The organism is Alteromonas sp. AWM4_230 (assembly GCF_056158305.1).
The window spans coordinates 3046004-3103674 of the sequence record NZ_JBSWTB010000001.1; the positions used below are offsets into that span (position 1 = coordinate 3046004).

Sequence of the window (57671 nt, forward strand, 5' to 3'; positions counted from 1 at the left end):
GTCATATTCAATGCCTAAGGGGCGACCGCCCGTATTTACCCAAGGGGAAAAAGTATCTTCGCCTCTCTTCTTCAAAAGAATAGTGCCAGAATGACTCGATGTTGCTAACGTGCCATTTTGGTTCAAGGCAAAATCTTCTGGCCCATAGTCATTGCCCATGTTAACGAGCGTTAACTGAGATAGTCGTGTGTTTTTTGCAAATTTGCCTTCAAATCCCTTATCGACAGGTGCTTGCCAAGCAACTGGCGCTATTGGTAAAGGCCACAATAGTAGGTAAAGGACGATGGATATAGCTATGAACCACATTACTTTCATTAGAATTTTGCCTTTTTAAAACGCTTCCCATTTACAGGCATACAGTTTTTTCACCATACCAAGCAAAGTTTCAACACTCCCCTTTCGTTTTTGAATAGTCAACTATTACTCATGCCCTATTCCGAACCTTTTACTCGACATCGCTTTTTAAGCATTACAAATTCGTAAAGTAGCATCTATAAATAACGTTCGCGCGTTTCATAATAAAATGCAGTAGAGGTACATCATGTCATTTTATTCAAGAACACTCGAAGCTTCGTACGCTAAGCAGATAGACAGAGAACTAAGAGCAAGTCACGCTGGAGAAACTGGCGCGGTATGGATATATAGAGGCGCACTATGTGCTGAATTTATTCTAAGTTTGTTTAAAATAGTGCGTCCAGCAAGCGAAACTACGGGCTTTATTTACCAGCACTTAAAAACTGAAAAGCAACACCTTGAGATTTTCGAAACTGAAATGCCACGTTTCAGAGGGAGCTTTATTCTCCCTCTTTGGATTGGGGCTGGATTTATGACAGGCTTTATTCCTCGCTTGTTGGGCAAAAATTGGTTTTTTTATACCATTTACTGTGTCGAACAATTTGTCGATACCCATTATGAAAAACAGTGTAGCCAACTTGTGATGCAACCTAACCCGCCTTCGAACGTCATCGACAGGTTTAAGCGATGCCAGATGGACGAGCAGCACCACAGAGACGAGGCAGAATCCTTAATGGCCGCAAAAGCATCGCTACCTATGAAAATGTGGGGGCGCTTGGTAAAAGCAGGCTCATCAATGGCGGTTTCCATTGCGAAGATCATTTAAGCGAGTTACCGACGTATTACATATGTAATACTGAGACCTCACATGGCGCATTTAAAACTTCTAAACACGCGCCTCTTCACTGTTAACTTGGCTCACCCGCGCATTACTATCATTCCCACCATTCTTTGCTTCTGCTCGATTAGCGCTAACGCGTTTTATTAACGTGCGTGAACGATATAAGCTCCAAATGACATAGCCCGCCATAGGAATATTTAGTTGTAGCGAAGAAATAGTGAATGCAGCACTGCCGTGAACAGCCACGTAAGCAATAAGTAAAACTAGTACGCTTAGCCCCGAAATTAGTAACCAGATTGGCTTAGTTAAGGGTTTTATTGCTACCGTCATTGCAGTATTAAGCACCATCACCCCCCAAAATACTGCAATGAGTGAACCTGCAAAGAACATATCAACCACCGCGGTTAAAGCTAACGCACTGACACTTCCCCAGACTATGCTATACCAAAGCCGACTTGCCAAAGGTGGGTGTGCTTTTTTAGACAGCCAAATTTCCATTCCAGAAACGCAAAGCATAGTTAGCATTACGCCAAGAATAAAAAACAACCATTTGCTGGTCATGCCGGCAAAGTCACCGAAATGTAAACGATACATGGCCCAGAATATTTGCTTACCCCATTCTCCATCTTCGTAACCAGCGTCACCAATGAAATTGCCCGCTGTATCGAAACGGTAGCCTTCAGCGTAAATCATCCTGTTTGGCGCTTTCGCATATATCTCAATAAACTGCTCTGGCTCGCCGACCTCGTGTACCGTTAAAAAAATTGGCGACTTTTCAGGCGCTAGCGTTTCCATTTGCGCGAAGGCTTTCCCAATAGCGGGTTTACCTTCTTGTGGGGCGATGACCGGGTCTGGCGTGAAAATTTGGTTTATTACCGCATCTCTATCGCCGCCATAGTTCACGGTGGCAACTAACACTAAAATAATACCGGCCAAACCAAAGTAAGTCCCTGTAATGCCAATCACTAAATGAAAAGGTGCAGCCCACAAACCAAAGCGATTGTGCAAGTCAATCTGGGCTTGCTGGCCATTACCGCCTCTTCTCAGCTTGAATGCATCTTTGCCAATTCGTTTATGGGCAATAATCCCCGTTATAACTAAGGTACATATAATGGCACCAAGGGCACTGACTAAAATCATTCCCCAGCTATGTGGCAGGTTTAAATATAAATGCAGATCCACTAGCATTTGCGTAAAAGAAACACTTTCTTCTTCCAATAAATTACCATCGCTATCAGCAAAATACGCAATGTGATCGTTTTCAACAACCAACCGTGGAATATCGGATGTAGGAAACACAACAAAGAGATGGTGAGACTCTTCGGTATGTTTAGCCAGGAAGCTATCCATCGCCTTTTCAATCGCCTGTGGAGAAACATTCTCCATCTCTTCAATATGAGGCTGCTCCCACCTTTCGAACTCTAGGTGGAATACGGCAACCGTTCCTGAAATGCATACTAAAAAAAGCAGTACACTTAAAAAAACACCAACCCAAGTATGTGCGTTTAATGCATTTTGTTTTGTTATTTTATCCATCAATATTCACCTACATGGGGAAGAAGATAAGAATTGGTACACAAGCCGCAGACAAAGCCGTGTAAGCACCAATTACTTTAAATTTGTGGGCTGTGGCAAGGTAGTGATAGACGAAAAGCCCCCACAAAATTGGCAGTAGAACCGTACCAGTGGCTAACTGCCCTGCGATAGAAAATGGAAGCAGCGCGCATACACCTAGCGTTATTAGAACGCTGACCACCAATAGAACAACCAGTACCACAAAATAGTTTGCAGCATTCGCCAATACAGTACCTCTTGCAAAGTCAAAGCTTCGCGGCTGAGGTACGTTTTTAGGCTGTGGCAAAAACGTTTGATTTAATGCGATGAACGGCCAGACAAGAATTGCAGGAATACATAACGCATATAGTACGCCAAACTCCCACCCTTGGGCGAACGACCAGCATACCGCCGAAACTAGCCATACGGCTAAACCTAAATAAAGGTAAGTTGACGCTTGCTCACGCCAACTTTTATAAACAACCCCTAAGGCCGCGAGTGTCAAAGCACCTGCTGCAACTGAAAGCATGATGATTCCTTAAAACGAAAAAACAATCGAAGCGGTTTCTGTGCTGTTTATGAAAATAGAACAGAAAAAGTCGCTACTTTCGTATAATTTAACAAAAAAACACTTAAATGATAACTAGTATCATTTTTATTACTGCAAATTTAAATGCAATTCCGTTCATAAGTTTGTAGTTGGGATAAAATAACGAAATAAATGCCAAACCTTTGAATACGATCTCTCCGATATATGTACCGATGAAATGCAAAACGGGGCGCAAAAAAAGCCGAACTAACTAAGTTAGTTCGGCTTTTTTTACATATTTGAGTTAGATGCTACATACTAAATGTATTATGCAGCTTCGCTCTCGTCTTCAGTTTCAACCACTTCATGGCTAAGCAGGTATTCAAAGGCGGCTAGTGACGCTTTAGCCCCCTCGCCCATCGAAATAACGATTTGCTTATAAGGTACTGTTGTTACGTCACCCGCAGCAAAGATACCAGGCTCAGAAGTATGACATTTAGTATCAATAACGATTTCACCATACTGCGTCATCTCTACCGTGTCCTTCATGAACTGACTGTTCGGTACAAGGCCAATTTGAACAAATACACCGGAAAGTTCGCGTGTATGGACTTCATTGGTTGAACGGTCTTGGTATTCAATTGCGTTCACTTTGCCATTCTCGGCCGTGATTTGGCGTGTAGCCGCATTTTTAATAATGGTAATGTTATCGCGCTTTTCAGCTTGGTCGATAAGTACCTGGTCCGCTTTAAGCTCTGGCATAAATTCAAATACCGTTACTGATTTTACGATACCAGCCAAATCTAGTGCTGCTTCAATACCCGAGTTACCACCACCAATAACTGCAACATCTTTACCTTTAAAGAAAGGACCATCACAGTGCGGGCAATATGCTACACCATTACCTACGTTCTCACGTTCACCTGGAACACCGAGTTCTCTCCAGCGTGCGCCGGTTGCTACAATAACCGTACGGGTGCGAATTTGCTCGCCTGAAGAAAGCGTAATAGTTTTAATATTACCTTTTTCTATGCTATCGACACGTACGTGCTCTTTAAGCGTGATGTCGTAATCGCGAACGTGCTCCATTAGGTTACCTACAAGTTCAGGCCCTGTTGTTTTGGGTACAGAGATCAAATTTTCTATACCCATAGTGTCTTTTACCTGACCACCGAAAGTTTCAGCAACAATGGCTACTTTAAGGCCTTTACGTGCACTGTAAATTGCTGACGCAACACCCGCTGGGCCGCCGCCAATAACAGTAACGTCTTGAAGCGGCAGTGCGTCGCCTTTATTTGCCTCTTTAAGGCTAGGGTCGCGCTCGATAAGTTTATTGATAAGTACTGAACCATCAACTTTACCGTTCGCGAATAGCTCGCCATTAAGGTAAACGCTAGGTACACCTTGAATGTCGCGCTCTTGAATTAAGTTTTGATACAACCCACCGTCAATCATTTCGGTCTTAATGTTAGGGTTAATCAAAGCGAATTGATTAAGTGCCTGAACGACTTCTGGGCAGTTGTGACAGCTTAAGCTGATAAATACTTCAAAGTTCAGCGGTTCTTTAACCGCTTTAACCAATGTTTGAACACTATCATCTAGCTTAAGTTCAGTGCCTGCTGCGTGCAGCATAGCAAGTACAAGAGAATTAAACTCATGGCCACCCGGGATTCCTGAGAAACGAATTCCAGTATCTTCACCGTCAGCCTCTAATAAAAAGCTGATAGCGCTGCGTAGTTCACCATTAGTTTCACGCTCTTCTACGTTTAGTTTTTCGCTTACTGAAGCAATGTCGGACAGAAACTTAACAAGCTCTTCGCGCTTGCTATGTTCACCGGTCTGTACGACAAAGGTTACGTTTTTTTGCATTGACTCAGCATATGATTTCAATGCTTGTAAAATTTCTTTAGTTAACACGGTTATTCTGCCTTATTTTCGACACGCCGATCCCCGCCAACCTTTAATAGGTCAACAACATAAGCGGAAATTGGAAATTAATATCAGGGAGTGGAGTCCCACTCCCTATAAACTATCTGCCTAACACTTCTACTAACAGTTTATCCTGTTGTGCTAGGCACTAAGCGGTGCTGCTTAGATTTTGCCTACAAGGTCAAGAGAAGGTGCAAGTGTTTCTTCACCTTCTTTCCATTTTGCTGGGCAAACTTCACCTGGGTTGTTTGCTACATATTGAGCAGCTTTAACTTTACGTACTAGGTCGTCTGCGTCACGGCCAATACCTTCAGAGGTGATTTCCATTGCTTGTACGATACCTTCTGGGTCAACAACGAATGTTGCACGGTCAGCAAGCCCCATAGTTTCGCGCATACAATCGAAGTTACGCGTGATTTCGCCAGTAGGGTCGCCGATCATTGCAAACTTGATCTTGTTGATCGTGTCTGAAGAATCGTGCCATGCTTTGTGAGTGAAGTGTGTGTCAGTAGATACTGAGAATACTTCTACGCCACGAGACTGAAGTTCTTCGTATTTATCAGCGATGTCGCCAAGTTCAGTTGGGCAAACAAATGTGAAGTCAGCTGGGTAAAATACGAAAACTGCCCATTTACCTTTGATGTCTTCGCTGCTTACGTCTACAAACTCGCCGTCTTTAAATGCAGTCGCTTTAAAAGGTTTGATAGCAGTATTAATCAATGCCATGTTTAATTCTCCATTTGGTTTAAATTTTCCGAACGCTAAATGCATGCGGATACAAACTTTACGTTTATTGTGTCGACATGGTTTTGCAGTTTTGTGAAGATATTCACTTATTGCGAAATCCGTGTCTCTTGAAACTGGTGATAAGAATAGCGCGCATCACTTAAAAAAACTAATTGGTAAAAATGAATCGCTTAATCAGGTTATTGAATTGAACGATGAAAATAGAATCAATTAGCTAATTGGCACGCGACACAGCCCTGTTTATAGTTTTAATACAAGCAGTGTGAGGAACATATGACAAATACCCGAATTCACCTCATTTCAGAAGAAATTGAGCGTATTGATAATCACAAACCATCGCGAAGCTTGCCAAAACATATAAAAATGGCTACCAGCCCCTTTGTATTTTATCGAGGCAGCGCTCAGTTATTCTACGCAGATATCAAAGCAGGCCTGATTAATTTTCCCAAAGAATGCGACTCTATACCACTTACCAGCGTGATGGGCGACTGTCATACTTCTAATTTTGGTTTTCTTACCGAAGAAGGCTCTCACGGAGATACGGTTATTTTTTCACCCAACGACTTCGATGATGCTTGCGTTGGAAAAGCGCAGTGGGACGTACTTCGCTACCTTACCTCATTGCGCCTTGCTCAGCTGCATTGTAGCGGTATAGTGGAAGGTAAATATTCTGGGGAAGATATCGAAATTACTAAACCCGTAGTTACTCATCAGCAAGTTATTAGTGCACAAAATGCATTTCTAAAGGAATATGCGCACACCTGCGACCGAGCAGTAAAGAATGCCAAAGTGCTAAACGAGGCGATAGACTACAGTCCCGCTAATGTGCCAAGTAAGCTAACAAAGCTTTACAAAAAAGCAAAAGCCCGTAGTGCTGGCGGTGAAGACTTTACGGTTAAAAGTGCGCTTGCTAAAGCGGTGAGTTTTAATGGCACGACGCTGGGCTTTAAACCCAACAGTGAAAAGTTCGCCCCTCTGAGCGAAGACGAGTATAAAACATTACACGACGCGTTTGCTCCTTACATGGACGATTCTATCGTTGATATCGTTAAACGATTGAACGCAGGAACTGGTTCCGTGAATATGGCGCGCTATTACTTTTTAGTCGGGCCGTCTAAACCGCATAACGAAACGAGCTTTGCGCATTGTCATATTGTAGAAGTTAAACAGCAGCGCGTTGCTGCACCTATTCATTATTTCCCTACCACTAACCCTGTCAACCGTCTGAACGCTGCCCACCTTACCGCTCGTTGCCAACGACGAATGCAAAGAAAGCCGGACCTTGTTCTTGATGAGGTAAAATTTAGGGACGCTCATTATTTAATTCGCTCAAGACATCACGCTAAAGTGGGTATTGATCCTCAAGATATTGCAATGGGCAATAAGGCCCTTAACGGGGGCTTTGAATATTTTGCACAACTATGCGGTTATAGCTTGGCACTGGCGCATTGCCGCGGAGATAGAAGAAGCACGCGGTTTGCCCAATCAGCCTCAAATGCCTTTTCTCAATCAAGAGACTTGCTTGTGAAAATAGCAAATCTTTATGCAGATCAAGTCGTTGATGATCACGCTTTATTTTCCCGTCATCTCGAATCAAACTAAAACGAAGCTTGATGTAATAAAAACGTAATACGCGCTCATAGAATGGCTATAGCGTTATTTAAAGGTTAGGTAAGGCTACGAAAGTGATTTAACAGTATAAGTAAGTTTACTTATACTTGCTAAACTATTGATTCACTTAAGCTATTTTAAAAACAGCTTGAATAAGATTAAGTTATTTCTATTAATCATAAACTTCCCTACGGTAGAACAAGCAATACGAAAATTGCTCGTCACAGGGTGCGCTGCTCAAGCAGACTTTACAACAAAAATACTAGTACCTGTGATTTAAAAAATAATGAAACTACAAAGGGAAAATGACGTGAGAACATCATTAACTTTACTATCTGCAGGAATAATCTCTGCACTTTCTTCTACCGCTATTCAAGCCAACGATTTAGTTATTAGTGGTGTTATTGACGGGCCACTAAGTGGCGGTGTTCCAAAAGCTGTAGAACTTTTCGTTGTTAACGATATCGCAGACTTATCTACCTATGGTATTGGTGCAGCGAACAACGGTGGTGGAACAGATGGAGAAGAGTTCACCTTCCCAGCTGGCACGTCTGCAAGCGCTGGCTCTTACATCTACGTAGCATCAGAAATTGATGGGTTTACCGCGTTTTTCGGTTCTGCACCAGACTACGATACATTTGAATTAGGAATTAATGGTGACGATGCTATTGAGCTTTTCAAAGATGGCAGCGTTATTGATACGTTTGGTGATATCAACACCGACGGCAGCGGCACCGCATGGGAATACTTAGATGGTTGGGCATACCGTACGTCGGGCCAAACGGCTAATGGCGGCAGTTTCGAAGCGTCTAACTGGACTTACAGTGGTGTTGACGCGCTTGACGGTTCAACCACAAATGCAGATGCAGCCAGCCCCTTCCCTACCGGCACCTTCACCACTGAAGGCGGTGGTGAAGTTATTGAAGAACCAGAAGAGCCTGCCATTGAGCTAGGAATGTGCGGCGATGATGCAACACTAATAAGTGCAATTCAAGGCAGCGAAAGTAGCTCTGCTGATGTTGGCAATAGCCATATTGTCGAAGCTATCGTTACTGGCACCCGTGCTGATGGTTTCTTTATACAAGAAGAAGCAGCGGATCACGACGGTGATGAAAACACATCTGAAGGTTTGTTCGTAGACGGCAGCGTCGATGTTGCCACCGGTAACGTCGTTCGCCTTTATGGTGAAGTAGAAGAAAACTACGGCATGACGACCCTTGCCATGGATAGCGATGTTGCTGCACTTGATTGCGGTACCGCAGATGCTGTTGAGGTAGTAGAGATCGCTATGCCGTACGAACTTGACCTTGAAACGGTTGAAGGTATGGTTGTTGGCGTGACTGACGCGACAGTAACAAGCACAAACAATCTTTGGCGCTTCGGCGAAATCGTTGTTAGTGACGCAATTAAACGCCAACCAAGCGATGTGGCAGCGCCATTGTCAGATGCTTACACAGCCGCTGTTGAAGCAAGCGAAACAAGCCTGCTTACAATTGAAGATAACAGCAGTTCTCAGTACCCAGATGCTTTGAGTTTCTTCCCTACTTTCAGCTACGCTAATGCTATTCGCATTGGTGATTCGGTTTCTGCTGCAGGTCCACTAAACTACAGCTTTGGTACTTACAGAATTAACCCTAGCGACATTATTGAAGTCACTTCAACCCGTGAAGCGAACCCCGTTGTAACAGAAGGCAACTTATCAATTGCAACTTTCAACGTGCTTAACTACTTCAACGGTGAAGTGGACGCTAACGGCGATGTAACCTTCGATTATGACGAAAACCGTGGCGCAGATGACGCAGTAGCGTTTGAATTGCAACAAGGTCGTATCGTAGAAGCCATTGTTAACCTAAACGCTGACGTTGTTGGGTTAATGGAAATCGAAAATGACGGTTTCGGTGCAGATAGCGCTATTCAGGCACTAGTTAATGCTATTAATGCAGAGCTAGGTGAAACTGAACAGTACTCATTTATTGCCACTAGCGATGGTAGCGAAGTTGGTACAGATGCTATCACTGTAGGCCTTTTATACAAAGCTTCTGTAGTAACGCCAGAAGGCGACGCTATTATTGTTGATATGCCAGTACAACAAATTGACGAAGATAGTCTTGCACAAATGCGCCCTAGCCTTCTTCAATCTTTTGTACACACTGAAAGTGAAAAGTCGTTCCTAGTTTCAGTGAACCACTTTAAGTCTAAGGGTTCGCAGTGCGCTGAAGACATTGCCGAAGAGCCGTCTGAAATTACTACAATTCAGGGTAGCTGTAACGCGTTTCGCGTATCAGCGGCCGTCACATTAGGTAATGCTTTAAGCGATGAAAATCTGCCAGAGCGTAAGATAATCTTAGGCGACTTGAACGCGTACAGTGCTGAAGATCCTGTGGCTGTACTTACCGACTATACACCTGAAGCTCGCGGCTACACCATAGCTACTGCGGTAAATACAGAAATGGACGACGGCGCTTCTGTTGAAGTTGAATCTAACTTCGGCTATCACAATTTAGCTGAAGAATTCGATGCAGAAGGCTTCTCATATTGGTTCTATGGTACAGAGCAAGTAGGTAGTTTAGACCACGTACTAGCAAGTGAAGCTATGCTTGCAGATGCCGTTGACGGTGCACACTGGAACATTAACTCAGTTGAAGCCTACCAGCTACAGTACGACCAAGCGCTTCGTTATTATGCTGATGAAGACGGCTACGCTTTCACTGACGTCGGTCCATTCAGAAGTTCAGACCATGACCCGTTTGTTGCAACTTTCGATCTGCAAGCGGATGTTGTTGACGATGAAGAAGACGATAACGACAGCTCAGGTGGCTCAATGGGAGGAATTCTTGCTCTGTTAGCCGCAGCAATTGGCTTTCGCCGTCGTGCTACTGTTGCTAAAAAATAACACAAGAAAGGATTAAACCCTTATTAAAATAAAAAAGCTGCCTTGAAATTCAAGGCAGCTTTTTTTTTAGGTTTTCATTTTGCCGTTGTGTGTACATGATTAGCTGCGTTTAAACTTTTATCTAGCCCTTTATAGTAGCTTCTCAAGCTTTAAAAACGGACAACATTGTAAATTACGCTTTCGCGACAACCACGCCAACTAAATCGGCCGCATTCGTATCATCAACCTCAATACCAATTCGAGCGATATACTGGTCCCGTTTTTCCGCTTGGGTCGCCGATAACTCTTCAGAACAGAGTAATTTAGCAGCACGCTGCGCAGAGTTCATTTGTTCTTCACTAAGACCACTATCCAAATGCATTTGAGTAATGACCTTAAGCAGGCTTAACGCGATTTGTTTGTCTTTGGGTGACAAGGTCAAGGCCTGTCTTAAATTGTTATAAGCGGGAATAAGGCGATTTTCTTTGTAATTTACAGCCGCCATCTGCTTGAGCTCTTTAGTAGTAAACTGAATTTCGGTACGCTCAATAGACTCTTGATTCAGATACTCATTAACCACTTGTGAGGTAAAAGTATCACCCTCTATTTGCTTTCTCAGTTTATCTAAAATGCTGACACAGTGTTCACGCATCCCCAACTCATGAAAGGCTTTCATCTTATCTAAACTATCTTCCATTGACAGTCCATCAGTAGACGCTGAGCGATCCTTCATTAACTTTTCAGCCTCACGTTTCTCGTCTCTAAGACATAGTACTCGGGACTTAACCACATCCATTTGCTCAGCAAGCTGATTCTGCATACCTTTCTGCTGCCTAAGCTCATCGAGCTCACTTTCGGCGCGTTTAAGGTACTTGTCACCTTCAGCGTTTCCTAAGCTTGTAGCCAGATCAATGGTAGAGCGAATAACATTAAGTGTAAGCTGAGGCGAATCATGAATAGAATTTTTAGCAAACTTTGCCATATTCTGCACGGCAGAAAGCTGGCCAGCTTTATCATGATTGAGCCTGGCTAGGTCCCACAAACGTTTGTTTCGCTCGATATTACGGGGCGCAAGCCGGCTTGCCTCTTTCATTTGCTCGTAAGCAATATCAAACTGCTCTTTTTCAATGAAGTATTGTGCAAGCAAATCGAAGGTTAAGAAGCGTGTATCAGGCCGCTGGAGTAGATCATCAACCAATAACTGTGCTTCTTCTAGTTCATCTTGGCGCAATAACGAACGGGTGAGACCAATGTGAACCCACGCGTGGTCCATACTCTGAAGTAGCGTTCTAAAGTAGTCCTCTGCCGTTTCATAGTCCCGTAACTGCAATAAACAGTCACCAATGAGGCGTTTTATTCTGGTGTGGTACTCTGAAAGCGAGGGATCTTTTAGTTGTCGCTCAGCATAATACATCGCCGTTGAATAGTCGCCAGCATGCATGCAATGCAGCATTTTGTGTAGTTTCAAGCGAACTTGTATTAGGTATTCCAAGCGCGCTTCGATCTTATTGCGCTGTAATGGTTTAACCCAGAAATCATCCGGCTGCAGTTCTACAATACAATTAACAAGTTCAGGCGATGTCTCGGCACTGAGAAAAATGACCGTTGTGGTATCGTTAATGTGGTTAAGGTGCTTAAGTTCTTCAAAAAGATGAAAACCATCTTTATCGTGACTTACGTTAAACGCTAGTAATACAAAGTCATACTGTTTTGCCTCACACAATCTCTTAGCATGGAACGCGTTGAATGCACTGCTAACGTTTTTGATCCCTATTTCCTGTAATGCTGATGTAACAACATCGTGAACTAGCCCCTGGTTATCGATAACCAGCACATGTAGCTCTTCTCTTGGGGTGGGGGCAGGTATTTTTTCCAGCATTAACCAATCACTTCTTACATCTTTTCCCTAAGCGACACAATAGCGTCAAGACGGCCTATTGTGGACAACACTATGCTATCGTTGTGAAGTAACCATCAAATACAAAGCCTGTTTACTTATCACTAAGCTTTACGGTCTACTCGTATTTCAGATAAGACTTTATCACAACAGATATATAGCAAATTCATATTATACATAAGTATGAGTTTTTGGATACTAGCGCGGTGGGTCGATGCTGTCATTAACACTAGCGTTCACTCTGTACCACCCTGCAACGGAATGGCGTGTTCTTACTGCTGGCAAAACTTCATGAGGGAATGCTTCACTAAGAAACACGACGAATGTTCCTTTTGCTGGTAGGACTTTTGTTCCTATTTGGTCATTGTCATCCGAATACAGCACTAATTCACCGCCATCAGTCTCCTGCCAGCTTTCGTTTAGATAAGCAACAAGTGATAGCACCCTATTGCCCTGACCTTTAAACGCATCTACATGGCGCTTGTAAAATTTACCCGGTTCATAACAAGCAAAATGACTTTCAAACGAAAAAAGCCCCATAAAAAGCGAACGGTTTATATATTGCTGCATAGCTTCACACCATGACAGCCACAGGGCGCCTTCCTCAGAAGAACCGGTAATCCAGCAAATTTCGTCCCCTCTCACTTTTTCAGCCTTGTGATAATTCTCTGCGCGACCAATGCCCGCTTTTCTATATTCAGCTTCGGAGATTTTACGCTGGCAAGTCAAAAGTGCTTGTGTAATAAAATCAGGTAAACCATTCTTTTGAATAGAAAAGCCTGTAGTGACTAAGTCGTCAACGATGTTTTCAAATATGGCTTCATCAAAAACGTGTAGAGGCTGATACGACGCAAGTTGTTCTCTATTCATCAAACTCTTTTTACCTATGGGCAGTTAACTAATCGTTAAATTATTAGGAAGGTGTGGACGTAAAAAAAAAGTAGCGAACTTATACGCGGCGTTGAGCCTTGTGGCAATCGCATAACCACACATTTTTCGCGCTATTTTTTCATCGATAAAAGAAAAATTATTTATCGTTTTGACGACTAAAGAATTCGCACGTTTCTTGCTATCTATTTTTTAATTAGTCTTTAATCAGTGCGTGAGCAAGCTGCGCTAAACAGAGGCTAAAACAATTACTAAAGAGCAATTAAATAAGCTCAATTTTAAATAACCTCAATTAGTAAGCCATGGTATGTATTTTAATGGTGCTGCTTAAAGCGAGCCCCCTTAGTACTTGTTATCTTCGCCTTTAGGGTAAGAACACGAGGGCTACATTTAACAGTTGAAAAAAACATTACTAGGCGTTTAAGTAGAAATATACATACAGTACGTATTAGAAGTATTTATCAAAAGCATTAGCAAAAAGAGTAACCCATGAGTCAAGACCAGACACAAATAGAAGAAACGGAACATCATCTAGACTTAAGAAATTTAAGACTGGATGACTATAACGACGTAAAAGCGTTAATGGATAACGTATACGCTAACGTTGGAGGCGCTTGGCCTTATTCTAACTACAAAGCGCAAGTCACTACCTTTCCTGAAGGACAAATATGCATTGAAGATAAAGGGAAAGTCGTTGCTTTTGCCATTTCTGTTATTGTTGATTACGACCAGTTTGGTGATAAGCATAGTTACGATGAAATAACCGGGGATGCCTATCTTACGACTCACGATCCAAATGGTGATGTGCTTTATGGCGTAGAAGTTATTGTTTGCCCAGAATACCGCGGCCTTCGTTTAGGTAGGCGGCTATACGAAGCTCGAAAAGAGTTATGTAGAAACTTAAACCTAAAATCGATTATGGCAGGGGGGCGCATCCCCAACTATAGAAACTATGCACATGAACTGTCGCCTTATGAATACATTGAGCAAGTAAAGCTTAAGGATATTTACGATCCAATTTTAACGTTTCAGCTATCCAATGGCTTCGAGGTAAAGCAAGTAATGACTGCGTACCTCCCTGAGGATGAAGCATCGAAGGGTTATGCCACGTTACTTCAATGGCATAACATTTACTACGAGCCGGGCACGCCTTCTTTAATCGCCAGCAGGAAATCGAGTGCGCGTATAGGATGTATTCAGTGGCAGATGCGCTACTTCAACAATGTAGAAGAGCTGCTTCAGCAAGTAGAATACTTTGTCGACGCTCTATCTGACTATTCATGCGATGTGGCCTTGTTCCCTGAATTTTTTAATGCCCCGCTTATGGGTCTTAGCCCATCCGATTCGTCCATCGACGCTATTTGGCATTTGGCTACCTATACTGATGAAATTTTAACTGCCGTATCGCACTTAGCCGTGTCGTACAATATTACGATTATTGCCGGGTCTATGCCTGTGGTAGAAGAGGAGCTGCTGTATAACGTAAGCTATATATGCAAACGAGACGGAACGATTGAAAGCCAGTACAAACTTCATCCAACCCCTCATGAAAAAGAGGACTGGATTATGAAGGGCGGAAATAGTCTCAAGACTTTTGATACCGATTTCGGGAAAATCGGCGTTCTAATTTGTTACGACGTGGAATTTCCAGAACTAGCGCGCATTCTTTCAGACCAAGAGATGCAAATTTTATTTGTGCCATTTTGGACAGACACAAAAAATGGTTACTTACGGGTTCGCCGCTGTGCACAGGCAAGGGCTATAGAAAATGAATGCTATGTGGCTATTGCTGGAAGTGTTGGTAATCTGCCCAAAGTAGATAATGTGGATATTCAATATGGGCAGACTGCAGTGTTTTCACCCAGTGATTTTGCGTTCCCCCACGATGCCATTGTGTCAGAAACAACACCAAATACAGAGATGACGCTTATCGTTGATTTAGACCTCGACAAACTCACCAAACTGCAAAATGAAGGTTCGGTGCGAAATTACCTAGACCGACGCCGTGATCTTTATCGGGTTGAATGGATTGGCGATAAAAACTAACCCTGTTTCTATCAATGAAAAATGCTGGGGTAAGACAAATTCCAGCTTCTTTGGCTTATGGAAAGTTAGCATTCTACATAAGCCATAGAATTTCCTTCGATTTAGCGATAACATGAAACTGCGCGCAAAGAATAATGGGCTCTCTTATAGATAAAAGGTTATGACGTCATAAAGAGAGCGCTACATAAAGAGATTATTAATTTACTATGGCAAATAATTCGAAAAACGATGAGTTTCCAACCATTAGATTGGATGAAGAAGACCGTCGAGATTATCAGACTAAAAGGCAAGCGGCCCCGACAAAGGCGACCACGCCCTCACCTTCCCCTTCAGCTAACCGCCAGCCTTCAAATAGTGGTAGCGGTAACGGAGTCTGGGTTGTTTTAGTTGCCTTAATTGCCTTAGCGGCATGTGGCGGTTGTTACTACTTGTACACTATGCTTGAGCAACAAAAGGCTGTGGCTGAGCAAGCCGAAAAGCGCATTATGCAGTTAGAAAATAAGCTTTCTGCGACAGGCGAGGAAATTGGCGAATCTACGGTTGCTTTACAAGTTAAAGTTACTGAGTTGTCTAATAAAACCAATGAACTTTGGGAGCAAATGGACAAACTTTGGGCTTCGGCATGGCGTCGTAATCAAAAAGAAATCGCTGACCTTGGTGATCGTGTTGGTAATGTTCAAACTGCACTGAATAAAAATGTCAGCGCCGTTTCTGACGACGTAAAAAGCCAAGCTGCAGCAATCGGCTCTGTTAAAAATCAATTGGCATCACTAGCCGATGAACTACTTGCTGTGAACGTTCAACTAGAACAAGCCACAAGCGATAAACAAAGTGCCCAGCAACGTGTGCGTAATCTTACCGATAAACTATCAGTATTGGAGCAGCGTAACACAACGTTATCTGGACGCATTACCAGTTTAGAAAACGAGATCCGCGACATCGCCACAAAAGTAGTATCAAGTGGCAGTGCGAGTGGTGGTGCGGGCTCACCTCCCTCACCTGCTGGCAGTTAAATTACCCACCATTGTTTGGCGTGTTGTTTTCAAGACAAACAGTACGACATAGCAATACCAGATAAATACAGAAAAAAGAAAGGGGTTAATCGCCCCTTTCTTTTTTGTCGTGATACCATTACCGCCTTCGACGAAATAAGACAGGACATACTGCGCAATGAGTGACCAAGCGCCTAAACGTTTAAATAAATATATTAGTGACACAGGCCTATGTTCACGCCGAGAAGCGGATAAACTCATTGAGCAAAAGCGCGTTACTGTAAATAACAAGCCACCAGAGCTTGGTACCAAAATTGGCGCTGGCGATATTGTCAAAGTTGATGGGAAAGTGGTAGGTGCGGTAGCGAAGGATAAATCAGATAGGGTCTATATTGTATACAACAAACCTATAGGCATAACCTGTACTACCGAGCGCCATGTTAAAGGCAATATTATTGACGCTATCGGTCATAAAGCACGTATATTTCCCGTAGGTAGGCTTGATAAGCCTTCTGAAGGACTCATCATACTCACCAGCGATGGCGATATCGTAAATAAAATATTGCGCGCAGAAAATGCCCACGACAAAGAATACGAAGTAACGGTTAACCAGCCAATTAGTGAACGGTTTGTGAAACGTATGGCGCGCGGCGTGCCCATCTTAGGCACAGTGACAAAGCCCTGTGTCGTTAAACCTACCGGCAAGAACAAGTTTACTATCATTCTCACCCAAGGACTTAATCGTCAAATACGCAGAATGTGTGAGTTTTTGGGTTACGAGGTCACCAAACTAAAACGTACACGTATTATGCATTTGGAACTTAGCAATTTAAGGCCAGGTCAGTGGAGAAACTTAACTGAGCGTGAGCTGAAAATAATGCAAAATGCAGTTCGCTCTTCCACTAAAACTGCAGAGAAAGTCGATTCGCGTCAATAGACCTACTTCATCACACTTCTTGCGCAATGAATTACCAAGGCCAAAAACAGACGAAAAAAAAGCGCCCATTGGGCGCTTTTCTTGAAACCTAGTCTTATCGACGTAGACCTAGACGCTTGATAAGGTCAAGGTAACGCTCAGCGTTCTTGCCTTTAAGGTAGTCTAGAAGCTTACGACGTTGGCTAACCATACGTAGAAGACCACGACGAGAGTGGTGATCTTTCTTATGATCAGCAAAGTGACCTTGAAGCTTGTTGATGTTGTGAGTAAGCAAAGCTACTTGAACTTCTGGTGAACCAGTGTCGCCTTCTTTTACGCCGTACTCAGCAATGATTTTCGCGGTTTCTGCTTTAGTTAGTGACATATCATTCTCCTAAAATTTATGCTTCGCCGATCACTAATTCAGCAAAGCGGAATGAGCGCCGTATTATAATGACGTTTACACACTTAGCAAGCCATAAACCATCTTTATTTACAGACGCCACGTCTATGGATAAACAACCCGGCGCTTAGGGTTAACAAATACTTCTTGTTTAGGTATGCCTTGGTCTTTTGGGTCAAGCACCCCTTCCCCAACGCCAAGGAAAATACCATTAGTATCAACGCCGTGGTAGACCCGGTAGGATGTCCCTTCACGAAGTGCTTCACTGCACATGCCTTTAACCGATTGACCATTGTCAAAGCGATTTCTTTCGGCGTCGTTAATTGTCACAAACGGAAGGCGGCTAACAGCGGTATCCATAGGAATAAGCAAGTCATCAAGCGCTTTAAAGTCACCGTCTTCTAGCGACTCTTGAATGTCAATTAACTTATCTAGCGATACCATTTTATCCGTAGGATAGTCAGCAACTTCGGTGCGATGTAAGCGGGTCACATAAGCGCCACAACCAAGGTTCTGTCCTAGGTCGTCTACGATAGAACGAATATAAGTACCTTTGCTACACTTGATGCGCATATCCACATAAGGCAGTTCGATACGCAGTATGTCCAGTTCATACACTTCAATATCACGGGGTTCACGTTCAATCTCTATGCCTTGACGCGCATAATGATAAAGCGGCTTACCTTGATGCTTAAGCGCAGAAAACATAGAAGGGATCTGCTTACTTTTACCTAAAAACGCTAAGCAAGCATTGCGTACTTGCTCTTCCGTGACTTCAACTGGCTTCTCTTCTACCACTTCACCGTCGGCGTCAGACGTGGTGGTGCGAACACCTAGTTGAGCAGTTACTTCGTAGGTCTTTTCCGCGTCTAGAAGAAACTGGGAGAACTTGGTCGCTTCACCCAAGCACAGCGGCAGCATACCGCTGGCTAGCGGGTCAAGCGCGCCTGTGTGGCCCGCTTTAGCCGCTTTGTACAGCCAACGTACTTTCTGTAATAGTTGGTTAGATGAACCACCAAGTGGTTTATCAAGCAATACTATGCCGTTAATGTCACGGCCCTTACGACGTCTTGCCATCTACTCCTGCTCTTGTGAATCGTCTTCATCGCGCTTCGACTCATCTTTAGCGATGGTCTGTGACACAAGATTAGAAATACGCATACCTTCAACAATCGACTTATCTTCAAAGAAGTGAAGATCAGGTACTGAGCGCATGCGAATACGTTTTGCAAGAATACTGCGAATGAACTTTTTGTATTCGGCTAGCTGCTTAATTTGCGCTTTGCCTTCTTCTTCAGTGCTGTTGTAGATAGTCACAAAGATTTTCGCGTGAGCTAGGTCGCGCGATACATCTACATCAGAAACCGTGATCAAAGGCATATCGCCTACGCGGTGTTTGTATTCGTTTTGCAGAATGCTCGCTACTTCTTTATGAACTTGCTGAGCCACTCTGTCGGTACGTGAAAATTCACGAGCCATTGTTCTCTCCTTTCCTTATTTAACCAGCGGCATGCTTGAGGCTGTTTGCTTTATATAGACAAAAACGGGAGCACTCGGCCCCCGTTTTTCACATGCCGAATTAACTAAGGCAATTAAATTTCGCGCTTAACCTCAACGATTTCGAAGACCTCAATTTGGTCGCCTACTTTAACATCGTTATAGTTCTTAACGCCGATACCACATTCCATACCGTTACGTACTTCTTGTACGTCGTCTTTAAAGCGACGTAGTGATTCTAATTCACCTTCGTAAATTACTACGTTTTCACGAAGTACACGGATTGGGTTGCTACGCTTAACATTACCTTCTGTAACCATACAGCCTGCAATTGCGCCCAGTTTCGGTGACTTAAACACGTCACGAACTTCAGCAAGACCGATGATCTCCTGCTTGAACTCTGGTGCAAGCATACCGCTCATGGCTGCTTTCACTTCGTCAATTAGGTGATAGATAACGCTGTAGTAACGTAGGTCAATTTCTTCAGCTTCTAGTACGCGACGTGCTGTTGCATCGGCACGAACGTTAAAGCCTAGTACAATAGCGCCTGATGCAGCCGCAAGGGTCGCGTCAGTTTCGGTGATTCCACCTACACCACTACCTACAATATTAACTTTAACTTCAGAAGTTGAAAGCTTAACCAGTGACTCAGAAATCGCTTCTACAGAGCCCTGTACGTCAGCCTTAAGTACGATGTTAAGTTCGCTAACGTCACCTGATTCCATGTTCGCAAACATGTTTTCAAGTTTCGCTTTTTGCTGACGAGCAAGTTTAAGTTCACGTTTCTTCTGATGACGCTTCGCTGCTACTTCACGAGCTTTACGTTCGTCTTTAACAACTGCGGCATCTTCACCCGCTACTGGAACACCTGAAAGACCAAGTACTTCTACCGGCGTTGAAGGTCCTGCAACCTTAATCTCTTTACCGTTTTCGTCGCGCATTGCACGAACACGGCCGTACTCTTCACCACAAAGTAGAATGTCACCAGCAAGTAGTTGACCTTCCTGAACGAGTACTGACGCTACCGGACCACGACCTTTATCAAGACGAGATTCGATAACAATACCGCGACCAGAGCCTTCAGCTACCGCTTTAAGGTCAAGTAGTTCTGCCTGAAGCACGATAGCATCAAGAAGCTCATCAACACCCATACCCGTTTTCGCAGAAACGTTACAGAACTGGTGTTCACCGCCCCACTCTTCTGAGATAACTTCAAGTTGAGATAGCTCAGTTTTAACGCGGTCTGGATCAGCTGTTTCTTTATCCATCTTGTTCACTGCAACGATAAGAGGTACACCAGCAGCACGGGCGTGCTGTACCGCTTCTTTCGTTTGCGGCATTACGCCGTCATCTGCAGCAACAACAAGAATAACGATATCCGTCGCCGTAGCACCACGAGCACGCATTGCAGTAAACGCGGCGTGTCCAGGCGTATCTAGGAAGGTGATTTCACCGTTATCTGTTTGTACTTTGTAAGCACCAATATGCTGGGTAATACCACCCGCTTCACCGTCTGCTACTTTCGCACGGCGGATGTAGTCAAGCAATGATGTTTTACCGTGGTCAACGTGACCCATGATGGTAACAACAGGAGCGCGTGTTGATTTCTCGCCATCTGTGCTATCTGCTAGCAACTCATCTTCAAGCGCATTGTCATTTACAAGCTCGTACTTGTGACCCATCTCTTCGATAACAAGTACCGCAGTGTCTTGGTCTAGTACTTGGTTGATAGTAGCCATCTCGCCCATCTTCATCATCGTTTTGATAACTTCGTTAGACTTAATAGCAAGTTTACTTGCCAGCTCACCAACTGTGATGGTTGCGCCAAGCTTAACAACGCGCTCTACTGGTGCTGCAGGCTTGTTAAAGCCTTGCTTAAGATGCTCACCAGCGTTTTTCTTAGACTTGCGACGACGACGTGAAGAACGCTCAACCTGCATGTCTTCTTCGTCTTCTGCTTCTTGAGCATAGCGGTTAGAGTGCAAGTGAACTTCTTCAGCTTCTGCTTTCTTACGACGCTCTTCTTCTTCTTTCCAGCGACGCTCGTTTTCTTCAGCAAGTTTACGCGCTTCGTCAGCCGCCTTCTTCGCGTCTTCTTCAAGCTTCTTCTGCGCTTCTTCTTCCTGTGCTTTACGCAGGCGCTCTTCTTCCTGACGCGCTGCTTCTGCTTCCGCTTTTTCAGCTTCAGTTAGCTCTGGCTCGTCTGCTTTACGGGCTTCAGCTTCTTTCTTAGCTTGCTCCGCACGACGTGCACGCTCTTCATCAGCGGCTTTTTTCGCTTCTTCTGCTTTACGCGCTTTTTCTTCAGCGGCTTTCTTTGCTTCTGCTGCTGCTTTCTCTTCTGCTTCGCGCTTCAAACGTGCCTCTTCTTCAAGACGCTTCGCTTCTTCTTCCGCTTGACGTTGTTGTTCTTCAACGTCGCTGCGCTTAACGTATGTGCGCTTCTTGCGTACTTCCACTTTCACTTCTTTAGACTTACCAACACTTAATGTGCTTGTTGTCTTACGCTTAAGTGTCATACGCGTAGGTTCAGCTGCGCTGCCGTGTTGCTTACTTAAATGATCCAATAGTTTCTGTTTCTCGTCTTCGTTTACCTGTTCGCCGGCACTCTTAGAGATACCCGCGTCTTTAAACTGGCCAACCAATCGGTCAACGGTCGTACCAATGTCGCTGGCGAGCTTTTCAATAGATACATCTGCCATTACGTAATTTTCCCCCTGTTGACCTTACTCTTCTTCACTGAACCATACGATATTACGAGCCGCCATGATTAACGCACCGGCTTTCTCTTCGTCTAGTTCATCGATATCACTGATATCATCGGTACCTTGTTCTGCTAATTCTTCCAGGTCGGTAACACCGCGGCTGGCCAACACATAGGCCACGTGTTTACTCATACCTTCAAGATTTAATAAGGCTTCTGTAGGCTCTGCACCTTCAAGCGATTCTTCATTCGCTAGTGCACGCGTGGTTAAGAAAGCACGCGCTCTGTTGCGCAGCTCTTCAACCATTTCTTCATCTAATCCTTCAACCGCTAGAAGCTCACTTGCTGGCACGTATGCCACTTCTTCTAGCGTTGTAAAGCCTTCATCTACCAACACAGACGCAAACTCTTCGTCAATGTCCAAACCAGCAGTAAATAGATCAAGTACCTTCGCGTTTTCTTCTTCGTGCTTCTTGTTGAGGTCTTCAACCGTCATCACGTTAAGTTCCCAGCCTGTTAGCTGGCTAGCTAGGCGAACGTTTTGACCACTACGGCCAATTGCCTGTGCTAGATTGTCCGCTTCAACCGCTACGTCCATGCTGTTGCTGTCTTCGTCAACAACAATTGACGCAACCTCAGCGGGAGCCATTGCGTTGATAACGAATTGCGCTGGGTTCTCGTCCCAAAGCACGATATCAACACGTTCACCGCCAAGTTCGCCCGATACAGCTTGTACGCGTGAACCACGCATACCCACACACGCACCAACTGGGTCTAAGCGCTTGTCGTTAGTTTTAACGGCAATCTTCGCACGTGAACCTGGGTCGCGAGCCGCAGATTTAATTTCTAGCGTCTCTTCTGCAATTTCAGGCACTTCCAAGCGGAATAGTTCAACTAGCATGTCTGGGTGAGTACGGCTAATAAATAGCTGTGCACCGCGTGCTTCTGGACGAATAACGTAAAGAAGACCACGTACACGGTCACCTGGACGGAAAGTTTCACGAGGAAGCATATCATCGCGGTAGATAACGCCTTCTGCGTTATTACCCAAATCAATTATGATATTGTCGCGGTTTACTTTCTTAACCGTACCTGTAACCAGCTCACCCACTTTGTCTTCGTACTCAGCAATCATTTGCTGACGCTCAGCTTCACGTACTTTTTGTACGATAACTTGCTTAGCGGTTTGCGTAGTTATGCGGTCGAATTTGATAGATTCAATCTGTTCTTCCACATAATCGCCAAGTTGTATTTCTGGCTCGTCGATTTGCGCCGCAGAAAACGTAATTTCAGCAAATGGATTTTCTTGCTCTTGATCATCCGGGATAACCAACCAGCGACGGAATGTATCAAAGTCACCAGACGTTCTGTCGATACTTACACGAACTTCAATTTCGCCTTCGTTTTTCTTTTTTGTTGCACTAGCGATCGCAAACTCTAGCGCTTCAAAAATTTTCTCTCTAGGCACTTGTTTTTCATTTGAAACGGCTTCCGCCACTAACAAAATTTCTTTATTCATTTTCGCCTCTCTTATGCTTTCGTCGATGAAAGCAGAGCTGTTCCGTTAATCGAACGTGGGAACAACGTTACCTTTTTCGATATTCGCCACAGCTAACTGGAACTGCTGGCCATCCACTTCAATACTTACGATGCCGTTTTCACACGCAAGTACTTTGCCTTTAAAATTACGTCTGTCGTCCATTGGCATAGACAAACGAACTTGAACCACTTCACCCACAGCCTCAATGTAATGCTTTTCTTTAAAAAGCGGTCTGTCCATACCTGGTGATGACACTTCAAGGTTATATTCAGTGCTAATCGGATCTTCAACGTCCAAAATTGCGCTAACCTGATGACTTACATCTGCACAATCATCTACGGTAATACCGTTTTCATGATCAATAAAAACGCGAAGAATTGAATGCTTCCCCGCTCGTACAAACTCGATACCAACCAATTCAAAGCCCAGTGCTTCTACACCTGGCTCTAGCATTTCGGTTAGTTTCTCTTCAAGTTTTGCCAATGCAAACCTCCAAAAACGAAAAAAGGGCCTAAAGCCCACCTGTCATCACCCGGCTCAGCGAGGCTGACTCCAGGTTTTAATACAACAAAAAGCCCCGGACTAGCGGGGCTTTTATTAAAATTCTGAACCCATACCTGCCAATGTAGGCAGTTGCAAACTTATGGGTAAAACCACCGATAGGTGATAGCTTGCTAATGATAAGTGCGTTACTTTCCTTTAATGAGGGAGCCCGCTCTCATCACTTAATGCGCACATTATACGTATAGGCGGCGCATTAAGCAACAGCGAAAAGACTTAGCGGTTAGTCCTCATCTTTAAACTTGGCTTTTATGTCGAGTATTTTAGGCATAATTTCTATCATTAATTCGACCAGTTTTGGTTCGAAATGCTTCCCCTTCTGGCTCTCCATAAAATCGACAGTTTTTTCGATACTCCACGCGTCTTTGTAAGGCCGTTTACTGGTAAGTGCATCAAACACATCAGCAATAGCACAAATGCGTCCCTCAATAGGAATATCCTCTCCTGCAAGTCCGTTGGGGTAACCTGTTCCATCCCATTTCTCATGATGGGTCAATGAAACTGACTTTGCCACTTTGAGCAGTAAAGAATCGCCGCAATCACCGATGATCTCTGCGCCAATTTCTGGATGGTGCTTCATAGTGGCAAATTCTTCATCGGTAAGCTTACCTGGCTTAAGCATAATGCTATCAGCGATACCAATTTTGCCAATGTCGTGCATAGGTGCGGCATGCAGCAAGGTTTCTGCTTGTTTTTCTGTCATGCCATAAGCTAACGCCAATTCTTTAGCATAATGACTCATGCGCATAACATGCATGCCTGTCTCATTATCTTTGTATTCTGCTGCTCTTCCCAACCGCTGAACGACCTGTAATCGGCTATCTAAAAGCTCATCAGCCTGAACTAAACTCAAATGAGTTTTCACCCGTGCTCTCACGATTGCCGGTGATATAGGCTTAGTAATGTAATCCACGGCTCCAGCATCGAACCCCTCGGTTTCTTCATGCTCATCGTTTAACGCCGTAACAAAGATAACAGGGATGTGCTTGGTACTCGACTGCTGCTTAAGTTGACGACAGACTTCAAACCCCGTGAGCCCAGGCATCATGACATCGAGTAATATTAAGTTTGGCTGTCTAGCCTCAGTTAGCTTTAACGCTTCTTCACCATTTCTCGCGAAAACAAGCTGGTAGTCCGATGCTAAAAGTTGCTTCAAAACCCGTAAATTTACGGGCTCATCATCAACCACTAATAAAGTAGGTTTTTTAACTTCAATCTCTAACATGCCGTGTCTCTGGGCTACTCTAATTCTTGTATTAATGAAGAAATGTGCTCGTGCGCCAATTCAAACTCAAAGTCATCTATATCTAAGAGAATTTGACCAATTTGCTCGTTGTGATTAGAGCACCCTATTTCTTTTAAAAATGACAGCTCCGCTTCATCCACCATATTCTGCTCTACACTATTGAGCATAGCTTTTAGGTGACTAAGGAGCAAAGCATTGTCTATACTTTCATTAATTGCGTTTTCTGCATATAAGGGCGATTCACTTAGCATCAGTTCTATCTTCTCTAGAGCGTCGCGGAGCTGATTGACTTGTTCAATATCAATAATTAATTTCAGCGCCTGCGCCTCAATCTCTTTAGTGATACGGAAGAAGGTAGTTAAACATAGGTTACCCGACGTTCCTTTTAAGCCATGAGAAAGCGACGCTACCGCTTTAAAGTCTTCTCTAATAGCTGCGTTCATCAACTCATCGACCTTTTCTCTACTTGTTGAAGTGAATTTATCCACTTCTTGCAATACCGTCTCTACGCTTCCCCACAGACCAACCGCTTTCTTTAAATCTAAGGTAGCTCTATCGGCTTTAAACGCTGATTCTGAGTCATTCTCTGTCGGTGTGTCTGCGACCTCAAAAGTATTGAGCTTAAGTACCCGCGCCACTTCTTCCATAAGTAAGCCAAAGTCCACCGGCTTGTTAGCGAACCCTTCCATGCCAGCCTGTTGCGCGGCATGCTTATCCTGCACCAAAACACTCGCAGTCAGCGCAATAATAGGCGTTGGGGGTAACTGATGTTCTCTCTCAAACTTACGTCGTTGCTTTGCGGCCTCCAACCCGTCTAAATGGGGCATTTGCAAATCCATTAAAACGACGTCAAATGAAGCTGACTCCATTTTTTCTAACGCCTGAACACCGTCAGTTGCAGTATCTACCTGATGCCCTGCTCGTGTGAGGAGCAATGACAAAAGCTCTACATTTTGTTGTACATCATCAACCACTAATACATTTAACGTTGATTGAAGTTGGATTGAAGTCGATTCTAAAGTATCAGGTGCATAGTCACTGACTTCAACCGCTTCTAGCGGCAACCTAAAGGTAAAGGTACTTCCTTTGCCTTTTTCACTGGTAACACAGATGTTTCCGCCCATAAGTTCAACAAGCTGTTTAGAAATAGTAGTTCCCAGGCCAGTACCGCCATATTTTCTACTCATCGACGCGTCCGCTTGTGAGAACGGGTCGAAAACGCGCTCCACTTGTTCTTGCGTCATACCAATGCCGGTATCTGACACGCTAAAATAGACAAACTTTTCGTCACCTCTTACATTAATCGACACCTCACCTTCATGAGTGAATTTAACGGCATTACCAATTAGGTTATTAAGCACTTGCCGCATGCGCTCTGGCACACCTCTGTAACCAGTTTCCACCGAAGAATCGACATTTAGGACTAGCCCAACCTTTTTACGCTTCGCTTCTAACCAAAACGTAGAAATAACCAAATCCAATTCTTCTCGAATAAGAAAGTCGCGATAATCTAAGTCAAGCTTCCCCTTATCTAACTTTGCGCTATCCAGTATGTCGTTAAGAAGGTGCAGCAGTGAACGGGCAGAACGGTTTATCGTAGTTAGGTGAGATTTCTGCTCTTCACGCAATGACTCCCCTAACATCAAGTCGCTAAAACCAATAATCGCGTTCATAGGAGTGCGAATTTCGTGGCTCATATTGGCCAGGAATGCAGTACGTGCTGCAGCTGCTTGTTCAGCTTTGTCTTTCGCAGCTTTTAACTCATTCTCCATAACCCGTCTTTGGGTTATGTCTGATATAAAACCATCAACATACAGGATATTGCCATTATCGTCTTTTACGTGAGTACCATGCTCTGTTACCCACTTTACTTCCCCTGATTTAGCTATAATGCGATATTCATAAGAAAATACATCTTGTTCAGTATTGATTTTAGAGAGTCGTTCAACGTCATCAGGATGATAAAGGTCTATAAAAGAACGTTTCGGCTCTGGTAAAACAAAGTCGCTCGCCGGATAACCGGTAACTTCTAGCACAGCATCACTTACGAAAACCATAGGCCAGCCTGGCATATTCAAACATCGATAGGCCATACCAGGGATATTCGAGATTAAACTTCTAAACTTAGCTTCACTTTCACGTAACGCATCTTCCATCTCTTTGCGTTTTCGAAGGTCGGAAGCAAAGGAGACAAATACTGGCTTGCCGTCTATTTTTGTATAGCCTACGCCTAAACGCACTGGTATCCGCTCACCACCTTTTCTTAGAACCTCAACCTCTCTCCCTGTACCGATTATTTGTTCAGTAGGTACAACGCGCTGGTTGAAAAAGTCGTCGCCATACAAATATCGTCTTTCATGGGGGATAATTTCAGCAGCGTGCATACCCACTATTTCTTGCTGCGTATAACCATAAATTTGCTCTACAGCGGGGTTAGCGGTTTTGATTATGCCCTTATTATCCACGGTGAGAATAGCGTCGACGGCAGTATCAGTAATCGCGCTTTGAATTCGTTCACTCTCTATTGCGCGCAACATGACATCGCGGTATTTAAATAAAAGGCTAATACCCAACACCATGGTAATAAGCACCAGTGTCACGATAGCAATAGAAATGGCCAGATAGACGGCGATATTTGACGATTGGGAGGACGTCTCCAAACCCGGTGGTAAAACAAATCTTGCCGCAGCCATGCCGGTATAGTGCATACCCGCAATGGCCAGCCCCATAACGATACTCGCAAGTAATACATGTTTGCCCAGCATTTTTCTGCTTTTAGTCGCGGCAGTAATACCAAACTTTATCCATAGCGATAGCATTGCTAAACAAACAGCAACTACGATAGACAGAGCAAATATACCAAGGTCATAGCGAAGAAGCGGCGCCATTTCCATTGCAGCCATTCCGCTATAGTGCATGGTGCCTATCCCAGCTCCCATCAACACACCACCTAAGACCACTTCGGTAACGCTTATACGGGTTTTAATCAAAAGATTCAGCGCTACCCAAGCAGCAGCCACACCAGGAATAGCAGAAAGTGCAGTTATCAAGGGGTCGTAATTGACAGGTAAACACAAGTCAAAGGCGGTCATGCCTAAAAAATGCATTGACCAAATACCGCCCCCTAGGGCTATGCTACCTGTACTAAGTAAAATATTGCGTCTTAGCTTGTCATCAGTGACGGCTGCTTGCCCTGCAACGTTAAACGCCATGAATGAAGCAAAAATAGCGACTAATAAAGACAGGACAACAAGGGGGAAGTGATAAGCGCCTTCAATTAACGCGGCGTGTTCATCAAACGTAAAAAAGCGAGCAATCATGGCGCGGCCAAACTACCTATAAGTTTAATTATTCAATGGTGGCATGACTTTAACTTAGCATACATAGGCTATGTTGTGAGGAAATTATTTCTTACAAACTACCTTAATGACCGCCAGTTAAATCGAGAGAATGTTTACGGACTGCACAATCAGAAAAGAAAAAACCCAGCAAAAGCTGGGTTCTAAAAGTGGTTGCGGGAGCAGGATTTGAACCTACGACCTTCGGGTTATGAGCCCGACGAGCTACCAGACTGCTCCATCCCGCGACTGTACGGTACATATTGCTTGCGCAATATTATTTAGTTCTGGTTTTACAAATTGGTTGCGGGAGCAGGATTTGAACCTACGACCTTCGGGTTATGAGCCCGACGAGCTACCAGACTGCTCCATCCCGCGATTGTACGGTAAAGCCTGCATTTGCAGTGCTTTGAAATTCTGGTTATTTTCTGTGGTTGCGGGAGCAGGATTTGAACCTACGACCTTCGGGTTATGAGCCCGACGAGCTACCAGACTGCTCCATCCCGCGCCAGAAAATTAACGTTGTAACCGCTGCGTTTTGTGCCTCGCTTCAACGTGGGGCGTATTATACATAGAGACTTAATCAACACAAGTGCCAAGTCGAGAAATATTTCATTTTTCTGACTGTTAGCGGTTTAATTAACCAAGATGTGCAAAGTTAATACAAATTGCGGCCGAAACACGCCCATTTTAGCCAGCCAACTACCCTAACTATCTAAATTTTTCCATTTTTTCAGCGAGTGAAAAATCGAGTTCCGTTAGCCCATCAGCATCATGAGTAGTCAATGTCACTTCTACTTTGTTATATACGTTAAACCATTCAGGATGATGTTTTAGTTTTTCCGCCCAAATCGCGATTTGCGACATCCATCCAAATGCACGGATAAAACTTTTAAACTTAAACGTCTTTTTAATGCTTTCTCCACTTTGTTCCCAAGGTGTGTCATCTAATACTAGCTCGTTTAACGCATCTAACTTTGCGGTGATTTCTTTATCTGACAGCTTAGTCGCCATTCTTCTCTCCTTTGCTTCACGTAGTTCATAGGTAAACTATGCGGTAATTACGCAATAATGTAATCAATCGGTTTATAAATGGAAAATGCTGTAGACGAAAAAGGAAGTGCGCAGTGGAGACTATGGTTTACAAAAAAGCCTGCCTTTAACTAGTAATGATAAAGGCAGGCTTTTCGCTTTGTTGTATGATTAACTAAAACTCAATTGCTAAGCGAGCATAGATTTGACGCCCTCTTGGATCATGAACCTTAGAATCAAAACCGCTGTTGGTAAATAATTGAGGCGGCTCTTCATCGAACAGGTTAATGGCACCTAAGGTTAGTACATAACTTTGCTCGGTATCGTACAAACCACCCAAATCAATATTGTATTGAGCATCAACCGTTAGGTGGCTATCAACTTCATAAAAGCCATTTGAGCAACCACCCACGTTTGCTGTGCCGTCTGCACAGTTTTGATCGTCATCATAAGACGAAATATAACGTAGAAAGATATTGGCAGCATGAATATCGCTCTGCCACGCTAAACCTAAATTAGCGCGCAATTCAGGAGATGACACACCAATGTTATTAAAATTACGACGTCCGGCGCCATCAATGTTACCAGCCTGAGGATCCATCAAATCGTATTTGGTAATGTAAGTTGCATTCAATGTGGGCGTAAAGTTACCAAAATCCGTTTCAATTTTATAACTGGTAACAAAATCGAGACCTGACGTTTCTAGCGAACTTGCATTAACGTAGGTGTTATTTACTTGGAGGACTGGCCCTGTTAGCGGGTCACCCGCGCGAACAACTCGATCCGTATTGGTCGGATCTTCATTTAGCACGGCTTGCGCATTTTCTTGAATGATCAGGTCTTCAAACTCAAAGTTCCAATAATCAACCTCAACAGAAAGGTCTCTGAAAGGCTCATAAGAGAAACCGATATTGTAAGCAGTCGATTCTTCTGGTTTTAAATCTTCATTACCTGATGTTCTAACTGCCACGAAAGCAGTTGCACCTTGCACAGGGTCTATAAGCTGTTGCAAAGAGGTAGCTCCCCCCTGCGCTAGGAAAACTGTTGGCGCTCTAAACGACGTGGATATTGAACCGCGTAACGAAAACTCATCAGTGGCGCGCCATGATATAGCCAGTTTAGGGTCAACCGTACTGCCAATAGAGCCGCCGTAATCTTCATAACGCACTGCTAATTGCACATCTAATTCATCATTAATTGGCAATGCAAGTTCACCAAAGGCTGCCCATACATCTTGACTACCGTCAATATCGGGGTTGCCGATTACAAAGGTAAAGCTGTCTTGATTAGCCAAGTCATCGTAGTCTTGGCTAAGCTGATTTTCGCGGTATTGGACGCCAAGGGCTAGTGCTGCAAAGCCGCCCCCCATTTCAAACACATCAAACGAGGTAAACGCTTCGAACACTTCTAGATCTGCTTTTGAATCTATAACCTCTGTACCGGTGAATGAACTCACTACATAATCAGAATTCGGTGCAGTCGTATACGAGCTCGCAAACGGATTGAAGAATTCACAGTCACCCACGCCCGGCGAGCCAGCGATTGGGTCACAATTTGAGCCACCAAGTCCGTATAGCGCGAGTTGGAACTCCGTATTAAGCACGTCGGGTACTCTAAATACAAAATCGTTCACTGCACGGGTGTAGCTGACCTCCCAGAAACCAGTATCTGTTACGCCCTGCAAGCTAGTACTGAAGCGCAAGGTATCTGATTCTGTATTGGCTGAATCACCTGGAAAACCATTACCTTCAGCACGACCAAAAAATGCCACTGGCTGACCAAATGGGTTTTGCGGGTGATAGTCTGGAACAATAGGTGAAGTCAGAATGGGGAAGCTCGGTGCCCCACCCCGTTCAGCACGGTTTCTAGCGGTACTAAATTCAGCAGTCCACGTAATGTCGTTACCAAATTCATAGTCAGCGCGAACGTAAGCATTGGTTCTACTTTCATCCGCTACATAAGAATAAAACTTACCAAAGTCAAAACCACAAAAACCGACCTCTAACCCTGGAATAGTGCCGCTAGGCGCAAGCAGGTTTGGCGCACCTCCAAATTCTTCACATCCATAAGGGTCAATAATAGGTAGAGGGCCTGCACCAGGAATATTTAAAAAGAAAGAGCCTGGATTACCCAATGCACTCGTGTCATCTTGTGGACGGCTTAAACGTCTATCACTTAAAAATAGTGGCGAACGGTTTGTATAACTAATAGCCGCTAATACGCTTCCATTATCACCTGTAGCACCCCATAAACCTTGCAAAATATATTCTTTGTTGTCACCGTGTGCACCGTCTTGATAGTCCACAGTCACCATTGCGCCGTCATAGTTGCGTTTAGTGATAAAGTTAACCACGCCTGCAACGGCATCTGAACCATACAAAGCAGATGCACCGTCCTTAACTACTTCCATTCTGTCGATGGCAATCATAGGTACAAGTGAGCTTGTATCTACAAAGTTTAGCCCCTCATTAGTCGGCTGAGCGGTAACGACTTGGCGTTTATTGTTAAGGAGCACTAATGTTGATGCTACACCTAAACCGCGAAGGTTGATATTAGAGGTACCTGCGGTGGCATTTTGCGTGAAAGCGTCAGGGTTGTTTTCTGCGCCTGTATTGATGGTTAGGGTCTGTGTAATATCGGCGATATTTTTGGCGCCAATGGCGTCTATTGCAACACTGTCAACAACAGCTAGCGGTGATGGAGATTCAAAGTTTTCGCTTCTGCGAACAAAACTTCCGGTAACAAGAATGAGCTCTACGTCTTTCTTAGCTTCTTGCTCGGATTCAACGTCAGATTCTTGGGCTGATGCGATATAAGGCGAACAAAATAACGCAGTACCGACCATTGCGGCTACTGCTGTCTTACGCGTTTTAAATTTCATAGTGTGATTCCAAATCTGGGCTTATCACTACCGGCACTACTACCCACACTTTCCGCTAGCAACAGGCTGTTCGATTTCGTGTTTGTTATTGTTAGAGGCCAACAGAATATTGACCTACACCACTGATACTATGCCCGAATTTTATTTTTGTAAATTTATTGTGAATAATATGTTTACATTAATTTTACACATGGTCAGACCAGATACACTTAAGACTAATAAGCAAAAATCACGTGACAAGGAGGATGAAAATAAAGTGAGAAGAACTTGCCCTAACTGCGTAATTTATTCACTAACGCATTTTTGAAGGTAATCCAGAAACCAAATTAATTTCATTCATATCAACTATTTACTTAATTACTGTATTCGGAACAGTTCTTGAAACGTCTCGAGAAATTATTCAAGACGGTAAAGGAGTCTATGGAGTTTCCTAAGATAGATGAAATATATAAGCTTCTAACTGAAAAGCTTGAAGGCTGGATGGAAGGTGCAATTACTTTATTGCCTAATATTGTCGTTGCATTTGTCATCGCTATTGTTTTTGGTCTTATCGCTAAAATGGTAGGAAACGTTGCAGGCAAACTGATGCGACGTACCTTCGAGTCTCGGCAGATCGCCGGTCTTCTCACATCTATAATTAAGGCTCTAGTTCTTGTCGCTGGTATATTTATCGCGCTAGATTTTGTTGGCCTGAAAGGTACAGTCACATCCCTTCTTGCTGGTGCAGGTATTGTTGGCCTCGCTATCGGTTTTGCTTTCCAAGATATGACTGAAAATTTCATAGCTGGCATAGCCATGGGTATTAGAAAGCCCTTTGAAATAGGCGATGTTATAGAAGCGGAAGGGGTTTTTGGTAATGTTAAAGAAATAAACCTCCGAAATACTCTTGTTGAGACCTTCTATGGCCAACTTGAAGTCATCCCTAACAAGATTTTATTCCGCAATATACTGACAAATTACTCTAGCTTGGGATATCGAAGAATAGAAGTCCCTTTCGGAATTTCTTATGCCGACGATATCGAAACAGCCGCTAACGTTATAACTGATGCAATGAACGATAAAGACTACGTGATCAAAAAAGATGAAACTGCTGTTTACGCGGAATCATTTGGCGACTCGAGTATAAATTTATTGCTGTGGTTTTGGATCCGTTATCCCGGAGATCCAGGGTTTATGGTAGTGCGTCATGACGCTATCAATACGGTAAAAACCGTGCTTGAAGACAACGATATCCTGATCCCATTCCCTATCAGAACATTAGATTTTAATGCAAAAGGTGGTGATAAGCTTAACACCATGTTTGAGCAGCGCGATGAGCGAAGTCCATCGAATGATAATTCATCGTCACAAACAAACGGTGACGAAAAAGCGGCTGATAATTCAAGTCGAGCCGATGATGAGTAAAACCTAAGGAGAAACAAAATGGAAATGTTAAATTCAACTACACGTAAACATACGTTTTTAGCACTGATTTTTGCAGCGAGTATCGGAAGCTTGGGCGGTTGCGCGACTATCGAAGGCGCTGGTGAAGATATTCAAAGTGCAGGCGAAGCTGTTGAAGAAGGTGCACAAGAGGCGTCAAATTAAGCCGATTATCGTGCTACCTTGTAAGGTCAGATAAGGCAGTTCCTTATCTGACCTTTTTTAATTACTAACCGTTAATTAACTGAGCGTAAGATATATAACACCCTATCCCTTCGAATTTAAGCGTTAGTATCTCCGGTCTCATCACCATGGCTTAGTTACTTTTGCGGTTTCATGACCGCTAACATTAAAAAGCTTCCGACGAGTGCAGGGTTACCGCTCGACTTCAATACACAGCTAGCCTCTACCTTATAAAGCTTACCTTGAGGCTTATCGCTTACATCAACAAGTTTAAATTGGTATTTTAACCCGTCATTGCATTTGACTGGTTCAAGGAATCTAAGTTTATCTATGCCATAGTTTATCATTGAGGTGATTTGGTCGCTTGGAGCGAGTACCTCACCAAAAGCTTTGGGCATAAGACTGGCGCTCAAAAAACCGTGCGCTATTGTTGTTTTGAACGGGCTCTCTTTTTCGCAGCGAGCCGTGTCTAGGTGAATCCATTGGTGGTCACCTGTAGCATCAGCAAATTGATTAATCATGTCTTGAGTTACAGTTAAAAAATCAGCTTGTTCAAGCACATCCCCAACCGATAAATCTAAAAGCGTCTTCATATCTAAGTCCAGTCTCCATTTATTAACGATGAAACTACTATTATTCAGTTGAATGTTTCAATTAACTTTTAATAATAGGTATTTATAAATATTCTTGTTACACTAACGTAAATTATTCGTAGATGCTATGTAGCAACAGTCTCTATAGTTGCTTGACTCTCGCTGTGAAAAAGCAGCAGTTCTTCATCTATTGGCTTTTTTTAGGGCACTCGCCCGTAAAGGACTAGTTATGAATCTCAATAGAATTGATTTGAACCTATTTGCCGTATTCGATGCTATTTATACGGCAGGCAGTTTAACCAAGGCTGCTGATGTCTTGTGTATCACCCAACCAGCGGTTAGTAACTCGTTAGCCAGATTAAGAGAAATGTTGAACGATCCACTTTTCGTGCGCACAGGTCACAGTATGACGCCGACACCCGTAGCACAGAACATTATTGTGCCAGCCCGGCAGGCGCTTGCATTGTTACGCAAGAGCGTCCAGGAAAGCCACACGTTTGACCCACTCACCGCCGAGAAGTCGTTTAATTTTGCCAGCCGAGATTTGTTAGAGGCCAGTATCATGCCTCGCCTTGTTTCTCGTTTACAGAATTTAGCGCCTAATATCGCCTTAACGAATTATGAGATCCCTCGAAGCCAAGTAGTATCAGCAATGGCGGCAGGTACGCTAGATTTCTTCGCCGATGCGTCTACGTTTACTGACCCACACCTATGTAAAGAGAAAATAGCGCAAGACCGATTTGTGGTACTTGCCCGCAAAAACCACCCTGCTCTTAAAAACGGTTTGGATTTAGATACATTCTTGCGTTTGGGGCATATCAACGTATCTCAGCGCAAATCTGGTGCGGGTCCTATTGATATCGCACTCGACAAAATGGGCAAACGAAGAAAAGAGGTTATGCGTGGGCAGCACTTTTTAACCGTGCCGAGCACCATAGTAAAAACGGATTTAATCGCCTGCTTACCGTTTCATTTGGCGAAGCACTATGATTTAGCTATTTACGAACTTCCTTTTGACCTGCCACCGGTAGAATACTACTTGTATTGGCACGTCAGTGCAGACCACGACTATGCGCATATGTGGATGCGTGAGCAAATTATGGAAGTGGCAAGTAACTTCAAGCAACACTAGTTTCAAGCATTTATGCTAAATCACAAAAAAGCCCTATTTACATAGGGCTTTCTCTTAAGCTGAAACCAGCTAAAGCGTTTTAAAATGAATAGCGCTTTGATGATCTTTGTCGTGGTAGATCGTGTGAAGCGCTTTAGTGAAATCACTTTCTTTTGCCTCAAATATATTTTCTACATAGTTTTGAGGGTTCATATCAATAAACGGAAACATACTGCTTTGAATTTGGATTTGTAGCTTATGCCCGCGTTTAAACGTGTGCAAAAGATCGTACAATTCGAACTCTATCTTAGTTGGTGAATTGGGTAAAAACGCTTTAGGTTCACTCATACTCTCCCTGAAACGCCCGCGCAATACGCCCCAGCGAACCAATTCATGACGGTTTCCGCGCGTCTTATCAACCTTATTGTTATTCTCGTCGATAGAAGGGAAAACGTCGACGACCTTTACGACAATATCTGCCGCTGATTTATTTGTAGAAAACCACAAATCGAGATCGATAGCCCCTGCTATGGTTAAATCACTTTCAAGAGTATCTGTTTCGAAAACTAAAACATCAGGTCTTCGGGCAGCAAAACGTTGATCTTCTACCATATAAGGTCTATCCCAGCCACGGCTAATCTTAGCTGAGTGAGGAACAGGCTTGTTAGGATCGCTTATGTATTCGCTATTGCCACTATCGCTTTTCTTAGTAACAAGCTTTTCATTTTTTGCTAAGTACATAGTTTGCTGTGACCCAGTTTTAGGAGGCCATACGTCAAATTTACGCCAGCGATTGCTGCCCGTTTCAAACATAGTTGCGGTAGCTATTTCTGCTTCTTTCGCCCCTTTTAGATGAGTTTTGAAAAACGGCAGCAACACATCTTTTTGAAACCAAGCACTAGTATCAAAGCCAAACTGTGCTTCGCCAAGTTCTGCGCCGCCTTTTTCACTTTGCCATTGACCATGATACCAAGGCCCCATAACAAGCTTAACATGGTCTTCTTTGTTGTTTTTTGACATAGCTTGGTAAGTATACAGCGGGCCGTATAGGTCTTCTGTATCGTACCATCCGCCGACAACCAAGGTAGCAGGCTTGGTATTTGTCAAATGCTGTAAAACATCGCGAGACTGCCAATAGTCATCATAGTTTGGGTGTTGGATAACTTCGTTCCAAAACGGTCGCTCTCCATGAAAGTACTTGTCATTAACGTTGGAGAGAGGACCTAAATTTCTAAAGAACTGGTAGCCATCCGGCGTTTCTGACTTCATTCCTTCAGGCCAATAAGAGAATTCTCCCTCTCGCTGTTTATCGAAGGTATCAAAGAAGATAAATGCCATAGGGGTAACGAAAGCGCCATTTCTATGAAAGTCGTCAAAAAACCAGTCAGCAATAGGTGCTTGTGGTGAAATCGCTTTTAGCGCGGGGTGACTATTAATTGAGGCAACCGACGTGTAATAGCCCGGGTAGGATGTACCCCACATCCCTACTTTACCGTTGTTTCCTTCAATATTTTTTATCAGCCAATCGATAGTATCGTACGTATCTGTCGCATCGTCCGTCGCTTTTTTTCCGCGCTTATAAGCATCCTGCGGACGCATATTGACGAACTCGCCTTCGGAGCGGAATTTTCCTCGCACATCTTGAAAAACAAATATAAACCCTTCCTGCTCGAATGCTTGGCTAGGCCCTAATTTAGCTTTATATTTATCTGCTCCATAAGGCGCAACGCGATAAGGCGTTCGCTGCATCATAATTGGGTATTTTTTAGTATCGTCGATAGGAATATAAACTGACGTAAATAATTTTACGCCATCACGCATCGGAATTTGGTACTCATACTTGGTGTAGTTAGCCCGTATATATGCCTCCCTAGGGTTTTCATCTTTTTGTTCGGCATAGGCATTATTAACCGCGAACAAAACCATCAGCAGCATCACGCTGCGTATTACCATTTTCATTATCTGTCCTTTTGTTGTTAGATTATTTCGTTTACCACTTCTATAGGGTGTCGTGGCTTACTTCCTTCAAAACGCGCTACTTGGCTGCGGCAGGAAAATCCAGTCACAAGTACTTCATTAGGTGTTTCATTTTGCGCGCGAGCGAAAACAGGGGCCCAACTTAGCGTATAAAGTGCTTTAGAGCTTTCTAAATGTGATGCTTCATGGCCATAGGTTCCTGCCATACCACAGCAGCCAACAGGCTTGTGCGTAAGGTTCACACTTAGATGCTGAAATATGCGCTGCCAACGCGCTGTGGTATCCGGCATGGCGGTTTTCTCGCTGCAGTGAGCGAGCAGAAAGAAATTCTTATCACAACCCTTACTACTATTAATATCTGCGTTTACACTTTTTGCCAACGCATCTTCCAACCATTCATCAATGGTATGAACGAAAAACTTTCCGCGCTTATCTTTTAAAAACTTTTGGTATTCGTCGCGATAGCACAACACTAACGATGCGTCGGCTCCCACCATACTAATACCTAACTCATGTATTTTGTTTAGCCGCTTTGCCGTACCTAATGCTTGTTTCTCAAACTTGCTTAGAAAGCCTTTTACATGGGCGGGCTTGCCGTTTGGCGTAAAAGGCACTAGTAATGGCTTAAGGCCCATCTTACTAATAACCTTTATTAGGCTTTCTACACTTTTAGCGTCATAAAAACTGGTAAAAGGGTCTTGTACCACAGCAACGTACTTTTCCCGCTCACTTTTATCAAGGCGTTCTAATCGTGCGATATCCCCTGTATCTACAATCGACTTTACTCTGTCAACGAGCGTTGGGTAGGACAACAGCGGTGTATCTACATACCCCACTTTCTTCTTTAAAAACCATGTCACCCACTTGTGTTGAAGTAGCGTGTTGTAAAGTCTGGGCACTTTAGCACTCAAAGGCGCTAGCGTTTCTACATTTGCCACCAGTAAATCTTTTAGCGGGCGCATATAACGCTGGTAGTAAACAGATAAAAAGATGGATTTGAAGTGAGGAACATCAATATTTACAGGGCACTGGTGAGTACAGGACTTACACGATAAACAGCCGTCCATCACGGCTTTAACGTCGTGAGAAAAATCAGCGTTCTTGGTCAATACCGTGTTCTTAAAACGAGAGAAAACGTTACTTTTAAACTGCTTGTAAGATAATCCATCACCATTTTTTTCGTCCATTTGCCCGCTTAACGATAGCAGTCGCGCCCACTCCCTTAACATACTTGCCCTGCCCTTTGGCGTATGACGCCGGTCTGACGTTACTTTACTTGAAGGGCACATGGGGGACGCAGGTTCGTAGTTAAAGCAAAGACCATTTCCGTTGCATTCGAAAGCTGGCGCAAGGTCGCGTGTAACCGTTACAGGAATAACCCGCTCGATACTCGCCCTTTTGACCGCTTTAACGGAAACTAACTTATCGTTACTGCCCAACGGCGTACAAATTTTTCCAGGGTTCATTTGGTTATAAGGGTCGAACGCCGCTTTTATTTTGCGCATTTCATTAAACAGCATTTCACCGAAAAACTCGGGACCATACTCACTACGAAAGCCTTTGCCGTGCTCTCCCCACATTAGCCCGCCATATTTAGATACAAGCTTTACCACCTTATCTGAAAGATTATGCATAAGCGTCTCTTGCTCGGGGTCGGCTAAATCAAGGGCAGGCCTTACATGTAAAACGCCAGCATCAACGTGTCCAAACATGCCATAGTTAAGGTTGTGACTGTCGAGCAACGCGCGAAACTCAGCGATAAAATCAGCTAAATGCTCAGGAGGCACTGCGGTATCTTCCACAAAAGCAATAGGTTTCTGATCGCCCTTAACCTTTCCTAATAAACCCACTGCCTTTTTGCGCATTGCGTAAATACGTTGAATATCAGCCTTGTCATACGTAATTCTGTAGCCTGAAATATTCCCTTCACCTTGTTTTATCGCATCTTCAATAGCGGCTTCAAGGCAATCAATGTGGCCCTTCATTTCCTCTATCGAGCTGGCGTTATATTCCACTAGATTTAGACCCAGTAACGCTTCGTCGGGTACGTCGGTGATCAAGTGTTGTATGTCGTGCCAAACTATGTCCGTTTTGGCAAAGTTAAGTACTGTACTATCAATCGTTTCCACACTCGTCGCGTTCGCCTCAACCAGTTGCGGAGCATGCCTCAGCGCGGCATCGAATGAGCGGTAGGAAATATTTATCAGTGCCTTAACCGGCGATATTTTATCTAGTGTTAATACGGCTTCAGTGACAAACGCCAAAGACCCCTCAGCGCCTGTAATCAACCTTCCTATATCGATGTGGTGACCATCGTATACGTGCGCTAAGTCATACCCTGTTAAAAAACGATTTAGTTTTGGAAAAGTACGCTCCACCTCGTCCTTATAATTTACGCAGGTATCTATAGCCTGTTTGTAGATAGCACCTTCAGCAGTATTTTCATCGGCTTTTCGCTTTGCTATTTCCGTGGGTATTTTTTCGGTTTCAATGACCTCACCGTTAACTAAAACCGCTTTTAGTCCAATAACGTGGTCGCTTGTCTTACCGTACACAAGCGACCCCTGCCCTGATGCATCAGTACTTATCATTCCGCCTAATGTGGCTCGGTTACTAGTAGAAAGATCTGGTGAAAAAAATAGGCCATGGGGGCGTAAAACATCGTTAAGGGAGTCCTTAACTATCCCTGTTTGTACTCTCACCCAGCCTTCTTCCACATTTAGCTCAATCACTTTATTTAGATAGCGACGAATATCTACCACGATACCATCGGTCAGGCTTTGTCCGTTGGTACCTGTGCCTCCGCCCCGAGGCGCAAACGACACGTCAGGGTACTTAGCCGCTAATTGCCCGATAAGCTGACAGTCTTCGTTACTTCTAGGGTAAATTACGGCTTGGGGCAGCTTATAATAAACGGAATTGTCAGTGGCTTGCGCTACGCGGGCACTATAGCTAGTGTCAATATCACCGGTAAACTCGCTAGCTCTTAGGTTTTCAATGAATGCGCGGTACTGAATAGCTAAATTTGAATCAGATTTTAGGGCGGGGAGAGTCACTTCCTTAATTTCCTTGTTAAAACAGGTAAACCCATAACGAAACAACATGTCAAAACTGGGCATGCACGGCTTTTAATTGTTATAATATAACATATCCAACTTGTATCATAGGGCTATGCCTATTGGTGTGATAGCCTATAGCTCTATATTCCAATAACGCATCGCATAGTAAGAGCAACTATAAATATGATTAAAGCAGTACCTACCAACATCATCACGGGCTTTCTAGGTGTGGGAAAAACATCCGCTCTACTACACCTGTTAAAGCAAAAACCTTCCAACGAGCGTTGGGCCATTCTAATTAACGAGTTCGGCGAGATAGGTATTGATGGTGCGCTTGTACAAGGTATGCAAACTGGAAAGCCTTCTTCCATCTCAGAAAATGCGCAGAGAGTATTTATTAAAGAGGTGCCCGGCGGCTGTATGTGCTGCGCTGCAGGCTTACCTATGCAAATAGCATTAAATCAATTGCTCGCCCAGTCTACACCCGACCGTTTACTGATTGAACCTACTGGGTTAGGACACCCTGTAGAAGTTATGCAAACCTTAAGCGCTGAACACTATCAAGACGTGCTGGATATTCAGCGTACTATCACGTTAGTTGATGCAAGAAAGTTAACCGATCCTCGCTATACCACGCATGCTACGTTTAATCAGCAAATTGATATTGCTGATGTCATTGTAGGAAATAAATGCGATCTTTACGGGCTAAATGAAGAAGAAAACTTAACGCACTATGCCGTCAATAGAGGGAAGCAGAGCACACCTATCGTACTTTGCGAACATGGTGAAATACCTTTTGCTGTATTACAGGGAAAATCAGATGCGCTTGTAGATATGAATGCACATGCCCACCATCACCACAATAGCGAGCCTGCACTTTCAATTAACGAGCGACCTTTTCCCGATTCAGACTTTTTAAAAATCGAAAATGAAGGGGAAGGTTTTAAAGCTGTGGGATGGCGCTACTCCCCCTCCATAGAATTCGATAGAGATGCGCTATTAGCCTGGATAAATAAGCTAGAAGTAGAACGCTTAAAAGCGGTAATGATCACAAGCACAGGCATATTTAGCTATAACCTTGCAGACGGCAACTTAGTTGAAAGTGAGCTAAGTGAATGTGCTGAAAGTAAAATTGAAATTATTGCTGTTAGCGTCAATACCGATTGGGATGATGAATTAGCCGCCTGTATACACGCCGGCTAATCATCCGCTCAACAGACGTGGCTTAAGGCCTTGTATATTTTACCTCTCCGTTCACCAGCGTATAGTATGTTTCGCCATACAAGGTTTCGTTGATAAAGGGCGAGTTTTGTGACTTTGAAGCAAAAAATGAAGGCGTTACTGTAAACGGCGTATTTAAATCAAAAAGCGCTAAGTCTGCATCTGCGCCTTCTTCAATTCGTCCGCATTTAATATTAAATATCGCACCAGCTTGCTTACTCATAAGATCAATAGCAGTATTTAAATTAAGCTTTCCTGGCTTGACAAAATGCGTGTAGATAAGCGCAAATGCGGTCTCCAACCCTATAATACCAAAGGGCGCTTTCTCAATAGGCAAAGCTTTTTCATGCGGCGCGTGAGGAGCGTGGTCAGTTGCAATAGCATCTATTACCCCTTCTGTTAACGCTTCTCGACACGAAAGCATATCGCCTTTAGAACGAAGAGGCGGGTTCATTTTCCAATTCGCGTCAAGCGTACCATCGGCCTTAACGGGTATATCTTCATCGCAAAGCAATAAGTGATGGGGTGAAACCTCTACAGTTACATTAGCCCCTTGTGCTTTTGCCTGTCTAATAGCTTCTATTGAGTCAGCGGTAGATACGTGTAAAACGTGATAATGCCCACCTGTTTCTAAACTGTATTCACATCCCCGCTTTACATGAACCGACTCTGAGGATGCCTTAATTCCCTTTACATTATGTTTTCTAGATACGTCTCCTTCGTGGATAGCGCCGCCGTTTGATAAGCTTTCATCTTCGCTATGGTCGAGTACTGGCATCCCAAGCGCTTTGGCCTTGATAAGTGCCTGCTTAAACAAGCTATTATTTTGAACGCCTTTACCATCGTCAGTAATGGCAACGGCGCCTGCAGCTTGGAGAGTCTCAAAATCTGTTATCTCTTTCCCTTCTAATCCCTTTGAGAGCGCCCCTGTCGGATAAACTTTACACAGCCCCGTCGTGCTGGCTTTTTCTACCATAAAGGCTACTGTATCTTCATTATCAGCGGTGGGCGTTGTATTTGGCATTGATACTACCGAAGTAAAGCCGCCTTTTACTGCTGCGCGGCTTCCGGAGGCAATATCTTCTTTGTACTCCATGCCTGGCTCTCTAAAATGTACTTGGGGGTCAAGCAAACCTGGGGAGAGGAATAAACCAGTGGCATCAATTACTTTGTCAGAAGGTTTTGCGGTAGAAGCTTCTTGTGGCGAGGATAATGGGCGTTCTGAGATCTGAACGATTTTACCCTTCTCGATAGCGAGTGAAATAGTGATAAAGTCGTGGCCATTTCGCCCCAACAGATGGGGTGTGGTTGAAGCGTTATTGATTATGATCTTCATAAGTCCCTTCGTATAAAACAATTAAAATTGGGGATTATTGGCAGCGTGCGCAAATACACGCGACTTCTAGGTGAGGCGTTATAATCTCGCATTGGAACGCTTGCGCTTGTTTGACAAGATGTTCATAAACAACAGGGTCTACAATAGACTCTTCAACTGCGCCACAGCGAACGCAAATTAAAAACTGCGAATACCCGTGGTGTTCACAGCATTTAGCACGAGCACATCCTATATACTTATTGTTGAGATTAAGTTTGTGAACTAAGTTTGCCTCTGACAGGAATTCAAGCGCTCGGTAAATAGTCATTGGTTTGATATTTTCGTCATGCCGCTTTGCATACAAATCTTTTATTTCATAGGCCGACAGTGGATACGACGCTTCAATTAATATATTAAGTACCTGTTTGCGCTTCTGTGTTAAGCGCAGTCCGTCTCCATCACATTTATCCTGAGCTATAGCAAGCAAGTTTTGAAATCGTTGATCCATTCTATCCTCAATCTAATAGCGACGAACGTTATTCCCTGTTTACACATGGTTAAAGGCAAATAACCAAAAACAATATGTTACAGTATAACATAACAAATGCACTGTAAAATGAGTCCTATGAAACTGTCCGTATTTTGGTTAACGACTACCTAAGTTTTTTTGTGTTAGCAATTCAAGGTCGCCTAGGGTTATCAAATAAAGCTTTCGCCCCCTTTTGATATAAAGATATATACCAAAGTATTGGCTAATGTATTTTTTTTAAGTCAGCTTTATCGTTTAATTCTCTCAACGAAAACAACTATTAGAATTTACTTGAGGAATTAGCCATGTTGAAAATAGTTAAAGCTTCTCTTGTTATCGCTGGTACTTTCGGTGTGTCATCAGTAGCACACGCTGACGTTAGCGAGGCATTAGCAAATATATGCACCATTGTTCAGGCGGACGATAAAGGCGAATTAAGAAAGAAGATGCGCGCAGTTCAGTCTGACTATCGAATGAAACTAAAAGACTACTATTCGGGTGTAAGCTGTAGTGGCAATAGCCTGATCCGTACAGCGATGCTAAATAACGCAGTGGAAGCCGGTGAGTTGCTGGTTAAAAAGATGCCAAAAAGCGATTTGCAAGCTCCTGAAGCAGACGGCAAAACCTTACAGGCTTGGGTTGCGGAAAACGGCTTGCAAGACAGCCCAATCGCAGCGGTACTTCAAGAGCGTCTGTAAGACAATTTCACGCCATGTGAACCACTTCAACATGGTTGCAGAGAAATCTGCACTTTAAGAAGCGACCTCCGGGTCGCTTTTTTCTTTTTAAGTTTAAAAAAAAGGAGAGTTAATATTAACTCTCCTTTTGTTTATTTATGAGTAACTAATACCTAACTGGCCTTAGCCACCGATAGCTTTTCTTCAGAAATTGCTTCGCTTATCGAAAGTACAGGCTCATTTTGATAGACACGCTCAAGGAATACCTTGTAGACATCAGCAAATTTTTCTTGCTGAGCAAGCTCACCAAACACTTCTTCTACCTTCAAGAAGCTTAAGCTGTCCGTTTCGTTTTGTTGAGCAGCTTGATGAAGTGTATCAGACAATACATCGTTGATTTCTAGCGGCTTTCCATCTTGAGACGCGTGTTTATCTGAATAATACGACCAACACGCAACGACGAAGGCACTAATACTTACATCGCGACCTGCTACTAAGTTGTCGCGTACCGTAGGCAGCAAGAATACTGGCAGTTTGGCTGAACTTTCTAAGCAAATACGTGCCAGGGTATCCTTGATAAACGGATTTGAAAAACGAGAGATTAACGTGTCGCGATAATCAAATACATCAATGCCTTCAACCTGATCTAGGGTTGGCATTACCTCTTTTTCCATAAAGATAGACAATAGCTGCTTTAACTGCGCAGCTTCTACACTCTCATGGATAGTATCGAGACCGGCAACTGAACCCACTAGCCCTAGTACTGAATGCCCGGCGTTTAGCATACGTAGCTTCAGCTTTTCATAAGGGGCTACATCGCTAACAAACTGTGCGCCCACTTCGTCAAACTGTGGCTTAGTGTTGCAAAAATCATCTTCAATAACCCACTGATCAAAAGGCTCACATACCACCGGCCAGCTATCTTCAATACCCTGCGCTTTTAACGAAACAATATCTTCGTTTGTCGTAGCAGGCGTAATTCTGTCTACCATAGAGTTAGGGAAGCTAACATTCTCGTTAACCCATTGGGCTAACGCTTGGTCAAATAACTCGATGTAAGCGAGCAACATTTTTTTCAGCACATGACCATTGTGCTGAATGTTGTCGCACGACATAACAGTAAATGGCTTAACATTGTTTTCTTTACGCTTTTTAATAGCAGCAACCAAATAACCAAACACTAGTTTTGGATTTTTGGGGTTTTCAATGTCATGAATAACGTCTGGGTTAGTGGTAATAAACTCCCCTGTAGACGCATCAAAGTTATAACCACCTTCTGTGATAGTTAAAGAAACAATGCGCACTTCAGGCTCAGACATTTTATCAATGACAGCTTGCGGATTATCCGTTGCCATCATAAACCCTGTCATTGCTCCTATAACTGACGCAACGCGTGAGCCGTCGTTATGTTTTTCAACTAAGGTGTACAGGTTATCTTGCTCATCGAACACTTTTTTCATTGCGCGGTCGTTCTCGCGAAGACCCACGCCACAAATGCCCCAAGACAAATCGCCGGTTTTTGCCATCAGCCTGTCTACGTACATAGCTTCATGTGCACGATGAAAGCCGCCTACCCCAATGTGAACGATACCTGTTTGAACATTCTCCACATCGTAGGCTGGGCGCTGAATACCTGCCGGCAACGACGGTAAATTAGCTTTGTTTAATAAAATAGACGTTTGAGATTGCATAAAAACCTTATTAGCTTTGAAGCGCTTTTTGGCGACGCATCGCCCAATACGCAGTAACGAAATAGATAACGGTGCACGCGAACCCAATATTGAAAAACAGATCTCGGTTCGATTCGTACACGGCAAGCGTGTCACTAAGTGAAAAAGTTTTAATTGCTAGCGCGATGGACACAAGTAGGCTAGCTACAGAAGTAAGGCGCAATAATTTGGTTACAGTGCTGATATCTTCAACGTGGTCGTTTTCTAACGCGGCTTCTTGTTGTTGATGCGCTTCAACGCGTGCATCGAAAGCCTCTACCTGCGCTTCCTGCTCTGGGTATGACTGTTTTGCGCCGTACCTGGCTGCAAGCGCAGTATATACCGCAATAGTAAAGAACCAGGTTGGTATAAACAGGTAATAGAATGAAATTACATCTAAAGCATTTAAACCAAAGCCGAACACAAGTCCTAAGCCCCAGCTTGCAACAGCTGGCGTGCTATGAGTAAGACTTTGATAATGTGCCCAGTAGCGTGTATACCCAATGCGAGGGAAAATCATATGCTCAGCGAATACTATTGCACCCACTGGAACAACAAGTAGCCCAGCATAAGTTAGCAGCGGTAGTAACTTGGTAAATACAAATGGGAAGCAAGCAATGGCCACCGTTACCATACCAACAACGGCAGTGGTTTTGGTACGTGACTTATCTTTGAAAATGGCTTGTGCAGCAAGCCCGGCACGATAAAGGTTAGCATTTGCGGTAGTCCAACCTGCAACGATAACAATAACAAGACCTGATAGACCTAGCGCGTGGAAAGCAACATCGCCTGGGTCGAGTTCAACAATAGATTTTTGAACGATAACCGCGGTTCCAGCGCCCATAATACCCGCTGAAATCCACGCGATATAATGACCGAACAACATACCTGCTGATGTGCAAAGGCCGTAGCGCTTACGCTTTGCAAATCGAAGTAGCGCCATATCAATAAGACCAAAATGCGTAATGGTATTCGCTGCCCAAGAAAAGCCAATAACTTCTAATAAGCCAATTCCTGGCTCACCGCTTTGTGTTAACCCCGTCCATACCGACGTACTGCCGATATGCATAAAGTCGTTCCACGACGTTAAAAACGTTTGCCCTATTACAGATTCTGCCAGTGCAGGCATAAGAATAAGTGGACCACAGATGAACATAGTGAACAGCCAAGGTGCACAAATGCGGGAGAAGTCAGATACGGCGTTAAACCCATACATGGCAACAAACACAACGATAACCCCTACTGCTAGCACTACAGCGACAAAGGCTAAATTAGTCGGGTACCAGTTCAACTGTGCAGGAATATTTAACGCAAAGCGCACCGCCGTTGCCGATACTGTGATCATCGCAGCAGATATTACAGTGAATATGATCACATTCGCCCAGTTATAGAGCTTTGTCATCGAATCGCCCGCTATCTTCTGAAGATAGGAGTACAAGCTTAGACGGGTTTCAACAGCTATAGGTGTAGTGATAAGTGTCCAGCTTAAAACCGCCAGTAGGTTACCAATAAGTAAGCCTAACAAGATGTCGGTCATGGTGGCGCCTAGGGCGACAAACGTTGCACCGAAAACAAATTCTGTTGCGGCAACATGTTCACCGGCATACAAGCCCATGAAATGCTTCCATCCCTTTAATTTATGTTTAGCGACAGGGAGTTGCTCATCGCTTACCTGTGAAATATCAATATCGCTCGACGTTGACTTCATCTTCAAATCTCTTGTTGTAGGTGGCCGTCCCTTATTAAAAATCACTTATGAGCATTCGCTCATTACGTGGGACATATCTCATTTCGGTAGATATTTGCACATGGAAATGGAATTGTAAATACCTATTAACAAAACAAAGTGCGATGTAAGTACAAATTTAACACAATATTATTTGCTATTTTTTCGCCAATAGAGCGCTATCAAAACGCTAATCCTTTGAACTTACGAGATATTGGCGAAGCAACAATTGTTAATGAATTGAATATTAAAGATGCGCTTGCGACCGGCTTATTACTAAAGTGTTTTAAAAGGTAGAAAGCAAAGCACCAATTACTTTACACTTAGGCAAATGTACACGCTGTTTTATTATGTCATTACCAAGTTGATGGTATGTTCTTTTCCTTTTGGTAGTGAAATCTTCGTATAACTGGTGTTTTTGATATGAGGAAAAGTAACCTTTGCAAACAAATACCGTGAAGTTAGTGATCTTTGATTGTGACGGTGTACTCATTGATAGCGAAGTGCTGTCTATGGAAGCTTGGCAGGAAGTTTTAGCGGACTATAACATTTCTTTATCGAAGCAGTTCTTTATCGCTCACTTTCTTGGTAAAAGCGTAGAACACGTAGAAAAGATACTAAAAACCGACTTCAGCTTTGAGTTGACTGAGGTGGTTAAAGAGGACTTTCACGCTTTGCTCTATGAAAAGTTTGAGCACTCATTGCGAAGAACGCCAGGCATCAAAAACGTATTAACAAACCTTGATGCCCGCCACATTCCTTATTGTGTTGCCACAAGCAGTTCTCCCGAAAGAACGACTAAAGCGTTAAAAAGCACCGGCCTTTTCGCTTATTTTGAGGGACGTATTTTCACGCGCTCTATGGTAAAGAATGGTAAACCAGCACCCGACCTGTTTTTACATGCTGCCGCAACCATGGGTATAAAACCTGAAAACTGCTTAGTTATTGAAGACTCTCAGCCCGGTTTAGCCGCAGCAGTAGCCGCCAATATGCCCTGCCTTCACTTTACCGGTGGTGCACATTTACATAACGATATAAAAGCTGATATTCCAAATAACAGTAAATCACTCAATTCATGGGACGAATTTCATTCTCTTCTCCCTGACATTTTCGACGCGAGAAAAATAAATGAGTAAGAAAGCACAAAACGAACTCAACAAACTAGACGAAGCAGCAAGAGCAGGATGGATGTATTACGTTGGGGGCAAAACACAAGACGAAATTGCAAAGACCCTTAATACATCACGTCAGAGCGCTCAGCGTCTTGTGGCATTATCTATGTCAGAAGGCTTGGTCAAGGTGCGTTTGGAGCATCCCATAGCCAGATGCATGGAGTTGGCGCAAGGGATTAAAGAAAAATTCGGGCTTACATTTTGCGAAGTGGTACCCAACGTTGACGACGATCCTAACTCCACACAGGGACTCGGCCAAGCAGGCGCTGCCGCTATAGAGCGTGCCCTTAAATTTGATACGCCACAAACTATTGCTTTTGGCACAGGGCGTGTTCTTCGAGCGTGTGCAGATGAACTATCTCTTCTTCATTGTCCCCAGCATAAAATAGTGTCGCTAGTAGGCAATATTGCAGATAACGGCGAAGCTACACGATATGATGTTGCCGTTCACGTTGCTGATAGGGTAAAAGCGCAGCATTACCCCATGCCGACACCAGTTATAGCCTCAAGTAAGTCAGAACGCGAAGTGTGGCAGCAACAACAGCATATTTCACGCATTCACGCGCTTGCTGAGCAGGCGGATATTAGTTTTGTCGGTATCGGCAATTTAGGTAGCGTGTCACCGCTTTACAAAGACGGCTTTATCGGCGATGACGAATTAGGCGTATTGTCTGACTCTGGCGCATGTGGCGAAATCATAAGTTGGATCTTTAATGAAGAAGGTGCACTCATAAAATGCGATATTAATGAAAGAGTAACGAGCTTTAAATTGAAAGCTACGCCAGAAAAGCCTGTTATTGGCGTGGCGGCGGGCGATAGTAAATTTAAAGCAATTAGGGGCGCACTTCGCTCTAAGTTTTTAAATGGCCTTATCACAACAGAGCGAACAGCATCAGCATTACTCGAAGTCTAACACTATCTTCCCCCGAGTAAACAAAGGACTTTGATGTGTTTTTAGTGCCAACCCACTAAGACTAACTGGGCGCTAATTCGCTTGTCGACATAGTTAAAATGCAAAAAAACGGCATCAAACGCTGTTTTTTTGCACTTTATTTGGTGCTTTAACAATAAATTCTAAACCGCCGTCTATCTCACCAATGCCTTATATACTAAAGGCTATAGCGCTCCTTCACCCACTTACACCTTTAGTATAAGGTATTAGTCGACATACTTAGTTATTTCAGTGAGTATTTTTTAAACGCTTTGGTTGTCTTTTAATTAATCCCGAACAAACAAACCGATTAATAAAACAAACGAAGGAATTTAACCATGTTGAAAATCGTTAAAACCTCTCTAGTAATTGCAGCCTCTACTCTAGCTTTTTCTAACTCAGCTCATGCTGACGATGTAAATGAGGCTTTGGCAAATATCTGTACTATTGTACAAGCTGACGATAAAAGCGAACTGCGTAAAAAAATGCGTCGCGTTCAATCTGACTTCAAATTGAAGCTACGCGACTATTACGCAGGTGTTTCTTGCGGCGGTCAAAGCCTTATCCGCACAGCGCTCACCAGTAACGCTGTGGAAGTAGGCACACTGCTGGTGAAAAAAATGCCTAGCAAAGACCTAACGCAGCCAGAGTCTGACGGTAAAACCTTACAAGCATGGATTGCAGAACAAGGCTTACAAAGCTCGCCAATCTCAGCGGAGCTTAACGACAGAATTTAGATACCGTTTTCACAAAGCCATGTGAACCAATTCAACATGGTAGCAGCACATGCTGCACTAAGGCCCCTCTGCTACGGGGCCTTTTTTATTGCCTTTTACTATGTAGCTTACCCTTAAAAGTTTAATACGACTGCTTTGGTAGCTAAAAAATCGAGTGAGGTAAGTAGCGAGGAAGTAAGTTTATTTTTCATAGGTATACTTTGGTATACCTTGTTATTTTACAACATGTTTTTCAGTAACTTAGATTCAGGTTTAATACATCTCAACGAACAAACATAATCTTAATAACAACAAACGAAGGAATTTAACCATGTTGAAAATCGTTAAAACTTCTCTAGTAATTGCGGCTTCTACTTTAGCTTTCTCTAACGCAGCGCAAGCTAATGACATAAACGAAGCACTAGCTAACATTTGCACTATTGTTCAAGCAGATGATAAAGGCGAACTTCGTAAAAAAATGCGTAGCGTTCAGTCAGACTACAAATTAAAGCTTCGCGACTACTACTCTGGTATCTCTTGTAACGGACAAAGTTTGATCCGTACAGCTATTACCAACAATGCAGTTGAAGTAGGTACACTTCTTGTTAAGAAAATGCCAAGCAAAGACTTGGCTCAGCCAGAGTCTGACGGCAAAACGCTCCAAGCTTGGATTGCTGAGCAAGGCCTTCAAAGCTCACCTATTTCAGCTGAACTCGACGGCAGAATCTAATAAAACAAGTTAATCACACCATGTGATGCAACAGTTCAACATGGTAGCGGCAGGACGCCGCACTGGAGGCCCCTTTTAGGGGCCTCACCCCTTTCTAGGTCTCTATAAAATCTATCACTTCTTTTTATACCCTTTCAGGCTTTTTCCTGTGCAGCCAATGCGACTCGCTTGAATTAAACCGCTTTGTAATCGGTGGGAAATGGTGTTCAATTCTATCTCACACACTTATATCAAACGCATCAACCTGCTCTCCCCATAACAATAGCGTTAGGCAATGATCAACCTTTGTGTATTGGGAGAAAACGAAAGTGCTCACTTCCTCTAAATTACTTTAAGAACAAAAAGGCCGAGTAAAACAACATATCCGATGATCAATGGTTCAATCATTTTCTCGGCTACGTAATTTTCTCGGCCTTTAGTGCGTTATATATTAGCGCACTTGTTTCAATTTTATGTGTTTACTCTATGGCAAACATACTCTCTGGCATAGACATTAGGTTGTCAGCGCCTGACTGCATTGCAGAAACCAGTGAGCGAGTGCGTGTCAACAAGCGGTCAAAATAGAATCCTGTTGTTAAAATCTTGCTTTTATAGAACTCAGTTTCTGTACTACCCGCATCAAGTTGCTCTTGCGCTTTCACGGCCATTTTAAGCCAGAAGTAAGCCACGGTTACGTAGCCCGAGTACATTAGGTAGTCAACGGAGGCTGCACCAATCTCATCAGGGTTCGACGCCGCGGCTTTACCAATATCCATGGTAATTTGTTGCCACTCATCAAGGTGAGAGTTCAGGGCATTCGTCCAAGCGCTAAACTGCGCGTTGTCGCGAAGTGAATTACAGTAGTCACGAACTTCTTGTACGAATACGTTCAGAAGCTCGCCGTTAGAACCCATTACTTTACGACCCAGCAAGTCTACCGCTTGAATACCAGTGGTCCCTTCGTACATGGTGCAAATGCGGGTATCCCGCGCCAACTGCTCCATGCCCCACTCTTTGATAAAGCCGTGACCGCCGTAAACCTGCATGCCATAGCTAGTTGCTTCTTGAGCCGTTTCGGTCAAAAACGCTTTAACAATAGGCGTTAAGAAAGCAAGTTTAGCTTCTGCGACCTGCTTTTCTGCTGCATCATCGCCGTAAAGCGTGACATCAACCATTTGCATACAGTACGCCGCTAATGCACGGTTGCCTTCAGCAAACGCTTTTTGTGTTAATAGCATACGGCGCACATCAGGGTGCACAATTATGGGGTCAGCAGGGCCATCAGGGTTTTTACGACCCGTTAGTGAGCGAAACTGAATACGGTCTTTCGCGTAGCGCAATGCACCCTGGAAAGAAGCTTCAGATGCAGCAAGACCTTCTAGTCCAGTACCAATACGCGCGGTATTCATGAAGGTAAACATGCAATTTAGGCCACGGTTAGGTGGACCAATTAAGAAGCCCTTAGCACCATCAAAGTTGATGACACAGGTAGCACTAGCTTTGATACCCATTTTATGTTCAATACTGCCGCAGGCTACCGCGTTTCTGTCTTGCTTTTCGCCTTCTTCAGATACGTTGAACTTTGGTACAACAAATAGCGAAATACCTTTAGTGCCCTCTGGCGCATCAGGTAAGCGCGCTAACACAATGTGTACGATATTTTCAGACATATCGTGCTCACCGGCAGAGATAAAGATTTTTGTGCCCGTTAAGCTGTAGCTGCCATCTTCTTGAGGCTCGGCACGGCATTTAAGCATACCTAAGTCAGAGCCACAGTGTGCTTCAGTTAGGCACATTGTGCCTGTCCACTCACCGCTTACTAGTTTTTCAAGAAACATTTTTTGCTGCAGTTCTGTGCCGTGAGCTTTAAGCGTTTCCATACAGCCTTGACTTAGGCCTGGGTACATAGCCCACGAGTGGTTAGCACCAGAGAACCACTCAGCGATAATAGAAGACAACGAATAAGGTAGCGCTTGACCACCGAACTCTTCTGGGTGAGACATACTTGGCCAACCACCCTCAACGTAGGTCTGGTAAGCTTCTTTAAACCCTTTTGGCGTTGTTACTTCACCGTCAACCCACTTGCACCCTTCTTCATCGCCTGATGCATTAATTGGCGCAAGGGTGTTTTCAGAAAACTTGGCCGCTTCAGCAAAAATTGCAGACACTAAGTCTTCAGACGCTTCATCGAAACCCAGCTTTTGATAGTGATTTTGATAATCTAGCAGCTCATGTGTTACAAACATGGCGTCACGTTGTGGAGCTTTATAACCTTCCATACCCAATACCTATATAACTTCAAATAGACCAGCGGCGCCCATGCCGCCACCGATACACATGGTGCAAACAACATATTTCGCACCGCGTCGTTTACCTTCGATGAGTGCGTGACCCACCATGCGAGCACCGCTCATGCCGTACGGGTGACCAATAGAAATGGCACCGCCGTTAACATTTAATAATTCGTCTGGAATGCCTAACTTATCGCGACAATACAGAACCTGTACTGCAAACGCTTCGTTAAGCTCCCATAGACCGATATCGTCCATGGTTAATCCATGCTGCTTTAATAGCTTGGGAATGGCGAATACTGGGCCAATTCCCATTTCATCCGGCTCACAGCCAGCCACGGCAATGCCTCTATAAATACCAAGAGGCTGGGCATTGCCTTTTGCTGCCGACTGTTCATCCATAATTACTGTTGCGCTTGCACCATCAGAGAGCTGACTTGCGTTACCTGCAGTAATACAACCGCCTTCAATAACAGGGTTCAGTGCTTTAAGCCCTTCTAACGTTGTTTCTGGGCGATTGCCTTCGTCTTTCGACAAGGTCACCTCGCGCTCAGAGGTTTCGCCTGTTTCTTTATTAAATACCGCTTGAATTGCAGTAATAGGAACAATTTCGTCGTTAAATTTACCTGCTTCTTGGGCTGCTGCGGTGCGCATTTGACTTTGATAACCGTACTCATCTTGTGCATCTCTGCTGATGTTGTAGCGCTTACCCACTACTTCAGCGGTTTGCAGCATAGGCATGTAAATATCTTTGTGCTTCGCAACAAGTGCAGGGTCTACAGCGCGGAACATATTCATGTTCTTATTTTGCACAAGTGAAATTGAGTCTAAACCGCCTGCAACCATTATATTGGTGTCGCCAGTGCGAATTGAGTTCGCAGCGGTAGCAATTGCATACATACCAGAGCTACATTGACGGTCTAGCGTCATGCCAGCCACAGTTACGGGCAATCCACCAGCAAGACCCGCTAAGCGACCTATATTCATGCCGCCGCTGCCTTGAGTAAGTGCCGCGCCCATTACTACATCGTCTACGCTGGCAGGGTCGATACCTGCGCGTTCTACTGCATTTTGAATGGCATGACCACCTAATGAAGGGGCCGGCAAATTGTTTAGCGCACCTTTATAGGCGCGGCCTATTGGCGTACGTGCTGTACTTACGATAACTGCATCACGCATTGTATTGTTCCTTTCAGTTGGGCTGAACGTTTAGCCTAAATTTCGCTAACGCTTTTTGTCTAAGACCAATTTCGTAGAATCAGTTCTTAGAATCGGCTCTTAGAGCAGACGCTTTGCTATATTTAAAATTTTCTTCGACGGGCGTAAACGCTCAATGTTTACGCCGCCAACGTTTTACCTAAGTTTACTTAGGTTGATAATTTTTGAATGTGCCGCCTTCCTTCGCCAACTTCACAAGTAAGTCACTCGGCTCAAGCCACATTTTTCCGTACTCACCTAGCTGATCGCGATAAGTCGTTAGCTTATCCAAAATAGTGCCAAGCCCTACTTCATCGGCATACTGCATAGGGCCGCCGCGATACACAGGGAAGCCATAGCCGTAGACATAGATCACGTCAATATCACTAGATTTAGCCGCTATACCCTCTTCCAAGATGGCAGCACCTTCGTTTATTAATGAATACATGACGCGAACTAAGATTTCTTCATCACTAATATCTGAACGCTGGACCACGCCTAAACGTTCAGCTTCCTGCTTAGCAATTTCTAATACTTCAGGATCTGGAATGGGTACTCGACTGCCCGGCTCATAGTTGTAGGCTCCACGACCCGTTTTTAGACCGTTGCGCCCCATTTCAACCAGGCGATCTGCTACAGCACCATACGCAGGGTCGTGAGAGATATGCTCTTGGCGAGACTGGCGCACATAATAGCCAATATCTAAACCTGCCATGTCTCCCATGGTGAACGGGCCCATTGGCATGCCAAACTCGGTAAGCACGCGATCTACTTGCTCAGGCGTTGCCCCTTCAAGTAATAATCGGTTCGCTTCACGGCCATAGGGTTCAATCATGCGATTGCCCACAAATCCGAAGCATACGCCTACTAAAACAGCGACCTTTCTGATTTTCTTAGCCATCTTCATACAAGTTTTAATAACTTCAGCAGATGTCTTTTCAGCTTTAACCACTTCAAGTAGCTTCATTACATTCGCTGGCGAGAAGAAGTGAAGACCAATCACGTCTTCAGGACGTGATGTGGCAGTAGCAATTTCATCAATATCCAACGTCGATGTGTTCGAAGCCAAAATAGCGCCCGGCTTACACACTTTATCTAGCGTCGAGAATACGGTTTTCTTTACTTCCATCTTTTCGAAAACCGCTTCTATGACAAGATCAACATCAGCTAAATCGTCATACGATGTAGTACCTGAAAGCAGTGCCATGCGGCTCTCTACCTGCTCTTGGGTTAACTTGCCTTTTTTCGCTGAATTTTCGTAATTCTTTCTAATAAGCGCCAATCCTTTCTCTAGCGCTTCTTCTTTGAGCTCGAGCATGGTAACTGGAATGCCAGCATTGGCAAAGTTCATAGCAATGCCGCCGCCCATTGTTCCCGCGCCGATAATGGCAACTTTCTCAATGCTGCGCTCAGGGGTATTTTTGTCGAAATCACTCACATGGCCTGCTGCGCGTTCAGCAAAAAAGAAATGCTGTTGAGCACGCGCCTGTGGCGTGTTCATGCATTCCATGAAAAGCTTGCCTTCATTTTTAAGGCCATCTTCAAAAGCGAGTGTGTAAGCACCGCGTACCGCTTCAATGCATTTTAATGGAGCAAAGAAACCACGGGTCGCTTTTTTAGTTTGTGCAGTTACTGCATCAAACACCGCCTGCGTTTCGTCAGACATGGACAGCGTGATATCACTGGTACGCTTTATCGCTTTATCAGGTGTTAAGTCTTGTAAATACGCTTTGGTATCGTCAAGTAAATGTTCAGGCTTATCAGAAATTTTGTCGAATACACCGGGTAATTTAACGACAGAAGTTGGTTTACCTGTGACAATCATTTGCAGTGAGGTTTGTGCGTCAGCTAGGCGCGGCAAACGCTGTGTACCACCGGCACCGGGAAGAATGCCAAGGTTAACTTCTGGCAAACCGACCTTGTTGTCGGCAAAAGTAATACGGTGGTGACAGGCTAGCGCCACCTCTAGACCACCACCAAACGCCGGACCTGGAAGCACTGCGATTACTGGTTTAGACGCATTCTCTATTTTGTCTAATACTTCAGGCAACATGGGAGATAGATCGCCGCCAGAGAATTCGCTGATATCAGCCCCCCCCGAAAAAATAGGTAGTGAAGAAGTAATAACGATTGCACTGACACTTTCGTCATTGAGTGCGCTATCTATACCTTCTATTAGCCCTACTCTAATAGCACGGGATAGCGCGTTCACGGGCGCGCTCTGCATTGTCAGTGTAGCAACGCCTTGTTGTACTGCATATTCTACGGCTTTATTTTCCATCTCGGTCATAACCATGTCCTGTTTATCACGTTAACTGGATGTTATTGCAGTGTTGTTAATCATCCAAGTTTATTGGTGTTATAGACATTTATCATAATTTTTAATAATGACCGCTCCCCCTTTTGTCAGCTTACCTTCCCGTGTAGCCCTTGACATAGCTTACTTAAGCTTTAATTGACAGCTTCGCTCCCCAATGCTTTTGTTAACAACCGTAGAGCATTAAATTACATTTTATTTACAAAGGATGTTTATCTATGCAGGTCCTTAAAACACCAGAAAGTGCTTTTGACAATATTAATGATTTTCCCTATTCCCCTAAGTTTGCAGAAGTCACTGATACTATCAGTAGTGAGATTTCGATGGCGTACTATCAGTGCGGCCCTAAAGATGGACATACAATTCTGTTAATGCATGGTGAACCCACATGGGCCTACCTTTATCGAAAAATGATGCCACTGCTAGCTGACGCAGGGTTCAATGTGATAGCACCGGATTTAATTGGTTTTGGACGTTCTGACAAGCCTGTAAGAAAAG

Annotated in this window: 43 protein-coding genes and 3 tRNA genes (2 of these 46 running past the window's edge); 16 read left to right on the plus strand and 30 right to left on the minus strand. The window is 43.8% G+C overall.

Features of this window, described 5'->3' with window-relative positions; all coding sequences use genetic code 11:
* Positions 1 to 315, minus strand: partial view of an SMP-30/gluconolactonase/LRE family protein gene (locus ACXACS_RS13130; protein WP_474807177.1) — the start only. 762 nt of this gene lie to the left of the window's left edge; 315 of the gene's 1077 nt are visible here — the first part of the coding sequence; its start codon is at positions 313 to 315; its stop codon lies beyond the left edge, outside the window.
* Positions 316 to 541: 226 nt separating this feature from the next.
* On the opposite strand from ACXACS_RS13130, the gene ACXACS_RS13135 reads away from it, so the two are divergent.
* Positions 542 to 1120, plus strand: coding sequence for a demethoxyubiquinone hydroxylase family protein (locus tag ACXACS_RS13135; RefSeq protein WP_474807178.1), 579 nt, complete (start codon positions 542 to 544; stop codon positions 1118 to 1120).
* A gap of 60 nt (positions 1121 to 1180) precedes the next feature.
* Here ACXACS_RS13135 and ACXACS_RS13140 read toward each other — a convergent pair whose 3' ends face one another.
* The 4 genes from ACXACS_RS13140 to ahpC all read right to left on the minus strand — a co-directional run bounded on the left by ACXACS_RS13140 (position 1181) and on the right by ahpC (position 5867).
* Positions 1181 to 2671: a PepSY-associated TM helix domain-containing protein gene (locus ACXACS_RS13140; RefSeq protein WP_474807180.1), complete on the minus strand. Its 1491-nt coding sequence runs from the start codon at positions 2669 to 2671 to the stop codon at positions 1181 to 1183.
* A gap of 10 nt (positions 2672 to 2681) precedes the next feature.
* Positions 2682 to 3218, minus strand: coding sequence for a hypothetical protein (locus ACXACS_RS13145; RefSeq protein WP_474807182.1), 537 nt, complete (start codon positions 3216 to 3218; stop codon positions 2682 to 2684).
* A 327-nt stretch (positions 3219 to 3545) separates the two neighbouring features.
* The gene (gene ahpF, locus ACXACS_RS13150; RefSeq protein WP_474807184.1) at positions 3546 to 5135 is read right to left on the minus strand and encodes an alkyl hydroperoxide reductase subunit F; all 1590 of its coding nucleotides are present in this window, start codon (positions 5133 to 5135) and stop codon (positions 3546 to 3548) included.
* Positions 5136 to 5309: 174 nt separating this feature from the next.
* Positions 5310 to 5867, minus strand: a complete 558-nt coding sequence (ahpC, locus tag ACXACS_RS13155; protein ID WP_461851522.1) for an alkyl hydroperoxide reductase subunit C — start codon at positions 5865 to 5867, stop codon at positions 5310 to 5312.
* A 300-nt stretch (positions 5868 to 6167) separates the two neighbouring features.
* Here ahpC and ACXACS_RS13160 point away from each other — a divergent pair, with 300 nt between their 5' ends.
* Together ACXACS_RS13160 and ACXACS_RS13165 are read left to right on the plus strand one after the other, a co-directional pair.
* Positions 6168 to 7496, plus strand: a complete 1329-nt coding sequence (locus ACXACS_RS13160) for a DUF2252 family protein (RefSeq protein WP_474807186.1) — start codon at positions 6168 to 6170, stop codon at positions 7494 to 7496.
* Between the two features lie 319 nt (positions 7497 to 7815).
* A complete protein-coding gene (locus tag ACXACS_RS13165) occupies positions 7816 to 10398 on the plus strand; it encodes an ExeM/NucH family extracellular endonuclease (RefSeq protein WP_474807188.1) in 2583 nt (860 codons plus the stop codon).
* A gap of 172 nt (positions 10399 to 10570) precedes the next feature.
* Here ACXACS_RS13165 and ACXACS_RS13170 read toward each other — a convergent pair whose 3' ends face one another.
* Both ACXACS_RS13170 and ACXACS_RS13175 read right to left on the minus strand, forming a co-directional pair.
* The gene (locus ACXACS_RS13170; RefSeq protein WP_474807190.1) at positions 10571 to 12256 is read right to left on the minus strand and encodes a response regulator; all 1686 of its coding nucleotides are present in this window, start codon (positions 12254 to 12256) and stop codon (positions 10571 to 10573) included.
* A 216-nt stretch (positions 12257 to 12472) separates the two neighbouring features.
* On the minus strand, positions 12473 to 13144 hold the full coding sequence (locus ACXACS_RS13175) for a 2OG-Fe(II) oxygenase (RefSeq protein ID WP_474807191.1): 672 nt from the start codon (positions 13142 to 13144) through the stop codon (positions 12473 to 12475).
* A 507-nt stretch (positions 13145 to 13651) separates the two neighbouring features.
* On the opposite strand from ACXACS_RS13175, the gene ACXACS_RS13180 reads away from it, so the two are divergent.
* From ACXACS_RS13180 to rluF, 3 genes are all read left to right on the plus strand, one after another.
* Positions 13652 to 15208, plus strand: a complete 1557-nt coding sequence (locus ACXACS_RS13180; RefSeq protein WP_474807194.1) for a GNAT family N-acetyltransferase — start codon at positions 13652 to 13654, stop codon at positions 15206 to 15208.
* A 206-nt stretch (positions 15209 to 15414) separates the two neighbouring features.
* Positions 15415 to 16221, plus strand: a complete 807-nt coding sequence (locus ACXACS_RS13185) for a hypothetical protein (RefSeq protein ID WP_474807195.1) — start codon at positions 15415 to 15417, stop codon at positions 16219 to 16221.
* A 157-nt stretch (positions 16222 to 16378) separates the two neighbouring features.
* Complete coding sequence (rluF, locus tag ACXACS_RS13190; protein ID WP_474807197.1) at positions 16379 to 17137, plus strand: 23S rRNA pseudouridine(2604) synthase RluF; 759 nt, start codon at positions 16379 to 16381, stop codon at positions 17135 to 17137.
* Between the two features lie 94 nt (positions 17138 to 17231).
* Here rluF and rpsO read toward each other — a convergent pair whose 3' ends face one another.
* The 13 genes from rpsO to ACXACS_RS13255 all read right to left on the minus strand — a co-directional run bounded on the left by rpsO (position 17232) and on the right by ACXACS_RS13255 (position 32318).
* The gene (rpsO, locus tag ACXACS_RS13195) at positions 17232 to 17501 is read right to left on the minus strand and encodes a 30S ribosomal protein S15 (RefSeq protein ID WP_012518257.1); all 270 of its coding nucleotides are present in this window, start codon (positions 17499 to 17501) and stop codon (positions 17232 to 17234) included.
* A 123-nt stretch (positions 17502 to 17624) separates the two neighbouring features.
* Complete coding sequence (truB, locus tag ACXACS_RS13200; RefSeq protein ID WP_474807199.1) at positions 17625 to 18596, minus strand: tRNA pseudouridine(55) synthase TruB; 972 nt, start codon at positions 18594 to 18596, stop codon at positions 17625 to 17627.
* On the minus strand, positions 18597 to 18998 hold the full coding sequence (gene rbfA, locus ACXACS_RS13205) for a 30S ribosome-binding factor RbfA (RefSeq protein WP_118495169.1): 402 nt from the start codon (positions 18996 to 18998) through the stop codon (positions 18597 to 18599).
* Positions 18999 to 19111: 113 nt separating this feature from the next.
* Positions 19112 to 21718 carry a translation initiation factor IF-2 gene (gene infB / locus ACXACS_RS13210; protein ID WP_474807201.1) on the minus strand — a complete coding sequence of 869 codons (2607 nt, stop codon included), beginning with the start codon at positions 21716 to 21718 and terminating at the stop codon, positions 19112 to 19114.
* A 24-nt stretch (positions 21719 to 21742) separates the two neighbouring features.
* Entirely contained in the window at positions 21743 to 23239 is a 1497-nt protein-coding gene (nusA, locus tag ACXACS_RS13215) for a transcription termination factor NusA (RefSeq protein ID WP_474807202.1), read from the minus strand.
* Positions 23240 to 23284: 45 nt separating this feature from the next.
* A complete protein-coding gene (gene rimP, locus ACXACS_RS13220) occupies positions 23285 to 23743 on the minus strand; it encodes a ribosome maturation factor RimP (protein WP_118495172.1) in 459 nt (152 codons plus the stop codon).
* 301 nt (positions 23744 to 24044) lie between these two features.
* Positions 24045 to 25046: a response regulator gene (locus tag ACXACS_RS13225; protein ID WP_474807204.1), complete on the minus strand. Its 1002-nt coding sequence runs from the start codon at positions 25044 to 25046 to the stop codon at positions 24045 to 24047.
* A 14-nt stretch (positions 25047 to 25060) separates the two neighbouring features.
* On the minus strand, positions 25061 to 28387 hold the full coding sequence (locus ACXACS_RS13230; protein ID WP_474807205.1) for an MHYT domain-containing protein: 3327 nt from the start codon (positions 28385 to 28387) through the stop codon (positions 25061 to 25063).
* Positions 28388 to 28576: 189 nt separating this feature from the next.
* Positions 28577 to 28653, minus strand: a tRNA-Met gene (locus ACXACS_RS13235).
* 53 nt (positions 28654 to 28706) lie between these two features.
* Positions 28707 to 28783, minus strand: a tRNA-Met gene (locus tag ACXACS_RS13240).
* A gap of 53 nt (positions 28784 to 28836) precedes the next feature.
* Positions 28837 to 28913, minus strand: a tRNA-Met gene (locus ACXACS_RS13245).
* A gap of 203 nt (positions 28914 to 29116) precedes the next feature.
* Positions 29117 to 29419 carry a 4a-hydroxytetrahydrobiopterin dehydratase gene (locus ACXACS_RS13250; RefSeq protein WP_474807207.1) on the minus strand — a complete coding sequence of 101 codons (303 nt, stop codon included), beginning with the start codon at positions 29417 to 29419 and terminating at the stop codon, positions 29117 to 29119.
* A 193-nt stretch (positions 29420 to 29612) separates the two neighbouring features.
* Positions 29613 to 32318, minus strand: a complete 2706-nt coding sequence (locus tag ACXACS_RS13255; protein WP_474807209.1) for a TonB-dependent receptor — start codon at positions 32316 to 32318, stop codon at positions 29613 to 29615.
* Between the two features lie 420 nt (positions 32319 to 32738).
* Between ACXACS_RS13255 and ACXACS_RS13260 the strand changes: the two genes are divergently transcribed.
* Both ACXACS_RS13260 and ACXACS_RS13265 read left to right on the plus strand, forming a co-directional pair.
* Complete coding sequence (locus ACXACS_RS13260; RefSeq protein WP_474807210.1) at positions 32739 to 33722, plus strand: mechanosensitive ion channel family protein; 984 nt, start codon at positions 32739 to 32741, stop codon at positions 33720 to 33722.
* A gap of 18 nt (positions 33723 to 33740) precedes the next feature.
* A complete protein-coding gene (locus tag ACXACS_RS13265) occupies positions 33741 to 33905 on the plus strand; it encodes an entericidin A/B family lipoprotein (RefSeq protein ID WP_081765829.1) in 165 nt (54 codons plus the stop codon).
* A gap of 155 nt (positions 33906 to 34060) precedes the next feature.
* On the opposite strand, the gene ACXACS_RS13270 is transcribed toward ACXACS_RS13265, so the two are convergent.
* Positions 34061 to 34516 carry a MaoC family dehydratase gene (locus tag ACXACS_RS13270; protein WP_474807212.1) on the minus strand — a complete coding sequence of 152 codons (456 nt, stop codon included), beginning with the start codon at positions 34514 to 34516 and terminating at the stop codon, positions 34061 to 34063.
* A gap of 229 nt (positions 34517 to 34745) precedes the next feature.
* On the opposite strand from ACXACS_RS13270, the gene ACXACS_RS13275 reads away from it, so the two are divergent.
* Complete coding sequence (locus ACXACS_RS13275; RefSeq protein WP_474807214.1) at positions 34746 to 35648, plus strand: LysR family transcriptional regulator; 903 nt, start codon at positions 34746 to 34748, stop codon at positions 35646 to 35648.
* 69 nt (positions 35649 to 35717) lie between these two features.
* Here ACXACS_RS13275 and ACXACS_RS13280 read toward each other — a convergent pair whose 3' ends face one another.
* On the minus strand, positions 35718 to 37586 hold the full coding sequence (locus ACXACS_RS13280) for a CocE/NonD family hydrolase (protein ID WP_474807216.1): 1869 nt from the start codon (positions 37584 to 37586) through the stop codon (positions 35718 to 35720).
* Positions 37587 to 37603: 17 nt separating this feature from the next.
* A complete protein-coding gene (gene ydiJ / locus ACXACS_RS13285; RefSeq protein WP_474807218.1) occupies positions 37604 to 40660 on the minus strand; it encodes a D-2-hydroxyglutarate dehydrogenase YdiJ in 3057 nt (1018 codons plus the stop codon).
* 186 nt (positions 40661 to 40846) lie between these two features.
* On the opposite strand from ydiJ, the gene ACXACS_RS13290 reads away from it, so the two are divergent.
* Entirely contained in the window at positions 40847 to 41866 is a 1020-nt protein-coding gene (locus tag ACXACS_RS13290; protein ID WP_474807220.1) for a CobW family GTP-binding protein, read from the plus strand.
* A gap of 22 nt (positions 41867 to 41888) precedes the next feature.
* On the opposite strand, the gene ACXACS_RS13295 is transcribed toward ACXACS_RS13290, so the two are convergent.
* Positions 41889 to 43220, minus strand: a complete 1332-nt coding sequence (locus tag ACXACS_RS13295) for a dihydroorotase (RefSeq protein WP_474807221.1) — start codon at positions 43218 to 43220, stop codon at positions 41889 to 41891.
* A 34-nt stretch (positions 43221 to 43254) separates the two neighbouring features.
* On the minus strand, positions 43255 to 43707 hold the full coding sequence (locus ACXACS_RS13300) for a Fur family transcriptional regulator (RefSeq protein ID WP_474807223.1): 453 nt from the start codon (positions 43705 to 43707) through the stop codon (positions 43255 to 43257).
* Between the two features lie 326 nt (positions 43708 to 44033).
* Between ACXACS_RS13300 and ACXACS_RS13305 the strand changes: the two genes are divergently transcribed.
* Complete coding sequence (locus ACXACS_RS13305; protein WP_474807225.1) at positions 44034 to 44426, plus strand: DUF3718 domain-containing protein; 393 nt, start codon at positions 44034 to 44036, stop codon at positions 44424 to 44426.
* A 152-nt stretch (positions 44427 to 44578) separates the two neighbouring features.
* On the opposite strand, the gene ACXACS_RS13310 is transcribed toward ACXACS_RS13305, so the two are convergent.
* Together ACXACS_RS13310 and ACXACS_RS13315 are read right to left on the minus strand one after the other, a co-directional pair.
* Positions 44579 to 46096, minus strand: coding sequence for a mannitol dehydrogenase family protein (locus ACXACS_RS13310; protein ID WP_474807226.1), 1518 nt, complete (start codon positions 46094 to 46096; stop codon positions 44579 to 44581).
* 10 nt (positions 46097 to 46106) lie between these two features.
* Positions 46107 to 47822: a purine-cytosine permease family protein gene (locus ACXACS_RS13315; RefSeq protein ID WP_474807228.1), complete on the minus strand. Its 1716-nt coding sequence runs from the start codon at positions 47820 to 47822 to the stop codon at positions 46107 to 46109.
* Between the two features lie 458 nt (positions 47823 to 48280).
* Here ACXACS_RS13315 and ACXACS_RS13320 point away from each other — a divergent pair, with 458 nt between their 5' ends.
* The 4 genes from ACXACS_RS13320 to ACXACS_RS13335 all read left to right on the plus strand — a co-directional run bounded on the left by ACXACS_RS13320 (position 48281) and on the right by ACXACS_RS13335 (position 51389).
* A complete protein-coding gene (locus ACXACS_RS13320) occupies positions 48281 to 48976 on the plus strand; it encodes an HAD family hydrolase (RefSeq protein WP_474807230.1) in 696 nt (231 codons plus the stop codon).
* Positions 48969 to 49925, plus strand: coding sequence for a sugar-binding transcriptional regulator (locus ACXACS_RS13325; protein WP_474807232.1), 957 nt, complete (start codon positions 48969 to 48971; stop codon positions 49923 to 49925). The genes ACXACS_RS13320 and ACXACS_RS13325 overlap by 8 nt, the downstream gene beginning before the upstream one ends.
* A 356-nt stretch (positions 49926 to 50281) precedes the next feature.
* On the plus strand, positions 50282 to 50680 hold the full coding sequence (locus ACXACS_RS13330; protein ID WP_474807234.1) for a DUF3718 domain-containing protein: 399 nt from the start codon (positions 50282 to 50284) through the stop codon (positions 50678 to 50680).
* Between the two features lie 310 nt (positions 50681 to 50990).
* Entirely contained in the window at positions 50991 to 51389 is a 399-nt protein-coding gene (locus ACXACS_RS13335; RefSeq protein WP_118495189.1) for a DUF3718 domain-containing protein, read from the plus strand.
* Positions 51390 to 51847: 458 nt separating this feature from the next.
* On the opposite strand, the gene ACXACS_RS13340 is transcribed toward ACXACS_RS13335, so the two are convergent.
* The 3 genes from ACXACS_RS13340 to ACXACS_RS13350 all read right to left on the minus strand — a co-directional run bounded on the left by ACXACS_RS13340 (position 51848) and on the right by ACXACS_RS13350 (position 57146).
* Entirely contained in the window at positions 51848 to 53647 is a 1800-nt protein-coding gene (locus ACXACS_RS13340; RefSeq protein ID WP_474807236.1) for an acyl-CoA dehydrogenase C-terminal domain-containing protein, read from the minus strand.
* 9 nt (positions 53648 to 53656) lie between these two features.
* A complete protein-coding gene (locus ACXACS_RS13345) occupies positions 53657 to 54838 on the minus strand; it encodes an acetyl-CoA C-acyltransferase (protein ID WP_474807238.1) in 1182 nt (393 codons plus the stop codon).
* Between the two features lie 184 nt (positions 54839 to 55022).
* Entirely contained in the window at positions 55023 to 57146 is a 2124-nt protein-coding gene (locus ACXACS_RS13350; RefSeq protein ID WP_474807240.1) for a 3-hydroxyacyl-CoA dehydrogenase NAD-binding domain-containing protein, read from the minus strand.
* A gap of 245 nt (positions 57147 to 57391) precedes the next feature.
* On the opposite strand from ACXACS_RS13350, the gene ACXACS_RS13355 reads away from it, so the two are divergent.
* Positions 57392 to 57671: the beginning of a haloalkane dehalogenase gene (locus ACXACS_RS13355; protein ID WP_474807241.1), read on the plus strand. The gene runs 635 nt beyond the window's last position; 280 of the gene's 915 nt are visible here — the first part of the coding sequence; it begins with the start codon at positions 57392 to 57394; its stop codon lies beyond the right edge, outside the window.

What these genes read in the sequence shown, in the direction of transcription:
- ACXACS_RS13305 (WP_474807225.1), top strand. Translation starts at nt 44,034, where the DNA reads ATGTTGAAAATAGTTAAAGCTTCTCTTGTTATCGCTGGTACTTTCGGT.
- ACXACS_RS13345 (WP_474807238.1), bottom strand. Translation starts at nt 54,838, where the DNA reads ATGCGTGATGCAGTTATCGTAAGTACAGCACGTACGCCAATAGGCCGC.
- ACXACS_RS13145 (WP_474807182.1), bottom strand. Translation starts at nt 3,218, where the DNA reads ATGCTTTCAGTTGCAGCAGGTGCTTTGACACTCGCGGCCTTAGGGGTT.
- ACXACS_RS13350 (WP_474807240.1), bottom strand. Translation starts at nt 57,146, where the DNA reads ATGACCGAGATGGAAAATAAAGCCGTAGAATATGCAGTACAACAAGGC.
- ACXACS_RS13280 (WP_474807216.1), bottom strand. Translation starts at nt 37,586, where the DNA reads ATGAAAATGGTAATACGCAGCGTGATGCTGCTGATGGTTTTGTTCGCG.
- infB (WP_474807201.1), bottom strand. Translation starts at nt 21,718, where the DNA reads ATGGCAGATGTATCTATTGAAAAGCTCGCCAGCGACATTGGTACGACC.
- ACXACS_RS13185 (WP_474807195.1), top strand. Translation starts at nt 15,415, where the DNA reads ATGGCAAATAATTCGAAAAACGATGAGTTTCCAACCATTAGATTGGAT.
- ACXACS_RS13135 (WP_474807178.1), top strand. Translation starts at nt 542, where the DNA reads ATGTCATTTTATTCAAGAACACTCGAAGCTTCGTACGCTAAGCAGATA.
- rbfA (WP_118495169.1), bottom strand. Translation starts at nt 18,998, where the DNA reads ATGGCTCGTGAATTTTCACGTACCGACAGAGTGGCTCAGCAAGTTCAT.
- ACXACS_RS13325 (WP_474807232.1), top strand. Translation starts at nt 48,969, where the DNA reads ATGAGTAAGAAAGCACAAAACGAACTCAACAAACTAGACGAAGCAGCA.
- ACXACS_RS13270 (WP_474807212.1), bottom strand. Translation starts at nt 34,516, where the DNA reads ATGAAGACGCTTTTAGATTTATCGGTTGGGGATGTGCTTGAACAAGCT.
- ACXACS_RS13275 (WP_474807214.1), top strand. Translation starts at nt 34,746, where the DNA reads ATGAATCTCAATAGAATTGATTTGAACCTATTTGCCGTATTCGATGCT.
- ACXACS_RS13330 (WP_474807234.1), top strand. Translation starts at nt 50,282, where the DNA reads ATGTTGAAAATCGTTAAAACCTCTCTAGTAATTGCAGCCTCTACTCTA.
- ACXACS_RS13260 (WP_474807210.1), top strand. Translation starts at nt 32,739, where the DNA reads ATGGAGTTTCCTAAGATAGATGAAATATATAAGCTTCTAACTGAAAAG.
- ACXACS_RS13230 (WP_474807205.1), bottom strand. Translation starts at nt 28,387, where the DNA reads ATGATTGCTCGCTTTTTTACGTTTGATGAACACGCCGCGTTAATTGAA.
- ACXACS_RS13265 (WP_081765829.1), top strand. Translation starts at nt 33,741, where the DNA reads ATGGAAATGTTAAATTCAACTACACGTAAACATACGTTTTTAGCACTG.
- ACXACS_RS13225 (WP_474807204.1), bottom strand. Translation starts at nt 25,046, where the DNA reads ATGTTAGAGATTGAAGTTAAAAAACCTACTTTATTAGTGGTTGATGAT.
- ACXACS_RS13295 (WP_474807221.1), bottom strand. Translation starts at nt 43,220, where the DNA reads ATGAAGATCATAATCAATAACGCTTCAACCACACCCCATCTGTTGGGG.
- ACXACS_RS13315 (WP_474807228.1), bottom strand. Translation starts at nt 47,822, where the DNA reads ATGAAGTCAACGTCGAGCGATATTGATATTTCACAGGTAAGCGATGAG.
- rluF (WP_474807197.1), top strand. Translation starts at nt 16,379, where the DNA reads ATGAGTGACCAAGCGCCTAAACGTTTAAATAAATATATTAGTGACACA.
- ACXACS_RS13160 (WP_474807186.1), top strand. Translation starts at nt 6,168, where the DNA reads ATGACAAATACCCGAATTCACCTCATTTCAGAAGAAATTGAGCGTATT.
- rpsO (WP_012518257.1), bottom strand. Translation starts at nt 17,501, where the DNA reads ATGTCACTAACTAAAGCAGAAACCGCGAAAATCATTGCTGAGTACGGC.
- ACXACS_RS13340 (WP_474807236.1), bottom strand. Translation starts at nt 53,647, where the DNA reads ATGGAAGGTTATAAAGCTCCACAACGTGACGCCATGTTTGTAACACAT.
- ACXACS_RS13310 (WP_474807226.1), bottom strand. Translation starts at nt 46,096, where the DNA reads ATGCAATCTCAAACGTCTATTTTATTAAACAAAGCTAATTTACCGTCG.
- ACXACS_RS13250 (WP_474807207.1), bottom strand. Translation starts at nt 29,419, where the DNA reads ATGGCGACTAAGCTGTCAGATAAAGAAATCACCGCAAAGTTAGATGCG.
- ACXACS_RS13300 (WP_474807223.1), bottom strand. Translation starts at nt 43,707, where the DNA reads ATGGATCAACGATTTCAAAACTTGCTTGCTATAGCTCAGGATAAATGT.
- ACXACS_RS13175 (WP_474807191.1), bottom strand. Translation starts at nt 13,144, where the DNA reads ATGAATAGAGAACAACTTGCGTCGTATCAGCCTCTACACGTTTTTGAT.
- ACXACS_RS13180 (WP_474807194.1), top strand. Translation starts at nt 13,652, where the DNA reads ATGAGTCAAGACCAGACACAAATAGAAGAAACGGAACATCATCTAGAC.
- ACXACS_RS13255 (WP_474807209.1), bottom strand. Translation starts at nt 32,318, where the DNA reads ATGAAATTTAAAACGCGTAAGACAGCAGTAGCCGCAATGGTCGGTACT.
- ACXACS_RS13290 (WP_474807220.1), top strand. Translation starts at nt 40,847, where the DNA reads ATGATTAAAGCAGTACCTACCAACATCATCACGGGCTTTCTAGGTGTG.
- ACXACS_RS13170 (WP_474807190.1), bottom strand. Translation starts at nt 12,256, where the DNA reads ATGCTGGAAAAAATACCTGCCCCCACCCCAAGAGAAGAGCTACATGTG.
- truB (WP_474807199.1), bottom strand. Translation starts at nt 18,596, where the DNA reads ATGGCAAGACGTCGTAAGGGCCGTGACATTAACGGCATAGTATTGCTT.
- nusA (WP_474807202.1), bottom strand. Translation starts at nt 23,239, where the DNA reads ATGAATAAAGAAATTTTGTTAGTGGCGGAAGCCGTTTCAAATGAAAAA.
- ACXACS_RS13335 (WP_118495189.1), top strand. Translation starts at nt 50,991, where the DNA reads ATGTTGAAAATCGTTAAAACTTCTCTAGTAATTGCGGCTTCTACTTTA.
- ACXACS_RS13140 (WP_474807180.1), bottom strand. Translation starts at nt 2,671, where the DNA reads ATGGATAAAATAACAAAACAAAATGCATTAAACGCACATACTTGGGTT.